The sequence below is a fragment of the Litorihabitans aurantiacus genome, assembly GCF_030161595.1.
GTDB lineage: Bacteria > Actinomycetota > Actinomycetes > Actinomycetales > Beutenbergiaceae > Litorihabitans > Litorihabitans aurantiacus.
The window spans coordinates 3608836-3663188 of sequence record NZ_BSUM01000001.1 but is presented as its reverse complement, the minus strand read 5'-3'; the positions used below and the strand labels follow the sequence as shown (position 1 = coordinate 3663188).

Below are 54353 nucleotides of genomic sequence, written 5' to 3'. Positions count from 1 at the left end.
GGGCCTCGCGACCCTTGTGCTCGTGGGCGTGCGAGCGGTGCGCGCGCGAGCGCGGGGCCGCGCGTGGCGGGCGGGCTCCGAACGTGCCGTCGCGATCGCGGTGGGCCTGTGGGCGATCACGACGGCGTGGTTCCTGCTCGGGCGTGCGTCGTTCCTCGCGTACGCGCACTACGCGAGCGCGATCACGTTCTTCGCGCTGCTCGTGGCGGTCGTGTGGATCAACGCGCGGCGGGCGTCGCCACCGCCGCGGCCCCGGCGGATGGGCGAGCGCGGTTACCGCCGCTCGTACCTCGCGATAGGGGTCGCGATGGGTGCGTCTGTGGTGGCGGGTCTCGTGGTGTGGCTCGCGGTGGGCGACGACGACGCGTTCCCGCTCGTGTTCTGGATCGAGGTCGTGCTGCTCCTGCTCTACACGGCGTTCTGGATCCTGCAGACGGTCGAGCACTGGCGGGACGGGGAGGTCGAGGAGGAGTGACGGTGGCGGCGGTCCGCCGGACGGAACGTCTGTCCACAGATTCTTCCGACCCCCTATATTTTTGCATGTGTAGCCGGTAAACTGGACGCATGTTCGATGGGGGCGTCGCAGCGTGGGATCTCGGCCGGAGGGCCGAGAGTCCCGCTGCCGTGCGCGAGCACCTCGGGCTCGGTGCTCCTGACGATGGTGGCGCGCCGCAGGAGCTCCTCGAACGTCTCGCCCAGCTCACCGAGTACGCGCGGCTGCGTTCGCTCGACTCCGCGGCGCTCGTCGAGACCATCGCCGCCCTCGCGGGCGTCGAGGCGTGGGCGGCCGCCGCCCAGCGCGACGCCGCGGCGGCCCTCGAGGCCCGGCAGCCGGTCGTGGAGCGGGAGCGCCGCCGGTCGGGTCGCGTCGAGATGAGGGGGAGCGCCGCGGACTCGATCGCGATGCGGCTCGGCATCTCCCGGCACCGGGCGGCGCGCCTGGTCGGCGAGGGGCGGTTGTACGAGGACGTCCTGCACCCCGTCGGCACCGCCCTGGCGCAGGGGCGGATCGACGCCGGGAAGGCGAGCGTCTTCGCCGAGGTGCTCGTGGACGCCGAGCCGGAGGTCTCGTTCGCGGTCTGCGAGCAGGTGCTGCCCGACGCGCCCGGGCTCGCGCACCAGGAGCTGCGCGCGCGGGTGCAGGCGGTGGTGGTGCAGGTCGATCCCGGTGCTGCACGTGAGCGCGCCGTGCGGGCGACCGCTCGTCGGCGTCTCGAGTCCGTGCGGCTGCTGCCCGACGGGCAGGCGTCCGTCCGCCTCGTGGCCCCGTTGATGGACGTGGCCTCTGTCCACGCGATGGCCGAGGCGGCCGCGCGAGCGGCACGTGCCGCTGGCGACGCCCGGACGCTGGACCAGCTCCGTGCCGACGCCGTCGTGGCGGTCGCGGCCGACGCGCTCGCGGCGGGGCGGATCGACGTGTGCGGGCGGGCGGGTGGCCAAGGTGACGACGGCGCTGCTCACGTTGGTCAGGCCCCCACGCTCGGGTCGCCGGCGCCCGGGGCACCGGCACTCGGGTCGCCGGCGCTCCGGGCACCGGCACTCGGGGTAACGGCGTCATCCCCCGGCGGCGCGACGGCCGGGGCCTCCGCTGAGCCGCCGCTCGTTCGACCCGCGACGCCGACCGTGCCTCCAACGCCCGACGAAGCCGACCCAGCCCCCGCGTCGTCGTCGCGGTCGGCGTTCGGGTCTGTGCCTGCGTCGGGATCGACCCTGGTGTCTGCACCAGACCCGGCATCGGCACCCGCGTGGGCGTCGACGCCGGAACCAGAACTCTTCACTGTTCCGTCGCAGGCGCTCCCCGCCGTGCGGCGCCTGGCGCGCGACGCCCGGAGGCGTTCGCGTCGACGATCGCGCGACGTGGCGTCGGAGCGCGGCGCTCCCCCGCCGGCGTCCGGGTCACCGACGGCGGCGCAACCACCACCACCTCCGCCGGCCCGCAGCCTCGCCGAGTCGATCCTCGACCCGCGACTCGAGGCACCACCGCCGTTCGTCCCGTTCGGCGGAACCACGTCCCGGCTGACCCTGCAGCTGAGCGACGCCCACCTCGCGACCCCGGACGCGCACCCGTGCGCCGCCGACGCCTACGCGTGGGAGTTCTCCCCGGCGGCGCTCGTCGACGACGCCGCCAACCCCTACGACACCTTCGAGGCACCGACCAGCTGCCGCCTCGGCGTCGACGTGCCGGCGGTCCTCGGACTGGGCCCCCTCGATCCGGTGACGGCGCGGGCGCTTGCCGTGGACCCGCCGTCGCACCTCACCGTGAGCGTCACGCCGGTCGCCGCCGGTCCCGATCACGACGACGGCCGCACCGTCGAGGTGACCGACGGCCGCACCGTCGAGGTGACCGACGGCGGCGGGTCAGCCGCAGGCCGGGCCGGGTACGTCCCCGGTGCGGCCCTCGCGCGGGAGGTGCGCGTGATGCACCCGACGTGCGTCGCGCCGTCGTGCACCGTGCTCGCCTCGGCGTGCGACCTGGACCACGTCACGCCCTGGCCCGCGGGGCACACGACCGCGGCGAACCTCCGGCCGCTGTGCCGCCACCACCACCTGGTGAAGACGCACCTCGGTCACGAGCTGACCCTCGACGCCACGGGTGCCGCGCTGTGGCGCACGCCCGAGGGGCACCGCTACCGGCGCGAGATCGGCGGAGTGAGCACGCTGGTCGAGACACCCGACACGACGCGGCCCGCCACCCGGCCGCGCGGCGCCGCCTGACGCCTGACGTCCACCAACCCCTCAGAACCCGGCGGCGAGCCCCCGCGCGAGGTCGTCGAGCAGGTCGTCCGGGTCCTCGAGCCCGACCGACAACCGGATCGTCGTCTCCGAGAGGCCGACGCGCTGGCGCCCGTCGTAGCCGGTCTTCATGTGCGTCGTCGTCGCGGGGTGCGTGACGAGCGACTTGGCGTCCCCGAGGTTGTTCGAGATGTCGATCATCCGCAGCGCGTCCAGGAACGCGAACGAGCGGTGCTTCCCGCCGTCGGGATCCTGCGGCCCGTCGAGCGTGAACGCGACGACCGTGCCGCCCGCGCTCTGCTGCGCCTTCGCGAGCTCGTGCTGGGGGTGCGAAGGCAGGTAGGGGTAGCGGACCTCGGTCACGGCCGACTGCGTCTCGAGCCACTGCGCGACCCGCAGCGCGCTCTCGCACTGCCGGGCGATGCGCAGGTCCATCGTCTCGAGGCCCTTGAGCAGCGTCCACGCGTTGAACGGGCTCATCGTGGGGCCGGTGTTGCGGATGAAGGTCTGCAGCGGCCCGGTGACGTAGTCGCGCGGACCGAGCACGGCCCCACCCATCACGCGCCCCTGGCCGTCGATGTGCTTCGTGGCGGAGTAGACGACGACGTCGGCGCCGAGCGCGAGCGGCCGCTGGAGCGCCGGCGTCGCGAAGACGTTGTCGACGATCACGACGGCGCCCGCCGCGTGGGCGAGGCGGCTCACCTCGGGCACGTCCACGATGTCCTGCATCGGGTTCGACGGCGTCTCGAAGAACACGACGTCGGTCGGCCTCGCCAGCGCCTCAGCCCACTGCGCGGTGTCGTGCGCGTCGACGTAGACGGTCTCGACGCCCCACCCGGTGAACAGCTCGTCCAGCACGAGGAGCGTGGATCCGAACATCGCGCGCCCGGCCACGATGCGCGAGCCCTGGCGCACGAGGCACGCCATCGATGCGAAGACCGCGGCCATCCCGGTCGCGGTCGCGAAGCACGCCTCCGCCCCCTCGATGAGCCGGAGCCGCTCCTCGAACGCCGAGGTGGTCGGGTTCGAGTAGCGCGTGTACGTGAAGCGGTCGAGCTCGCCGAGGAAGGCGGCCTCGGCGTCGGCCGCACGCGGGTAGGCGTAGCCCTGCGTGAGGAACAGCGGCTCCGAGATCTCCATGAAGCCGGTGCGCTCCTGGCCGCCGCGGACGGCGAGCGTCGCCGGACGGAGTCCCTCGGGCAGGTGCGAGCGCGGCTGCGGGTCGGTCATCGCTCGCCCTCCCACGCGCGCAGCGGCAGGCCCTGACCCGCCCAGCCGGGGCCGGCGTGACCCTCGACGCCCTCGAGCACGTTGTACGCCGGGCCGAACCCGGCCGACGTCGCGAGCTGGGCCGCGGCGATCGAACGACCGCCCGACTTGCACACGAACAGGACGGTCCGGTTGTCGCCGGGGGTGAGACCGGCGCGCGTCAGCGCCTCGAGGAAGTCCGGGTTCGGCCCCTGGAACGTCTGCAGCGGGTCGAGGACGGCGTCACGGTGGAGCGACGTCAGGTCCGGCACCCCGGTGTGCTGCCACTCCTGGGGGGTGCGGACGTCGACGAGGACGGCCTCGCCGTCCTGCTCCAGCGCCTCCCACGCCTCGGCGGGCGTGAGATCGCCCGCGTAGCCGTGGGTGCCGCCGTCGTGACGACAGTCGGACGATGCGGAATCGGTCATGCTCACTCCTCCATCGGGCCTGGCGGTAGCACCCGCACCCGTGACGGGGGTTGCTGCAGCGTCGTCGAGCCAGGTCTCTCAGCTGCTCTGGATGGTCCCGCCGATGGTAGCGAAGGTGTCACGAGGGTCCGACATCGGTCCGCATCCCGTCCCGCTCCGGCGCACGACGGCGCCTCCCGGGCGGGCGGCCCGCCCGGGAGACGTCGTGGCGTGCGTCAGCAGGTGCGACGCGTCGGTGGTCGACGCAGCCTCACACCGCCGAGGTCGACCGACGCGAGTACCGCAGCGCAGCCGCCCCCAGGAGGAGCAGGAGCCCTGCGATCCCGGCCGCGAACGGAGTGACGCCCGTGGTCGGGAGGGAGGACTGCTGGCTCGCGACCTGCATGGTCGTGCCGGCACCGGTGGTGCCGGTCGCGGTGATCACGCGGCCGTCGTCACTGATGAAGCCGCCGGGGGTGGTCCCCGGGGTCGTGACGTCGATCGGCGTCACCGGGGTCACCGGCGTCACCGGGGTGACGGGCGTGGTCGGGTCCGTCGGGTCCGTCGGGTCGGTCGGGTCGGTCGGGTCGACCGGGTCCGTCGAGTCGACCGGGTCCGTCGGGTCGACCGGGTCCGTCGGGTCAACCGGGTCCACCGGGTCCGTCGGGTCGACCGGGTCCGTCGGGTCGACCGGGTCCGTCGGATCCGTCGGGTCAACCGGGTCGACCGGGTCGGTCGGGTCCACCGGGTCGGTCGGGTCCACCGGGTCCACCGGGTCCACCGGGTCGACGGCGGCCGTCGTGCACTCGGCCGTGGCGTCACCCAGGAGACCGACCGCGATGCAGCCGACGTCGACAGGGACGGTCACCGGCAGCTCGATCCCGATGTCGCCGATGAGACCGCCACCGCCCGTACCGCCGCCGGGAGCCTCGGCGCCCGGGGTGGTGTCGACCGGCTGCGCGGGCGTCGTGGTGCAGTCAACCGCGGCGTCGCCGAGGACTCCGGCGGCGATGCAGCTCACGTCGACGGGCACCGTGACCGGTGCCAGCACCGAGATGTCACCGATGAGGCCGTCGTCCGAGCCCGAGCCCGACGACGACGGCGCAGCCGCCACCGGATCGGCCGGAGCAGCGGGCGACTCGTTGGACACCACCGCGGCGTCACCCAGGACACCTGCGGCGATGTCGGACACGTCCACGGGCGCCGTCACCGGCGCCACCACCGAGATGTCACCGACGAGGCCGTCGTCCGAGCCCGAGCCCGACGACGACGGCGCAGCCGCCACCGGAGCCGCGGGAGCAGCAGCCGAGGTCTCGTTCGAGACCACCGCAGCGTCACCCAGGACACCTGCGGCGATGTCGGACACGTCCACGGGCGCCGTCACCGGCGCCACCACCGAGATGTCACCGACGAGGCCGTCGTCCGAGCCCGAGCCCGACGACGACGGCGCAGCCGCCACCGGAGCGGCCGGAGCAGCGGGCGACTCGTTGGACACCACCGCGGCGTCACCCAGGACACCAGCAGCGACGTCGGACACCTCCACGGGCACCGTCACCGGCGCCACCACCGAGACATCACCGATCAGACCGTCGTCCGAGTCCGAGTCCGAGCCCGAGCCCGAGCCCAACGGCGCCACTGCCACCGGAGCGGCCGAGGCAGCCGCGGGCGTCTCGTTCGAGACCACCGCAGCGTCACCCAGGACACCTGCTGCGACGTCGGACACCTCCACCGGCACCGTCACCGGCGCCACCACCGAGACGTCACCGACCAGACCGTCGTCCGAGTGCGACGAGTCCTCCGCCACAGCGACAGGAGCCGCCTCGACCGGGGCAGCCGGAGCAGCAGCCGGAGTCTCGTGCGAGACCACCGCGGCATCACCCAGGACACCCGCGGCCACGTCGGACACCTCCACCGGCACCGTCACCGGCGCCACCACCGAGACGTCACCGACCAGACCGTCGTCCGAGTGCGACGACTCCTCCGCCACAGCGGCCGGAGCCGCCTCGGCGGGAGCTGCCGGCGCCGGAGCCGCGGGCTCCTCGTGCGAGACGACCGTCGCGTCCCCGACCGCGATCGACTCGACGTCGACGGGGACGGTCACGGGCGCCTCGACCGAGACGTCCCCGGCGAGCCCGTCGCCCTCGACCGCCGCCTGCGGCGCCTCCACCGGACGCTCGACCTCACCACCGCCGCCGACCGGCGCCTGGGGCGGGGCCTCGGCCGGGGCCGCCGGCGGCGACACCACGGCGGCGTCACCGAGGAGGCCGACGGCGACGTCGCTGACCTCCACCGGAACGGTCACCGGGACGTCGATCCCGACGTCTCCCAGCAACCCGTCGGAGGCGTGAGCCGCCCCCGCAGCTGCGGCCACCAGGCCGCCTGACACGAGCACCGTCTGCAGTGCTCGACGCATGACTACGTGCATCGATCCTTCTCCTTGACTGAGGGTGGGTGCGCCACGTGGCGCGATGTCGTCTGCCGGACGTGGTCCGGTCGCGACGACCCTCAGGCGGGAGAGACGGGGATGCGCAGGGCGGGGGCGGGCGGCAGCGCGTCCTGGTGACGCCGGGCCACGCCCACGAGAAGAAGGGCGGAGAGGGCGACGCCGCCGGCCGGGGCCGCCTCGCGCAGCAGGGTCGGTCCCGCGGAGCCGACGGCGGTGGCCGCACCACCGATCACGGCGACCGTGGCGGCACCACCCCAGGGGCTGCCTTCGCGCTCGTCGGCACCGCTTCCGCCGTCCTGCGTGGCGGTGGACGCCTGCGGAAGTGCTTCGACACCCCCGGGGCCCGACGGCGCGGCGACCGGCGTCGAGATCGCGGTACGCGGCGCGGTGGCGGAGTCGCGCGACGACGAGGCGTCGCCGGCCGTCGACGCGGCGCCGGCGTCCGCGAGCGCCACCTGGCCGGCGTCCGGCTGCGCCGGGATGGAGGGGAGCACAGGCGCGGGCAGCGGTGCGCCGGAGTCGGCGGGCGTCCCGGGCATCCCGGGGAGGCCGGGAGCGGGCACCGGCACGACGGGCGCGACCTCCTCCTCGAGCCCACCCGGCAGCGCGGGCACGAGCGGCTCGAGCACGGGGTCGACCACGCCACCGACACCCTCGACCACCGGGGTCAGGACCGGCTCGACCGCGTCGACCACGGGGGTGAGAACCGGCTCGATCGCAGCGACGACCGGTGTCACGACGCCGTCCGCGACCTGCTCGACGACGGGGGCGACCACGTCGTCGACCACGGGGGTCACGACCTCGTCCACCACCGGCGCGACCACGCCGTCGACCACCGGAGCCGCGACCTCCTCGACCACCGGCGCCACGACCCCGTCGACGACGGGAGCCACGACCTCCTCGATCGCGGGAGCTGCCACCTCGTCCAGCACGGGGGCGACGACGTCGTCGACCACCGGTGCTGCGACCTCCTCCACGAGGGGGCGACCACGTCGTCCACCACCGGAAGGGCAGCCGCCTCGACCACGGGTGCGGCGAGATCCTGCGCCACCGGCGCTGCGACGTCCTGCGCCACGGGCTCGACCACCGGCACCACCGCGGTCTCGACCGCCGGCGCAACCACCTCGTCCACGACGGGGGTCACGACACCGTCGACCACCCCGTCCACCACGGGAGCGACGACACGGTCGCCCACCTCGGACACGATCCCGCTCACGGCACCGTCGCCGCCCAGCAGGTCGAGCGCCGACGCACCCGCGGCACCGAGGCCGAGAGCCCCGCCGCGCCGGCGCCGGCGAGCAGACCGCGCAGGAGCCAGCGGCGCGCGGAGGATCCCCGCTGCACCCGCTGCTGCTCCGGCGTCGTCATCGTCTCGGCTCCTGGCCTCGTTGAACTGATCAGTCCGTCACGCACACGCAGCCCGAACGGTCCGGACCGCTCCTTCACGCTAAACGTGAGTAAGAACACATACAAGGGTGGAATGAACATTCCTAACTGCACGCTATGTGCAGGCGCATGTGAGTGCGGCCACCCGCCGACCCGCCCGACGGCCCCGCCGAACTAGGCTGGCGGCATGGCTTCCCACTTTGATGTCGTCGTCCTCGGTGCGGGCCCCGGTGGCTACGTCGCCGCCATCCGCGCCGCCCAGCTCGGCAAGTCCGTCGCCGTGGTCGAGAAGAAGTACTGGGGCGGTGTCTGCCTCAACGTCGGGTGCATCCCGTCCAAGGCGCTCCTGAAGAACGCGGAGCTCGCGCACACCCTCACGCACGACAAGAAGAAGTACGGCATCGAGGGCGACGCCACGATGTCCTACGGCCCGACGCACGCCCGCAGCCGCCAGGTCTCGGCCGGCATCGTCAAGGGCGTCCACTTCCTCATGAAGAAGAACAAGATCACCGAGATCGACGGCTGGGGCACCCTCACCGGCACGACCTCGATGGACGTCGCCCGCGAGGGCGGGGAGACCGAGAAGGTCACCTTCGACGACCTCATCATCGCCACCGGCTCCGTCACCCGGATGCTCCCGGGCGTCGAGGTGAGCAAGAACGTCGTCACCTACGAGGAGCAGATCCTCGACGCCGAGCTCCCCGGTTCGCTCATCATCGCCGGCTCCGGCGCGATCGGCGTCGAGTTCGCCTACGTCATGAAGAACTTCGGCGTCGACGTCACGATCGTGGAGTTCCTCGACCGCATGGTCCCCACGGAGGACGTCGACGTCTCCAAGGAGCTCCTCAAGCACTACAAGAAGCTCGGCGTGAACGTGCTCACCAGCACCAAGGTCGAGCGCGTCGAGGACACCGGCAGCGGCGTCAAGGTCACCGTCTCCAGCAACGGCGAGGAGCGCGTCCTGGAGGCCGACCGCCTGCTCTCGGCCATCGGCTTCGCCCCGCGCACGGAGGGCTTCGGTCTCGAGGCGGCGGGCGTGCAGCTCACCGACCGCGGCGCCATCGCGATCGACGACTACATGCGCACCAACGTCCCGAACATCTACGCGATCGGTGACGTGACGGCGAAGATGATGCTCGCGCACGTCGCCGAGGCCCAGGGCATCGTCGCGGCCGAGACCCTCGCGGGCGCCGAGACCATGTCCATCGACTACGCCTTCATCCCGCGCGCCACCTACTGCCACCCGCAGATCGGCTCGATGGGCCTGTCCGAGCAGCAGGCGAAGGACGCCGGCCACGACGTCAAGACCTCGACATTCCCGTTCAGCGCGAACGGCAAGGCGCAGGGTCTGGGCGACGCCGTCGGCTTCGTCAAGATCGTCGCCGACGCCGAGCGCAACGAGATCCTCGGCGCCCACATGATCGGCCCGGACGTCACCGAGCTCCTCCCGGCGCTCAACACCGCGCAGACCTGGGACCTCACCGCCGACGAGATGTCGCGCGTCATCTTCGCCCACCCGACGCTGGGCGAGGCTGTCAAGGAGGCCCTGCACGGCATCTCGGGCCACATGATCAACTTCTGACACACGCGCGTCCCGCGCAGCAGCACCACGACGGCGCCGCTCCCCTCCCGGGGTGCGGCGCCGTCGTCGTGCGGACCGGTCGCGGTGTGGACCGGTCGCGCCCCGGGCGCAGCGAGACGGCCGGGCCCCTGGAGGTGAGGGACCCGGCCGCCGGTTACCGCCCGACATCCGGACGGCCTCCCCCTGCGGGGCCGCCGAATATCATCACGAACTTAAGGAGCGCCTCTGACACCCACCAAACCGCCTCTTGATCCGGGTTCAGGCCACCCCGTACGAACTTGATCGCGGTTAAGAAGGTGGGGCGCGGTGCGATGCTGGAGCCCTCCACCCCGCCGTCGACCGGAGGTCACCGTGGTCCTGATAGCCGTCACCGGCGAGGCGTCGACCAGCCTCGCCGCCGAGCGCGCCACCGCGCACCTGAGGGTCGAGGCGACCGGGGCGGACCGTGCCGACGTCGTCGCCCGGGCCGCCCACCGCCACGCCGAGCTGCTCGACCAGGCCCGCACCCACGTCGCCTCGGGCGCCGCGACGGGCTGGGAGGCGCAGGACGTCACCACCGGCACCGTGCACGAGTGGGTGGAGGGCGACGGCGACCGCCACCGGCAGCGCCTCTTCCGAGCGACCGCGAACGTGCGCGTCCACGTCGTCGACGTCGCCGTCCTGGGATCCTGGCTGCTGGAGGTCGGCGCGCAGGAGGACGTCGCCGTCGACCACGTCTCCTGGGACCTGACCGAGGTCACGCGCACCGCCGCCGTCGAGAACCTGCGCGTGCGGGCGGTGCGCGACGCCGTCGCGCGCGCCGCGACCTACGCGGGTGCGCTCGGCCTCACGACGCCGCGTCTGACCGCCGTCTACGAGGACGGCCTGCGGCCGGGCGGACCCGGCGGCGGCCCGGTACCGATGATGGCGATGCGCGCCGTCGCTCACGACGGCGGGGGCGGGCTCGAGCTGCAGCCGCAGGACGTCGAGCTCACCGTGACGGTGTCGGCCGACCTCGAGGCGTAGGCACGGCGGGCACCGCCCCCGGTACCGGTCCGCTGCGATGTCGCACCGCCGCACTAGGGTGACGGCATGCCAGCCTCGGAGGCAGTCCAGCTCGATGTCCGCGGTCGTCAGGTGCGCCTGAGCTCGCCCGACAAGGTGCTCTTCGCCTCGGGCATCACGAAGCGGGACGTCGCCGAGTACGTGATCGCGGTGGGTGACGGGATCCTCGCCGCGCTCGCCGACCGGCCCACCGCGCTGGAGCGCTGGCCGAGCGGCTACCGCGAGGGCATGGTGCTGACGCAGCGCACCGGCGCGCAGGGCGACGGCTTCTACTCCAAGCGGGTGCCGAAGGGTGCGCCCGACTGGGTCGAGAGCGTGCGCATCGGGTTCCCGAGCGGGCGGTACGCGGACGAGGTGTGCCCGACCGAGCTCGCCGTCGTGGTCTGGGCGGTGCAGCAGAACACCCTGACGTTCCACCCGTGGCCGGTGCGGCGCGACGACGTCGACCGCCCCGACCAGCTGCGGATCGACCTCGACCCCCAGCCCGGGACGGACTACCACGACGCCGCGGCGATCGCCCCGCTCGTGCGCGAGGTCGCCGCCGAGGCCGGCCTGACGCTGTACCCCAAGACCTCCGGCGGCCGCGGCCTGCACCTGTTCGCGCCCATCCGGCCCGAGTGGGAGTTCAGCCCCGCGCGCCGCGCCACCATCGCACTCGCCCGCGAGATCGAGCGGCGCGCGCCCGGCGCCGTCACCACGAAGTGGTGGAAGGAGGAGCGCGGCAGACGAGTGTTCATCGACTACAACCAGATGGCGCGGGACCGCACGATCGCCTCGGCCTACTCGGTGCGCGCCAACGTCCGGGCCACCGTGTCGGCGCCGCTGCGGTGGGAGGAGATCCCCGACGTGACGCCGGACGACTTCACCGTGCGCACCATGCCGGCGCGGTTCACCGAGGTGGGCGACCTGTTCGCGGGCGCCAACACCTCGCCGCAGGGGCTGGCCGACGGCAGCGTCGGCGGACTGGAGACGCTGCTGGAGTGGGCCGCGCGCGACGAGCGCGACCACGGCCTCGGTGAGGCGCCCTACCCGCCGGAGTACCCCAAGATGCCGGGCGAGCCCAAGCGGGTGCAGCCGAGCCGGGCGCGTCACGACGACGAGGGCTGAGTCGACCCGGGGAGGCGCACCCGGCGCACCCGGCTCGGCCGGCTCGGCCGGCTCGGCCCGGCGCACCCGGCTCGGCCGTGCGGGTGAGGAGCGGGCGTCGTGCGGGCATCGCGCGGACGTCGTGCGGCGGGCCCAAGATCAGGGTCGTCTCGGGGGAGATCCGGATACCCACGCCGCGGTACGGGAGCGCAGGATGGAACCCAGATCGGCGCGGGGGTCGTGCCGAGGAGAGGGAGAGACGACATGACGAACGAGTACGGAACCAGCGAGCCCACCTCCGAGCAGCCCGCCGGCACCGAGACCGGCAGCACGGCCGGCAGCGAGAAGACCAAGGCCGACGGCCGCACCTGGACCGAGGAGTTCAAGGTCTCGGGCGAGAACCTGCTGGCGAAGGTCAAGCAGCTCATCGGCGAGGGCAACGTCCGCCGCATCATCATCAAGAACGAGAACCGCACGCTGCTCGAGGTCCCGCTGAACGCGGGCCTGGCCGTGACGGCCGCGGCCGCGGTGTTCGCCCCGGTCCTCGTGGCCGTCGGCGCGATCGCGGCGCTCGTGACGTCGGTGACCGTCGCCGTCGAGCGCGGCGAGACCAGGGGCGAGGGCAAGCACGCCGCCGAGCCCGAAGTCCCCGTGACCCCGGTGGACCCCGTGAACCCGGAGGCCAGCGACAGCAACCACGGCACCAGCACCATCGGCTACAGCATCTGAGCCGACCCGCACCACCGCCACGGCGCCCGACCGGGAGACTGGTCGGGCGTCGTCGTGCGTCCCGGGCGCGCCCGCACCGCGCACCGCCCCCAGCAGCCGCCGAGATGCGACATTCGCGTCGAGATGCGAACCGTGACGGGATGTCTCGGCGCAGATGTCGCATCTCGACGGCGGGGCGGGGAACGTGCGGGGCGGAGCAAAGCGGTGCGGCGGGTCAGCCGCGCTCGATGAGGCGCGAGAGGACGATCGTGGACTCGGTCCGCTCGATGTCGGCCGACTCCCGGATCCGCTCGAGCGTCTCCTCGAGGTGCGCGACGTCGCGCGCCCGCACGCGCAGCACCGCGTCCGCCCCGCCCGCGACCGTGCTCGCCTGCACCACCTCGCTGATCGGCTCCCACGCGGCGCGCAGCTCCCCGGGGAGATGCGCCCGGCGCACCAGACGTCGATCATCGCCTCGATCCCCCACCCGAGCGCGGCGGGGTCGACGACGGCGGTGAAATGCCCGATAACGCCGTCGTCGAGCATCCGGTCCACCCGCCGCTTCACGGCCGGCGCGGAGAGCCCGACGACGTCGCCCACCGCCGCGTACGTGGCGCGGCCGTCGGCCGTGAGCTCGGTGAGGATCTGCGCGTCGAGTGCGTCCATCCGTCGAGACTAGCGGCGGTCGCACAACGAATCGCCGTACGGACGCCCCTTATCGTCGAATCGTTGCGCCGACACGCAACCCCCGGCCGTTGCCGCACCCGCCCCCGAGGTGCCACCGTAGAGAGACATCCGGCGTTCGCCCCGAGGGAGCCCCCACCGCATGACCACCGACGTCGCAGCGACCACCGCCGCACCCGCACCCGCCACCGGCACCGTCCCCGCCGCCCCGGCCGACGGCCGCACGGCCACGACCCGCCGCTACCTGATGTGCCGCCCGACCCACTTCGACGTCGTCTACACGATCAACCCGTGGATGCACCCCGAGGTGCCGGTCGACCACGAGCTCGTCATGAGCCAGTGGGAGACGCTGCGCCGCACCTACCTCGAGCTCGGCCACGAGGTCGAGGTCATCGAGGGCGCCCCGGCCTGCCGGACATGGTGTTCGCGGCCAACGGCGCCACGGTCGTGGACGGGAAGGCGCTCGCGGTCAGCTTCCACTACCCGCAGCGCCGCGGCGAGGCTCAGCTGTACGCCGACTGGCTGCGCGCCGACGGCTTCGAGGTGACCGACGCCGTCGCCATCAACGAGGGTGAGGGCGACTTCCTCACGGTCGGCCGCCGGATGATCGCGGCGACCGGCTTCCGCTCGGACCCCGCCTCGCACGCCGAGCTCGCCGCCGTCACGGGCCTCGAGGTCGTCTCGCTCGAGCTCGTGGACCCGCGGTTCTACCACGTCGACACGGCGCTGACCGTGCTCGACGAGCGCACGGTCGCCTACCTGCCCGAGGCCTTCTCCCCCGCGAGCCGCGAGCGCCTGCAGGAGCTGTTCCCGGACGCGATCCACGTCAGCCTCGCCGACGCGCAGGTCTTCGGGCTGAACGCCGTCTCGGACGGCCGCAACGTCGTCGTCGCCGCCCAGGCCACCGGCTTCATCGCCGCGCTCGAGGCCGCCGGCTACCAGCCCGTCCCGGTCGACCTGTCCGAGCTGCTCAAGGGCGGCGGCGGCATCAAGTGCTGCACGCTCGAGCTGCGCCCCGCGCCCGACGCCGGCTGAGGCACCCGTGAGCACCGTGACCGCTCCCACCACGGGCACCGCGAGCGCCGCCGAGCAGATCGCCGCGATCGAGGCCCACGCCGCGCACAACTACCACCCGCTCGAGGTGGTGATCGCGCGTGGCGAGGGCGCGTGGGTGACGGACGTCGACGGGCGCCGGTACCTCGACTGCCTCGCCGCCTACTCGGCGGTGAACTTCGGCCACGGCCACCCGGCGCTCCTCGCCGCGGCGCACGAGCAGCTCGACCGGCTCACGCTCACCTCGCGCGCGTTCCACCACGACCGGATGGCGGAGTTCGTGACCGAGCTCGCCGCGCTCGCGGGCAAGGACGTCGTGGTACCGATGAACACCGGGGCGGAGGCTGTCGAGACCGCGATCAAGGTCGCGCGCAAGCACGCGTCGCAGGTCCGGGGCATCGCGGTGCCGGAGATCGTCGTCGCGAGCGGCAACTTCCACGGGCGCACGACGACGATCGTCAGCTTCTCCGACGACGCCCTGGCGCGCGAGGGGTACGGCCCCTTCACCCCCGGGTTCGTGACCGTGCCCTACGGCGACGCCGATGCGCTGGCAGCCGCACTGACCGAGAACACCGCCGCGGTGCTGCTGGAGTCGATCCAGGGCGAGGCGGGCGTCGTCGTGCCGCCCCCGGACTACTTCGCGCGCGTGCGCGCGGTGACCGCCGAGCGCGGCGTGCTGCTGATCGCGGACGAGATCCAGTCGGGCCTCGCGCGCACGGGCGAGACGTTCGCGATCTCTCACGACGGCGTCGAACCGGACATGTACCTCCTCGGCAAGGCGCTGGGTGGGGGCATCGTGCCGGTCTCCGCCGTCGTGGGCGACGCCGACGTGCTGGGCGTCCTCACACCCGGGACCCACGGGTCCACCTTCGGTGGCAACCCGCTGGCCGCGGCCGTGGCGACCGCCGTCGTGCGCCTCCTGCGCACCGGTGAGTACCAGGAGCGCTCGCGCGTGCTCGGCGAGCAGCTGCACACGGGGCTGCACGCGCTGGTCGGGCACGGCGTGAGCGCGGTGCGCGGCCGCGGGCTGTGGGCCGGCGTCGACATCGACCCGGCGGTGGGCACGGCGCGCGACGTCGCGCTGCGGCTCATGGCTCGAGGCGTGCTCGCGAAGGACACCCACACCCGCACGCTGCGGCTCGCGCCGCCGCTCGTGGTCTCGGCCGACGAGGTCAAGTGGCTGCTGGAGCAGCTGCGCGAGGCGCTCGAGGGCTGATCGCGGAAGATCGGCGGCGCCACACGCCGCCGATCTTCCGCAGAGCGGCCGGACCTCAGACCGACGGCGGCTCGCCGTCGAGCCGGTGCTGCTCGCGCGCGTTGTTCGTGACGAGGTTGTCGAAGAAGCGCAGCCCGCGCGGCGTCAGGACCGGCACGAGCGATCGAACCTCGGGCGGCACGGTCACCGCGGCGATGCGCAGGTCGCCGGGGTAGGCGTTGTCACCGGTCAGCCCGTAGGTCGCGTTCATCAGCGCACCCGGCACGATCAGCACCTCGGCCTCGCGCAGGGCCGGCACGTCGAGCATGACGGCGAGCCCCTCGAGGAACGCGCTCTCCTCACCCTCGGGCAGTCCCTCCCAGCAGAGCGCGAGACCGGACTCGTCGATCTCCGCGAGCTCGGCGGCGGTCGTCGCGACCCGCCTCACTGCGCCACCGACCCGGTGAACGACTCCGGCGCGGCGGGCGCGCCCGGCAGCAGCTGCGCCAGGTCGTAGCCGACCGGCTCCTCGAGCTGGTCGTACGTGCACGAGCGCGGCTCGCGGTCGGGCCGCCAGCGCTTCAGCTGCGTGGTGTGCCGGAACCGGGTGCCCTCCATGTGGTCGTAGCCGACCTCGAGCACGCGCTCGGGGCGCAGCGGCGTGAAGCTCAGGTCCTTGCCCGCCGACCAGCGCGACTGCGCCCCCGGCTGCCGCTTCGCGTCGTCACCGGCGGCGGGGTCGGACCAGGTCGCCCACGGGTGCGCCTCGGCGGCGGCCTCGTCGGAGACGTCGACGACGAGCGGCGCCAGCTCGCCCACGAGCTCCGCGCGCCGCGCCATCGGGAACGAGGCGGAGACGCCGACGAACTGCAGGGCCGCACTCTCGCCGTCGCCGTCGTAGAGGCCGAGCAGGAGCGAACCGACCAGCGGCTGCTCCGGCGTCGACGCCTTGTGCTCGCGGTACCCGGCGAGCACGACGTCGGCCGTGCGCGCGTGCTTGATCTTCAGCATCGTGCGCCTCCCCGGCGCGTAGGGGTCCGCGAGCGGTTTGGCCATCACGCCGTCGAGCCCGGCGCCCTCGAAGATCCCGAGCCACTCCTGAGCGAGCGCGGCGTCGCGCGTGCGAGGCGTCGGGTGGACGCGCGGGCCGGACAGGCCCAGTCCGTCGAGCACCTCGATCCGCTCGGCGAGCGGCCGGTCCATCACGACGTCGTCGCCCAGGGCCAGCACGTCGAAGACGACGAGGTTCGCGGGCGCGTGCTCGGCGAGCATCGCCACGCGCGAGGCGGCCGGGTGGATCCGCTGACCGAGCAGCTCGAAGTCGAGGCGCGACCCGCGCGCGAGCACGATCTCGCCGTCGACCACGACGCGGTCCGGCAGCTCCGCACGCGCCGCCTCGACGACGTCGGGGAAGTATCGCGTCATCGACTTGCCGCTGCGGGAGAGGATCTCGACGTCGCCGTCGTCGACCAGCACGATCGCGCGGAACCCGTCCCACTTGGGCTCGTAGGCGAACGGGCCGCCCGCGGCGTCGGGGCCGGGGATTGCCGCGACGCTCTTCGCGAGCATCGGCGCGATCGGGGGTGTGAGCGGGAGGGTCATCGCGTCTCCTGGGCGTCGGCGGGATGGTCGGGGGCGGAGGCGACGCCGTCGTCGTCCTCGTCGCGGAGGACCAGACCGATCTGGTCGGCGACGTCCTGCAGGACACCCTGCACGGCGAGGGTGTCGGCGAGCGGCATCACGCTCGACTCGGTGCGACCGGCGCGCACGCACGCGGCGACCTCCTCGAGCTCGTGGGCGTACCCGCGCCCGCGTGCGGGGTGGTGCTCGCGGACCGGGTCTGCGCCGTCGCGGTGCAGCACGAAACCGTCGGTGCCGTGGAAGGGCGCGTCGAGGTCGATCCAGCCGCGGCTGCCGTAGACCCTCGCCACCCCGGGCATCGGTGTCGTGCGCGAGGCGAGCACGGACGCCGTCGACCCGCCCGCGAATCCGACGACCGCACCCACGTGGGAGTCCGTGCCACCCGCGGTCAGCGTCCCCGTCGCACGCACCTGCGTGGGCGCACCGAGCAGCATCTGCGCGAGGGAGATGCCGTAGACCGCGAGGTCGAGGAGCGCGCCTCGGCCGGCGGCCGGCTCGTCGTCGACGCTCGAGCCCGGCAGCGGCCAGCCCATCTCGCTCGTGACGGCGCGGACCTCGCCGATCGCGCCGTCCGCCACGAGGTCGCGCAGGCGCACGACGGCGGGGAGGAACCTCGTCCACATCGCCTCCATCGCGAAGGTCCCGGCCGCGCGCGCCTCGTCCGCCACGCGGTGCGCGCCGGCGGCGGTCGCGGCGAAGGCCTTCTCGACGAGGACGCCGCGGCCCGCCGCGATCGCCGCGCAGGCGTGGCGGGCGTGCTGGGCGTGCGGGGTGGCGATGTGGACGACGTCGACCTCGTCGTCGGCGAGCAGCGCGGCGTAGGAGCCGTGGGCGCGGGCGCGCGGGGCGTGCTCGGCGGCGAACGCGCGGGCGCGGCCCTCGTCCCGCGATCCGACGGCGACGATCTCGGCGTGCGCGACGTGGTCGAGGTCCCGGGCGATCTCCGCGGCGATGCGTCCGGGGCCCAGGACTCCCCAGCGGAGGCTGCGCTGCTCGCTCATGCCCCCATGATGCCGCGCGGCCCGCCGATCGGCCGGGCCCGGGTGACGATCCCTCGGGGCCGAGAATGCGCAGGACTGCTGAATCGCGGCGACAGAGCAGTTACCTGCATGCTCACGCAGGCACGCGTGCGTTCGAGCGACACCCGGGGCCGCCACCATGCGTACGACTGCTCTGTCCCACCGATTCAGCAGTCATCCGCCTGCTCGCGCGGCCCCTCGCGATCGAACCGACCGCGACCATGTGCACGCGAGCTGTATCGCGCCGGTAGAGCAGCCAGACGCATTCTCGAGCTGGTGAGCGAGGATCCTCGTGCCTGGTCGATCTCCAGCCGGGTCAGGCTGCGGGGCGGGCGGGAGCGCCCGCCGCAGCAGCCGACGCCGCCGGCACCGCTACCGGCGCGTCCGCCAGCACCAGGCCGTCCGCGTGCGGCCAGGCGGCCGGACGCTGACCCGCGGGCACCGCGACGTGGACGGCGACGTCGGGCCACCCCTCCCCGCGGCGCGCGCGCGGCGCACCAGCACGTGAGCGTCGACCCCGGACGGCGCGGTCACGACCACCGTGCTCGCGACCGGGAACGCCGCGACCAGGTCGCCCTGGTGCGTCACGACGGCGGTCACCTGCACCTCCTGGTGACCCGCCGGCGGCAGCGTGGCGGTGAACGCGTCGCCGCCGAACCGCGTGGCACGGGCCCGGGGACGCAGCCCCAGCTCACGCGCGAGGGCGCCCAGCAGCCTGGCGTCGGCGACCCGCACGTGCGCCCGCGCGCCACCGATCTGGGTGAGGGCGACGGCGTCGAGCGCCGCACCGCGGGCGCCCTGGCCGAGGTCGAGCTCTGCCCCGACGGCGAGGACCCGCGTCAGGCGCAGCAGCCGTGACGCGACGGCCGCAGCGCCGGCACCCGTGAGCCACAGCAGCGGGGTGCCGTCGCGCTCGGCCTGCTGCGCGCGGGCCACGAGAACCGGGAACGGGAGGTCGGCGCGGACCTCGACCGCGGGCGACGAGGAGGGGACTCCCCGGGCGCCGCCGACGGCGACCGAGGGACTCCGCACGGGGCGCGCCCCCGCCGGCAGGGTCAGGCGGACCGTGCCGAGCGGACGGGCGGGACGAGCGAGAAGGGTGGTGGTCACGGGGAGCTCCGGGTCGAGTCGTGTGTGGGCGGGAAGGCCCGACTCGTCCGGCGTCAGATGGCGACGGCGGAGTCGGGCCCGTGCATACACAGGGACCGACACCCGCGGGCGGGGACCAGGAGCGGCGGGACGGTCGTCGTCATGGCCTGCTCCTCTCCTCGCGGTGAGCACCGGAGCTCCGGTGCGGATGGCGCCACTCTAGGAACCCGCGGCGCTCCTCGTCGTCGCGCCACGATCCTTCTCACATGTCGAGACCGGGCACAGCAGCGCCCGCCGGCTCGGGCCGACGGGCGGTACTGGGTTCGTGGGGCCGGGCGGCCGCGGGGCTCAGGCCTCGGCGTACGTCAGGCAGTTGGCCGTGCCACCGCCGCCCGGGCCGATGCGCACGGCCGTCGCCGTGCACTCGAGGTTGCTGTTGAAGCGGCAGGCGCTGCGTTGGCACGCGCCGACCTGGGCGACCACGCGGTCGAGACCGCCGCGCGTGCCGACGTCGATGAACGTCGCGCAGTCCGCGTCGTCGTCGACCGTGACGGCGAAGGCGTGGCAGCCGTCGTGGTTGTAGGAGCAGCCGGCGACGGCACACTCGACGACCTGGGGCATCTCGGCGAGAGACGACATGAGTTCCTCCTCGGGGGCGACCTGATGCTAGAACGATAAACCCGAAATAGCGTTCTCGCCACTTTCGAGAAGAATTCAGGGTGCACTTATTGAGGGTCGCCTCACCTGAATTCAGGAATGCCTCACCGAGCCCGATTTACGGGAAGTCGGTGTGATGAAAAGCGGCTCACCGGTCCGGCGGCGACCGCGAGCCGCTCCCCCACAAGTACCTCGCGGGCTCCCACAAACCCCTCGCGGGAGGGGACGCACTAGGCTCCGGGTCATGCATGAGGTGACGACGGCGTGGGCGCCGGACGTGCTGGGCGGCGACTTCGTGGCGCGCACCATCGAGCTGGGCGACGACGGCGACGGCGCCGTCGCGACCCTCGTCCGGCTCGGCGAGCCGACGCACGAGCGCGCGATCCTCTACGTCCACGGCTTCTCCGACTACTTCTTCCAGGCCGAGCACGCGCGCACGCTGGCCGCGGGCGGCCAGGACGTCTACGCGCTCGACCTGCGTCGCTACGGGCGCTCGCTGCGCGAGGGTCAGGTCCCCGGCCTCGTGCGCGACCTCGCGGAGTACGACGAGGAGATCCTCGCGGCGCTCGCCGTCGTCCGCGCCGAGGGCCACCGCCAGGTCGTGCTGCTCGGCCACTCGACGGGCGGCCTGATCGCCACGCTGTTCGCGCACCACCACCCGCGCGCGCTGCAGGCCGTGGTGCTCAACAGCCCCTGGTACGACATCAACGACACCCCGCTGCGCCGCAGCCTCAGCGGCACGGTCGCCGCCGTCGCCGCCTGGCGCGATCCCGACGCCGTCATCTCCCGCCTCTCGGGGACCTACGGCTCGTCCATCCACGCCAGCACCGGCGGCGAGTGGGACTTCGACCTCGCGTGGAAGCCGATCGAGGGCTTCCCCGTGCGCGCCTCCTGGCTCAGCGCGATCCGCCGCGCGCAGCGTCGCGTGGCCGAGGGTCTCGACATCCGCGTCCCCGTCCTCATGTGCACCTCGAGCCGCTCGGGCGGCGCCGGCGGGACCGCCGTCACCCCGGCCCAGGTGCGCTCCAGCGACGTCCTGCTCGACGTGAAGCACATGTGGGACGCCGTCGCGCGCCTGGGTGACGACGTCACGCTGCGCACCGTGCCCGGCGGTCTGCACGACCTCGCCCTGTCGGCCCCGGCCGCGCGCACCGACTACGAGCGCGCGGTGACCTCCTGGATCAGCGACCGGCTGTGACGACGCCGCCCGCCCGGCCGGTGCCGACCAGCACGACGGCGCGCACGACGGAGCCCACCACGTCGCCGTCCTCGTCCCCCGGCCCGCGCATCACGGCGTCGGTCGCCTGGCGCGCCGTCGGGCAGGAGGCCCTCAGCCTCCTGACGATCACGGGGCGGCTCCTGCGCCGGTACTCGCTCGTGCTCACCGGGATCGCGGCGCTCGGCATCATCGCCGCGCACTGGATCTCGGTGCTCGCGGTCATCGCCTCCCGCGGCAGCGCGACGGCGGGCATCCTCGTGTTCGCGCTCGTGCCGGGCGCCGCGTTCGTCACCGCCGTCGGGATGCTCGTGCTCATGGGCCGCCTCACCGACGCCACGCAGCGCAGCGCCGCGAGCGCGCTGGCGACGTTCGCGAGCGCCCTGCTGCTCTACCTCGTGCTGTACGAGCAGAACGGGCAGCTGACCGAGGACCGCCGGGTCTACCTCTACGAGACGACGATGGAGGCGGTCTACGAGTCGGCGTTCAACGACGACGCCCCTTCCGCCCTCGACCGCATCCCCGAGGTGCTGTCGGTTTCTGTGCTCGGCATCCTCGTCGTGGCGCTCGTGCTGCGCAGCCTCGGCGCCGCCTTCCTCGACCGCCAGGAGCGCCGCGACGAGATCGCGCGCGAGCAGCACCGCACGCGCGGCCGCGGCGCCACGATCGGCACCGGGGCGCTGCGCGTCGTCGTGACCTACTCCGAGCTCGTGTGGCTCGTGCTGTCGGTGCTCGCCGCCGTCGCCGTCGGCAACGCGCTGCGGAACTGGTGGAGCAGCCGCAGCGCGGTGCACGCCGTCAGCGACGCCTGGGCCAGGCTCGACTGGCCGCAGGTCGCGCCGGCGATCGGCGCCGTCGGCGGCGTCGTCGGAACCCTGGTGGAGTTCGCCGTCGCCGGTGTGCTCGTGCCGGCCGGGTGGCTCGCGTTCGGCACGGTCCTCTACGGCACGCGCCGCGGGGCGACGGCGGCGCTCGCCTCCCGCGCGGCGGAGGTCACGGCGAGCCTGGGCAGCCGGGTGGCGGTACCCCGCGCCGCCGACGCCCTCACCGACGTCGCGCGCCTGCAGCGCTCCTGGTCATCGCTCGTGCGGCCCACGAGCCGGTGGGGTCCGCTCGGCGGCGCCGCCGGTCTCGTGCTCGCCCGCGGGTGGCTCCCGATCGGCGTGTTCTGCATCCTGTTCACGATCCTCGCGCAGGCGGACTACCTCGTGTGGTGGCTGGCCGACCTGCTCCTGCCGACCGTCGCCGCCAACGACTGGCGGGCGATCTACCCGCTCGTCGCCGCCGTCGGGACGGTGCTCGTCCAGGTGCTGACGCTCGCGCTGGTGGCCGCCGGCACCGAGCTGACGATGCGGCGGCTCGGCCTGCCGAGCATCCTGCGGCTACCTCACAAGTCGAAGGACCAGTAGCGGCGAGGGGTGTCGGTCGGCACCACGCGCACCGACCGCGGCTCGACACCGTCGGGCAGCAGCACGACGTCCGAGCGCGAACCGTCCACGAGGAAGATGGACCCGAGCCACCCGCCCTCGGGCTCGACGCTCGTGCTGATCAGCCGCGACCGGGTGTAGGTCGCGCCGTCGTCGGCGAGCACCACGAGGTCGACGCCGAAGCCGCCGTCGTCCGACGGCGGAGCACCGTCCACGGTGAAGTCCGCCTCCCAGAGCTGCCAGCCGTCCGGCGGCAGGAACGGGTCGCCGTAGCTGCCGTTCAGACGATCGACCTCCTCGATGCCGCGGAACCCGATCGTCACACCGCGCGTCCTCGCCTCACCGCCGACCTCGGCGGAGGCCGGCGCGACCGGGTGCGACCCGCTCCAGCGCGAGGCCTCGCGGTAGCCGACGCTCGCGAGCATGCCGGCCACCGCCAGCACGGACACCGCTCCGGCGATCGCGCCGCGCACCGAGAGGGTCATCCCCGCCCCGCCGTCAGCAGCACGGCGGCGATCTCCTCGACCTGCTCGACCTCGTCCACCCGCACCTCGCCGATCTCCATGGGCAGCGCCCAGTCGGAACCCTCGGGGAGCACGCGCAGCGTGCCGCTCTCGGCCGCGTCCGCCGGCATCTCGAAGATGACGTCGAGGTGCCACCACTCGCCCGGCTGCGCCTCGGTGTAGCCCGCGTCGAAGACGTCGCTCGGGGCGTACTCCGCGCCGTTGGCACCGCGCCAGGCGAGGGTTCGGACGAGGTCGGGCTCGCGCTTGCCCGAGTAGGCGACGCGCACCACGAGGAAGCGCCCCGCGCTCTCGTACTCGAGCACCTCGTCGCCGTAGGACTCGGGCACCTCGATGAGCGGCGCGGACCGCGCCCGCCCCACCTCGACCACGGTGCCCCCGACGGCGACCTCCTCGCCGACGTCGCCGCGCACCGTCGTCGCGACCGTGGGGACGACCGGGCGGTTCGCCTCGTGCACCCCGAGGCCGAGCGCGGCGACCAGGAGGACCCCGCCGGTCGCCGTCGCACCGAGGCTGTAGCGGCTCACCGGTCGTCCTCGGGCTCGACCTCGGGGACGATCGAGTCGACGCGCGGGACCTGCGCGGTGGCGCGGGGCTGCGGCCGCAACCAGGTCTCCTCGCCCGACAGGACGTGCTGCGTGTAGGTGTAGGACGTCAGGAGCACGGGCAGGGTGCTGAGGCTCTCCAGCGTGCGCGCGTCCTCCTCCGTGACCGGGATGAGGATGAGCGCCGGCGTCGTCACACCGGGGTGGATGTAGGAGACGTAGCTCCCGTCCACGGGAGAGACCGCACGGGGGTAGGCGGTCGGCTCGAGGCTGCTCACCTCGATCGAGTCCGACTTGTAGGTGGTCGATCGCGGCGGGGCCCCGGTGAGGTCCGCACCGATGACGAGCCAGGCGTCGCCGTCGACGATCTCGAGCAGACTCGGGTCGTACTCGCGCGAGATCGACCAGCCCTCGATGGCGACGTCGTAGGGGCCGAGCGCGACGCGGGCGTCGGCCGGGACGCGGGGCAGACCCTCCTCGGGCACCTGGGCGAACCCTCCGGCGGCCCAGGCCCCGGACGTCACGGCCACGAGACCCGCCACCGCGGCCCACGTCCACACCGAGCGCAGCCCGCGCCGCACGAGGTGCGACGGACCGCCCGCGGGCGGCGGTGCGGGCGGAGGGGTCGTCATGGGGCCGATCGTAGCGACCGGGGACCCGGGTGCGCGGGCCCGCGGCGGTCCATGCATGTGAACGTTCATCACGATTCGATCAAGAAAGCGGTCCCGAGGGCCGAAACCACCCCGATCGGTCTACCACCCCGGCTCCGGGGCGCTACAGTTGTGCACAGCTGGCCCGTCGACCGCCCCCTGCCGACGGGCCAGCCTCCATCTCATCTCCGGTCACGCGGGTCGACGACGATCCGGTGCGGAAGAACCCCTCGCGCACTACCGTGACCCCGTGACCCTCCGACGCCGCCCCGCACGAGTCGGCCGCCCCCTCGCCGCCGGCACCGCTGCGGCCCTCCTCGCCCTCGTCGCCGGCTGCGGCGGTGAGGCCCCCGCGCCGGGTCCGTCGACGCCCGGGACCGCCACCCCGGAGACCTCACCGACCTCACCGACCTCGAGCGACCCGACGACCACCGGCGGCGCGGCGGAGCCCGGTGGACCTGCGACCGCCGCGACCGCCACGGGCGAACCGCTCGTCCACCTCGCCGTCGGTGACAGCCTGACCACCGGCTTCGCCTCCTGCGCCGCGGTGTTCGTGTGCCAGGGTGCCTCGTGGGCGATCGGGACCGACCCCGCGATCGACTCGCTCGACACCCGGCTGGGCGAGGCGGGCTGGGCCGTCACGGCCGTCCCCGCCGCGCGCGAGGGTGCACGCATGGCCGACGCGCGGCCGCTCGTCGACGCCGCGTTCGAGGCACCGGGTGCCCCCGGAGCCGCCGACGTCGACCTCGTCACCGTGCTGCTCGGCGCCAACGATGTGTGTGCTCCCGACGTCGCGGCCATGACGAGCACGGCGGACTACACCGCCCAGCTCGACGCCCTGCTGAGCGACCTCGCCACCCGCGCGCCGGACGCCGCCGTCGTGCTCGCGAGCATCCCGGCCGTCACGTCGGTGTGGGACGCCGCGAACGACGACCCCGAGGCGCGCGCGGTCTGGGACAACGGGCTGTGCGCGACCGTCCTGGGCGGTGACGACACCGCCCGCGCCGCTGCCGCCCAGCGCCTGGTCGAGCTCGACGAGGCCGCCACCGCCACGTGCCAGCAGCACCCCGCGTGCCGCACCGACGACGGCGCGGTGGCCGCCGTCGCCCTGACGCCGGCGTGGCTCTCCGACGTCGACCACTTCCACCCCTCGCCCCTGGGGCAGGCGGCGCTCGCGGAGGCCGTGTGGCCCGCCGTCGACGAGGCGCTCGCGCAGCGGGGCGAGTGACGTGGTCCGGTGGCGGCGCAGCCCCGTCCTCGCCGACGTCGGCGAGGGCTTCCTCGCGATCGAGACGACGGCGCACCAGCCCGCCCTGGAGACGAGCGCCGGGTCGGGGCGGGCCCGCGGCGCCGCGCAGGAGCTGCCCGCCCGGTTCACGCTGCACGCCGAGACGGGCGGCGCCGTCGTGATCGCCTGGCACAACCGCAACGTCGGATTCGTGCCCGCCTCGCACCACACCTCGATCAGCGAGCAGATCGTCGCGGCGCGCGGGGCGCGGGTCGAGGCCGACGGCGAGGTGTTCCGCCTCGAGGGCAGCTGGCGGGTCTGGGTCGGCCCGCGGCCGCGCCCGCGCGACGCCGGCCCGCCCGACGACGCCATCGCCCCGAAGCCGTTCACGATCCTCGGCATCCCCGTGACGCGCAACGACCCCTGAGCCGGCCGTCGACAAGATCCTGGTCAGGGTGGCGGTGACGTGCCTACCGTAGTCCTACCCGACCGAAGGAGAGACCCATGGGACTCGACGACAAGCTGGACGCGAAGGCCACCGAGACCGGCGGCGCGCTGAAGAAGACCGCAGGTCAGGCCACCGGCAACGAGCAGCTCGAGGCCGAGGGTCGCGCCGACCAGGCCAAGGGCGGCGCGCAGGGCGCGGCCGAGAAGGCCAAGGACGCCCTCGGCAAGGCCGCGGACAGCGTCAAGGACGCCTTCAAGTAGATCCACCCGAGCGCACGGCGCCGGCCGCGACACCCGTCGCGACCGGCGCCGTCGCCGTTCCGGCCCCGTTCCGCCGCCGAACCACTGCCGAACCACTGCCGAACCACCGGGAGCACACGTGACCACGACCCCCGACCGCCCCACCCACCTGCCCGGCCAGACCCAGGAGTGGCCCGGCACCGTCGCCGACATGACGCCGGCGCCCGACCACGGTGAGACCGGCTGGAAGGGTCGCGACCGCCTGACCGGCAAGCGTGTCCTCGTGACCGGGGGCGACTCCGGCATCGGCCGCGCCGTCGCGATCACCTTCGCCCACGAGGGGGCCGCCGTCGCCATCGCCTACCTGCCGCAGGAGTCCGACGACGCCGAGGCCACCCGCGCCGCGGTCGAGGCCGCCGGCGGCACCTGCGTGCTCGTGCCCACCGATCAGCGCACCGAGCAGGCCAACATCGACCTCGTCGCCACGACCGTCGAGGCGCTCGGCGGGCTCGACGTCGTGATCTCCAACGCCGCCTACCAGATGGCGCGGCCCGGCGGGATCGAGGACTTCCCCGACGACCAGCTGCGTCAGGTCTACGAGACCAACGTGTTCGCGACGTTCTGGCTGGTCAAGGCCGCCTCGCCGCACCTCGGCGCCGGCTCGTCGATCATCGTCACGACGTCGATCCAGGCCTACCAGCCCTCGGGCCCGCTGCTCGACTACGCCTCCACCAAGGCCGCGCTGAACAACCTCGTGGTGAACCTGGCCGAGGAGCTGGGGCCGCGGGGCATCCGCGTCAACGCCGTCGCCCCCGGTCCGATCTGGACCCCGCTCATCCCCGCGACGTTCGACGCCGAGAAGGTCGACGGCTTCGGCGCCGACACCCCGCTCGGCCGCCCCGGGCAGCCCGTCGAGGTCGCCTCCGCGTTCGTGTACCTCGCGAGCGACGAGGCGTCCTACGTGAGCGGGACGGTGCTCGGCGTGACCGGCGGCCGACCGGTCTTCTGAGCGCACCGACACACGCACGCACACACGAGAAGGAGAAGAACATGACTGATCTCACCGGCAAGCGCGTGGCGTTCGTCGCCACGAACGGCTTCGAGGACTCCGAGCTCTTCGACCCCTGGACCGCCGTCACCTCCAGCGGCGCGACGGCGGTGCTCGTCTCGACCGAGGCGGGCACGATCACCGGCAAGAACGGCGGCGAGGCCGAGGTGGGGGTCACGACGGCGGAGGCCGACGCCGGCGACTACGACGCCCTGGTGCTGCCGGGCGGCGTGGTGAACAGCGACGACATCCGGCTCGACGCCGACGCCGTCGCGCTCGTGAAGGCGCTCGTGACCGCCGCGAAGCCGGTCGGGGTCATCTGCCACGGCGCGTGGATCCTGGCCGACGCCGACGTCCTGCGCGGCCGCACGATCACCTCCTTCCCGACCCTGCGCACTGATCTGACGAACGCCGGTGCGACCTGGGTCGACGAGGAGGTGGTCTGCGACCAGGGGCTCGTCTCCAGCCGGACGCCGAAGGACCTGCCCGCGTTCAACGACAAGCTGGTGGAGGAGATCGCCGAGGGCGTGCACCCGCAGCGCGAGGCCTGACGGGTCTCGAGACCCGCCCTGAGGCCCGGGACCCAGCCGATTTCCCACGCGCGCCGTCGCGGGGTATGCTCTTTTCCGGCCTCAGGGCCACGCGCCCGTAGCTCAATGGATAGAGCATCTGACTACGGATCAGAAGGTTGGGGGTTCGAGTCCCTCCGGGCGCGCTCGTTGAGACAGCGAGTAGATCGGCCCCAGTGCTAGGGAAACCAGGCACTGGGGCCGATCTGCATCTCAGGTCTGACAGGCGTTGGTGCACACGGTGGTGCACACATCGCGCCCGGAGCGTCGTCGACACCCGCGGGGCGCAAGATCGGTACGATTGAGGCAAGAACGACACGTGGCCGGAGGTGAGCAAGATGCTGGTGAAGGACAAGGCGCGACAGGACGCCCGCGAGGTTCTCGATGAGACCTGGAGCGCGGGGTACCCGGTCGACCCTGAGCGCATCGCTACCCACCTCGGCATCATCGTGCGTCGGACCTACCTCGAAGACGGAGTCTCCGGCCTCCTCCGGGTCGAGCCTGGGCGAGACGCCGAGATCTTCGTCAGCGCAACCGACACCGAGCAGCGCCAGCGGTTCACGATCGCCCACGAGCTTGGTCACTACTGGGAGCGAACCAGCCGTGGCGACACCGACTTCAACATCGTCGAGCGTCGCGGCGGGAAGTACGACCTGCACGAGTTCTACGCTGACGAGTTCGCGGGCGCACTCCTGATGCCCGAGCACCAGGTCCGAGACCTCGTGAACGGAGGTGCGGGTCTAGCGAGGCTTGTCAGGGAGTTCGACCTCTCTGTCCCGGCCGTACGCAAGCGGCTCGACAACCTCGCCATCAAGCTGTGAGCGCAGGCGAACCGTCCGCCAAGGAACTCGCTGCGGCGCAAGGCGCGACCGTCGATCAGCTCGACAAGCCTTCTGCCGCCGAGGTCAACGACAAGACCGCGAACCGCATCCTCAACGCTGAGGCGGATCGTCAAGATCAAGCCAACAAGTTGCGGGAGCGCTTCTTCTGGTCCGTGACCGGTGCCATGTCCTTCGCGTTGGTGTCGTCAGTCCTGGTCATGGGTGCCTACATCTGGTCCGAGTTCGGCGACGTGCAGATACAGGTGATGATCGCCTGGCTCTCTGCCACGGTGGTCGAGACGATCGGGCTTGCCTACATCATCGCGAACTACCTGTTCCCGAAGGACAGTCAGAAGGGCGACTCGGCACCGAGCGCGACGATCGCGCCCGAGTAGTCATGCCACCTCCGGGGGGCGCGGAGTGCTCGCATCACGTGCGGCACGAAGCACGTCGATCAGGTTGTCGTCGTACTCGTGCGCCGCGGCCGAGTCGAGCAAGACCATGAGGCGTCGTCCACTCGCGTCCTCGCTCATCCCGAGGTGCTCGGCCGAGAAGGGCACGCCCGACTGCATGATGTCGCGGGCGTGGTCGAGGATCTCGTAGTCGATCCGCGCGAGACGATCGGGGACGCACCGCCAGCACTTCCCGGTCTCCATCTTGATCTCGGTGATCCGTCGTCCGTCGTCCGGCGTGAGGCCGACCTTGGCGAGCACCGCGGCCTCGAGCTCGTCGTAGGCGGCCTGCTCGTCGTCGTTGGTCGGCAGCGGCGCGGCGAGGTAGCGGCGCTGCGCCTCGCTCTCGTGTGTCGTGGTCATGGCGGGCACGCTACGACCACCCACTGACACGGTCCCCAGTGGTGGGCTTGGCGGGGCGATCGGATGTTCGGATCTCCTCAGCATGTCCCCCACCATCCCCAGTTGTGCGGTAGAGTTGACGCACTAGACACCAGCCCCCTCTGATGACTTCGCGTCGTCAAGGGGCTGGTTTTCTTTGTAGCCTCTACGTCGTGAAGAACTTCCGTACCTATGCCGAGTTGATCGACATCATGAAGGATCGCGGACTGGCTATCTACGATGACGAAGCAGCCGACGCAGCCCTTCGTAGGTACGGGTATCACCGTCTCGGCGGGTACCGGTACCCATTCCGCCAGTTGCTTCCGCCTCACCTCGTAGATCGAGACGCCAGATCGTTCCGCCTGGATGACTACATGCCTGGTGCGTCTCTCGATCACGTTATGGAGCTCTATTCCTTCGATGACAAGCTGCGACTCGTGTGCCTTGGCGGAGTGCTCGATTTCGAGGTTCGCTTACGCGCAACGATGGCTCATGTCCTGGCAGAGCGATCCCCAGTGGCGCACCTACGCCGAGACCACCTCGACCCGACCGCATGTGACCGGCCGGCTCACGGAGGCAGCTCGACCAAGCTCCGCGCGTGGCAGGACAAGGCGCGCAAGGCCGTCGAGGACGCGCGACCTGCCGACGACTACCTCATCCATCTACAGAAGGTCGAACCCCTCGCCGATACCCCGATCTGGTCGTTCGTCGAGGTTGTCAACTGCGGCTCCCTCCCGTTCCTCCTCGACCTGATGCTCATCGAGGACAAGCGCGCGGTCGCCAGTGCCTTCGGGGTCAACAAGCCAGCTCAGTTCATCACCTTTGCGCGGAGCATCAGCGATCTGCGGAACGTGTGCGCACACGGCTCGCGCCTCTTCAACCGGTCGATGAAGCGCGACATCAAGATCCGGCGGCAGAGTGGAGTTGGGCCGCTGATGACCCACCTCCTTGACCGCGAGGATGGCTCCAGGAGGGTCTACCCGGTGATGGCGTCCTTGGCCTACATGCTACGGAGCCACCGAGACGGAACGAATTGGCACATGACGGCGAAGACTCAGGTCCGGAAGCTGCCCACGGTAGAGCTGTCCAAGGGGGCGTCGCCACTGTTCACGCCTGAGTCGTCCATGGGCTTCCCGGACAACTGGGAGGACCTCGACCTATGGAACATGTGAACGAGTCGACTCGCTTGCTCACAGCAGACGAGGTCGTCGCCCTGTTGGGCGGCGACCTCAAGCCCGAGACGATCGTCGGGTGGGCTCGCGCAGGGAAAATCGGGTCGGTGAAGATCGGCCGCCAACGCCGATTCACGCAGCAGGACGTGGACCGCTTCATTGAGGTAAACCACCAGGATCAGTCCGACTTCGGACGATCTCGTGGGCCGCTGCAGCAGACGCCTCGTTCGCGCGCGTCGAACCGTAAGCCGTACCGCGCCCCCTAACTTGCCGGTCGCACGACGCGAAGGAAGGTGCCGCGGCGCTGGTGGTGCTGCTGCCAGTAGACGACGAGGCCCGCCGTCACGCCCAGCTCCTTCGCGAGCGCCCCCGGGTGTGACCCGACGATCTCCTCGGCCATGCGGTAGTCGTCGGGCTTGATGAGGACGCCGGCCGCCCAGATATCGGCGGCGCGCTCGTCCGCCGCGGCGTCGTGGCGGGTGCCCCAGTCGTGACCAAGGGCAACGTGGCCGAGCTCGTGCGCGAGCGTCATGCGCTGCGTCAGGTAGCCCTTCCTCGGGTTGATCACGATCACGCCGCCGGAGCGGACCTCGCCTGATCGGCGACCGAGGTCGCGGTAGACGACGTGCCAGCCCATCTCCTCGGCCAGGGCTACGAGCTCGGGGTCCAAGGTGCCTCCTGTCAGGGGTCGACCTGCTGCGCTTCGGCCTCCGCGTCGTCGTCGACATCCCGCGCAGCCATCACGTAACCATCCGGCTCCGACATCGGCACGGGTGCTGGGCCTGCCGCCAAGATGGGGTCCTCCTCCGTCGGCTGCCGGTAGACGCTGGTGACGCGGATCGCAGAACGATGCGCCTCGCCGACCACCCCGTTGAAGTCGAAGGCGTCAACATCTCGATCGGGCCCGGGCCAGTACCGCACTTCGACGCGCGTCTCGACGCCCTCGACGTCCGTGTCGACACTCACGCCCACGACGAGCGAGCGCCCCTTCGCGTCTACCTCGCGCCGCAAGGTCGTCCAGGTTCCGCCGGACGGTTCGGGTCGCGCCGCAACGTGCGGGCGCTTCCCATCCCTGTTGGTCGCCGGCCGGCGCACCGCCACCGGCTCAACGTCGTCATCTGTGGCCTCGAGCAGCGCCTCGGTACTCCCAACCTTCCACCCGAGCGACCGGTCGATGTCCTCCATCGTTCGGCGCTGTATCCGTCGGGTTAGACCGTGCTCGATCTTCGACTGCGTCGTGGTGGACGGCCCACCGAGAGCGGCCACCTCGTCCTGCGAGAAACCCAGCTCGGCGCGGCGGCTACGGAGGTAGCGACCCAGCCTGGCGATGTTCTGTTCCATGGCCGCCAGCCTGCCAGATTTGCTCGGCAAACATTGGTGAGGCTCGGCGAACATCGCCGTTATGCCGTCCCGCTCTGGCCCCCGCCTTTGGCCAACTACCAACGTTTGCCCGTTCGGATCGTTGCATCACGCGATGTTTGCTGTACGGTGAAGCCATGCCAGCAATGCTTGCTCAGTCGAGCACCTTCACCCCGGCGAGGTCCGCCCGGCAGGACCGAACGCCACCCCACCTCTCCCTCCGCGCACTGCGGTCTGCTCTCGACCTGACGCTCGAGCAGGTCAGCCTCCGGATCACCGAGCACTTCCCGGAGATGGTCGTCAGCCGCGGCTCGCTCTCGGCGATCGAGTCAGGAGCGCGCGGCGCATCTGACCTGATGCTGCGAGCGCTTGAGCGTGCATACGGGCTCCCGGAGGACTCCCTCACCACGGACTACTCCCCCAGGGTCAGAGGGGACGGCGAGCCGCAGTGACAGCCGCCCCTACGCCCATCCCCCAGCAGGACCGGTTCTGGAAGTCTCAGCCGGACGACGTCGCACACGTCTGCGTGGCCGCGGTCATGCAAGCCGACAGCGTCAACGAGGTCATCACGATCCTCGCCAACGCGCTGCCGGACTGGACCCCTCGCGCTGCGCCCGCTACGGGCGTTCGATCTGGAACCGCCGCGGCGATGACGCCGTCCGGGCTGACCTGTACAAGCTCCTGCCGGCCGCGATCAGCGACACCCCCTTCCGTGGGCGCGAACCATCCGGGCACGCCGACGCAGTCGCCCGCCGAGCCGTCCACAACGCCGACCACCGCTAGACCCCGTCTTCCTGAGCCCCGACGCCACCTGGCGGTCGGGGCTTTCGCGTCCCAGAAAGGAACCACCGATGTCCCGTGAGTACGGACACACCCTTCTCGCCGAGAAGGCCTACACGGTCGCGATGACCGAGCTGCCGCCGTCGTCCCTGATCTGGCGCACCCGCGACTCCCTGCAGGACTGGGAGATCTGGACGGCCGAGGCCGTGATCGACGCGGTCGACCAGCCCGACGGCCTCGACCTTCTCGCGCACTACGACCACACCTGGAAGCCCGAGGGCTGGCTCGCCGACCCGGAGGAGCGAGCGGCGTGGATCGAGCGCTTCGGCGACGACAAGTTCTTCTGGCCCAAGACCGGCCACCTGTTCAAGTCGCGCTCCTCAGCGGTTCGTCTGGCACGGCTGCTCGAGTCCTACGGCGCGGTCGCCGAGGTCCTGACGACCGAGGTCGTGTGGGAGACGGACGAGACCCGCCGCGAGCGCCGCGACAAGGCGAAGCGCGACGCCCGCGCCGCCAAGCTCCGCGACGAGCTCGCCGCTCTCGAGGCCGAGAAGTGAGCGCCCCCGCGATCCGGTGGACGCCCCGAGCGCACCGCCTCGCCAACGCCGCTGGCTGGGCCGCCCTCGCCGCCCTCGGTGCGCTCCTCGGCTTCGTCGTCGCGGTGTGGCTCGCATGAGCGTCACGCGCATCGACGGCTGGCCCGGAGCGATGACCGTGCAGACCGCCGCGCTTTACCTCGACTGCTCCTCGCGCACCGTCGAGGGCCTGCAGGAGAAGGGCGACCTCATCCCCATCGACACCGGGTTCGGGAAGCGGTTCACCAAGGCCGAGCTCGACCGGTTCCTCGACGCCCGCCCCGAGTGGTCCCGATGACCCCGGGCAAGACGAACGCCCCCAGCTTGACCGATCGCGCCAACGACCGGGCTGGGGGCGTCATCACGAGTCGCGCCAACGACTCGACGAACAACAGCAGTGCCGACCTGAGAGAAGGAACCGCAATGGCCATAGTGCCAGCAAACCCCGCCGACGTCATCCCGACGCCTACCTCGTTCTACTCGGACGGCGAGTGGAAGCAGCAGGGCCTACGCGTCGTCGGGCCCATGTTCTTCGTGGACCTCGAGAAGGACGGACTGCCGTCGTCGATCCGGACCAAGGACGCGCACGTCGATCGGCTCGCTATCGAGACCTCGCCTGACCACCTCACGCTCCTGACTTTCAGCGAGCAGGAGGATGACGACGCTCCCCTCACCTTGACCGAGGCGGAGAGTTTCGCTCGCGCGATCCTGGCCGCCGTAGCCGCGGTCCGCGCTCACGCGGCGGAGGTGTCGCGATGAGCAAGATCGCCCCCGTCGCCTGCCAGCCCTGGTGCCGTGATGGCCAGGGGCACACGGGCGAGGCCCACGTTGACGACCAGTGGTGCATGTCCCCTGACGTCTGGATCAACCTCGCGCCCGCGAACACCTTCGAGGGCTACCCGAGCGAGCTGCTCTCCGGGCGCGAGCGCCTCGCGGTCACGGCCACCCGTCGCACTCACGTCTACCGTGGCCGGCCGGTCGTCCAGATCTGGGCCGAGGATCGTGACATCGAACTGTGGCTCTCCGCGGAGGACGCACGCGCCTTGGCTGACGAGCTCGTCGCCGCCGCCCGCCTCATCGAGGAGGCGCGTCGATGACCGCCCCCGACGTCTCGGAGGAGCAGTTCAACAGGTTCCTCGACAGCCTCCGCCCCCACAAGCCGTGGTGCGACACGACCCTCTGCTACGACGACGGTGACTCCATCGGGCACTACGGGGTGGCGACGCCTATCGAGTTCGGCTCGGACGAGGACCCGGTGGGCGACCGCTGGCGGATGCCTGCCGACGGCCCGACTCTCGCCTTCCCGCTGAACATCGGGGTCCCGGCAGTCTCCGTCGTCGTGGGCGGGAACGCCGGCTTCGAGGGCAACGACTACATGACTCCGTCCGAGGCGCGAGCCTTCGCCGCTCAGATCGTCGCTGCCGCCGACGCCGTAGAGGGTGTCGGCGCTGGACGGGGGACGTTCAGTGACTGCCGTCGCGACCGGAACCGTGCACTACGACTGGTGCTCGGACTCGTGCCACCGCGTAGTGCTGTCCGACGGGAGCGAGGGATGGGTGCACGTCTCCAAGGCCCGGGTGTGGGCGGACGACGACGGCAACGCGGGCAGCGCGTGGGCTGTCCGCTTCCGGGAGGACTGGACTGAGGCCGAGGGGCCGACCGAGGTCCGGATCGAAGCTCCCGAATCGATGGCCGTCAACGTCGCCGCGCAGTTCGGACACTGGCTCTACCTGACCTGCATGGACCTCACGGAGGAGACGTTCCCCGCCCCGCCGGAGACGGCCTGCCCGGACTTCTGCACCACCCAGGACGACCCCGACCACCAGTGGGACTACACCGGGTTCGTCCAGAAGCGTGTGCGCCTCCATCGGGGCGTCATCGGCAAGACCTGGCGGAAGCAGTACGAGTGGCTCTCCGCCGACGGCCGCGCCTCCCTCGGTCACCGCAGCGTCGGGGGGCGGGTCCGATGAGCGCCACGATCCCCGACCTCACCTTCCCCTCGGCGTGCGTCGACGACTACACGACCCCCTTCTCCACCTACTCCGACACCTACGTCGTCAGCACCACCCTCCTCGACGAGGACTGCGACGGCATGACCGACCGGAGCCGCCTCGCGGACGTGCTGAGCGCCCTCACCGGGATCAACGTCCTCCTCGCCTCGACCCTGGTCGACCACGCGATGACGGTCCTGCGGGACAGGGGCGTCGCCGTGCGAACCGGCACCTACTCGCGGTGGCGAACCGGCGCACAAGGCAGGCGGGAAGGCATCGGTCCCGTCCTCCTCATCGACACGGCATCCGCCGAATCCATCATCCGCATGACCTACGCCGGGATCACGGCGCTCGAGCAGGAGGCACCGCAGTGAACACCGCACTCGCACGCAACTCCGACCCGACCACCTCGCACCTCGCGGGCGACAAGGTCGACGTCACCACCCACCGCGGCCAGGTGCTCGCGATCCTGACCCAGGGCGGAGCCCTCACCCACGAGGAGCTCGTCGCCGCCCACCAGCGCCGCCAGCGCGAGCACGGGTGGAAGCCCGCCTCGCCGCAGTCCATCCGTTCCCGATGCTCCGAGCTCGAGCGCGCCGGCGAGGTCGAACGCGTCGCGGACCGTCTCGGTCGCTCCTCCATGGGGAACGCCGCTCACTACTGGAAGGCCGTGGCCCGATGAAGATCCACCCCAGTGACCGCAAGGTCGAGAAGTGCATGCGTTGCCGTCGTCGGTACCGGGGCCACGGCGAGTGGAACCTCCAGTACGACCTCGGCCGCGAAGTCGGCGTCCTGTGCCCTGACTGCCAGACGCCCGAGGAGAACGCCGAAGCCGTCATTAACGAGGCCACCATCGACTACGCCAAGACGGTCGAGATGACCGAGGGCGAGTTCGTCGTACGCGACCTGATCCGACGGTCCGAGGAGGCCGCCGGGAAGGTGGCTAGAGCCGCTGTCGCGGCCGGGGATCGCGACCTCCGCCACGACGACGTCATCCGCGAGGTGAAGGACGGCCTGCCCGCGCGCTACCCCGGCACCATCACGCAGCGAGACGACATGATCCGGCGGATCGTCACCGACGTGCTCTCGGGCGACCTCTACGAGGACGCCCCGTGAGTCGCGAGCGAGAGAACTACCGCCAGACCGCCAAGGCGTGGCTCGTCGAGCAGCGCCGACGCATCGACAACGGCGAGGACATCGACACCTCGACCATCCCGACGCCGACCAGCACCCAGGAAGGAACCGCCATGGCCTGCCCGATCACGGTCGACCTGAACACGCACATCATCGTGGCCCACGACAAGCTCCCCGAGGTCGCCGTCACGGGCTCCGTCGCGACCGCGACCTTCCCGGACGGGCACGAGTTGCCCTTCCGCGTGGGAGACGAGCAGTCGGCTTACGACCTCGCGCTAGCGGCCCTGGCCGTGATGATGCACCGGCACGCCGAGGAGACCCGCATCGGCGGGAACGAGTTCATCCTCGCCGCCTTGTTCGAGAAGCTCGGCCGCGACGTCGACAGAGACCTCATCCGTGGACTCGCCGAGGCCGGCGTCACCGCGCCCCGCAGCATCCTCGAGGAGGCGTCCTAGGGATGCCCCGTGATTTCGCCCGCTGGAACGTGAGCGCCAGCACGGACGACGACTGGCGCGCGCTCCCCTACCCAGCCCAGTGGCTCTACAAGACGCTCTGGGACCACCCCCGCCTGTCCTACTGCGGGGTCGTGGACTGGCGGCCGGGACGCCTCGCGGCGGCGGCGGCGGGGCTGGACGCCGACTCCGTCCGGACCCTTGCCGCCTGCCTCGAGGCTCGACTGTTCATCGTCATCGACGAGGACACGGAGGAATGCCTCGTGCGGTCCTGGGCACGGTTCGACGGCCTCATGCGTCAGCCCAGAATGGCCGTCTCCTTCACGAAGGCATACGCCGCCGTCGATTCCGCCACGATCCGCGGCGTGCTCGTTCATGAGGCGAACAAGATCCGGACGCGAGAACCGCACCTCGCCGGGTGGAACAACCCGGCAGTGGCGGAGGTGCTCGAGCGACCCGTCATCGACCCTCGGTCGCGCACTCTCCCCGAGGACCCTTTCGGTACTGGCTTCGGTCCCGTTTCGGTCCCGTTTGGGCCTAGCGCAACTTCACCTTTGGGTCTCGTTTCGGTGGCACCTACTCCTACTCCCTCTCCTACTCCAACTCCGTCTCCGAGCGTTCGTCCCGATGGCATCCGGACCGAGTCGGACGGTGAGGAGCACGACGACGAGACGCCGTCGAGGAGGAAGCCGGAGAGGCCGCTGCCGAAGTCCTGGGCCCCGAACGCGGCGCACTACAAGCTCGCGCTCGAAAAGCGCACCGATATCGACGAGCAGGTCGTCGCATTCCGTAACCACGCGGAAGCCAACGACCGGCGGATGCGCGATTGGGACGCCACATTCCGCACCTGGCTCAACAAGTCCAAGCCCACCGCCACCCAGAAGGCGACCAGCTCCGTCTGGGACGCCGCACCAACGAGAGGACAGCCGTGACCGACCTGCTCGACCCGAGCGCCCTCGACCGGGCCGTGATCCACGACCCGCACGCGGAGAAGGTGCTGCTGGGGCTGTGCATGACCCGTGGGCGTCGCGTCGCCCACGACCTCACGCTAAACCCCGCCGACTTCTACACCCCGGCACACGAGCAGCTCTACGGGCTCATCCAGCGCCTCGCCGGAGAGGGCAAGCCGACCGACCTCGCGACGATCAACGCCAACCTGGCGAGCGTCGACCAGATCCACCGCGGACTAATCACCGCACCGCTGCTCATCGAGTGCGAGGAGGTAGCCCTCGGTGCCGACGGGTCTGTGGCCTACTACTCCCGCCTCGTGGCGGACTACGCCACACGCCGGCACCTCTCCACCGCGGCCGTCAAGATCTCCCAGCTCGCTCGCGGCGAAGGCGAGGTCGGTGAACTGGTCGAGATGGCGCGGGGCCTCATCGACGGGACGCGCAGCAGCATCGTCTCCGACATCGTGCTCCTCGGCGACGACTACGACGAGTTCGTCGCAGGGCTCGATCGCGAGACCCGCACAGTCCCGACGCCATGGCCGGGCCTCACGAAGATCATTAGCGGATGGGCACCCGGTGGCCTGTACGTCATCGCGGCCCGACCCTCGATCGGCAAGACGATCGTCGGGCTGCAGGTCGCCCTCTGGCTGACCCGTCACGGGTACGTCTCGTTCACCTCGCTCGAGATGACCAGGAGGGAGTTGCAGCAGCGAGCGACGGCCTACATCGCGCAGGTGCAGCTCGGCGCGCTCAAGGGACGCTCGCCCTGGAACCCCGAACTCACGGTGGTCGATCGCGAACGGATCGCCGAGAACACCGACACCATGAAAGCCCTCCGGCTCGCCGTGAACGACTCCCCCGGCGCGACGGTCAACTCGATCCGCTCGCACGCCCGAAGCGTCTCCCGCCTGGGCAAGCTCTCGGCCGTCGTCGTCGACTACCTCGGCCTACTGTCGGCGACCCCGGGCGATCGCCGCTCCCGGTACGAGATGGTCACGGAGTGGTCGCGCCACCTCAAGACGCTCGCCATGGAGATGCAGGTCCCCGTGATCGTCCTCGCGCAGCTCAACCGAGGCTCCACCCAGCGCGCCGACGGCCGCCCCCAACTCTCCGACCTGCGCGACTCGGGATCTGTGGAGCAGGACGCTGACGTCGTCATGCTCCTTCACGCCGAGGACCCCGCGGACCGTAACGTCGACATGGGGATCGCGAAGAACCGGCAGGGCGTCCTCGGACGAGTCGAGTTCACCAAGCGCGGCGAGACAGCCGAGTTCGCCGAACGCCACGCCATGCCGAACGACGGGTGGGGATGACCCACCAGCACCACCAGGCGACCCGGGACTCCGGGCGTCAACCACCGAGAAGGGAAGCGCAGTGACCGAGCAGACCAGCCCCGAGCCCGTCCAGCAGATCAACGCCCTCGTCGTCCACATCAGCGGCCGGCCCGACGTCGAGACCACCCGCACGGCCGCGGCCATCGGCCGTGACGAGACCGTCGGCGACGTCGTCGACCGTCTCCTGCAGGCCCACGGCACCACCTTCCGAGGGAGCCACCTCGAGATCCGCCTCACCGAGGGCAAGAAGCTCGACTGGGCCACGCACGCCCAGGACTGACCCCGTTCCCCGCACGCCCCCGTCGACCACCCCGGTCGGCGGGGGCTTCGTCATCCCCGGAGACACACATGACCACGACCACGTGCGACTACGGCTGCACCATCTACGGCCAGCACTACTCCGACTGCGACGGCAGAGACGAGATCCGCGAGTGCCGCGGATGCCTCCCGCGCCCCGCCGAGCGCGACCTGCGGCTCTGCTTCGCCTGCGTCAACAAGACGCGCAACGCGCTCGCGGCTGTCCCCGGCGTCGTGTCCTGGCTGCGCCACGTCGCCGACCTAGCAAAGCCGCCCTCCTCTGCCCGCCTCAGCGACGACATCGTCGCCACCACCGACCCCTCGCACTCCACCGTGCTGCACCCCGCCTGGCTCGACGCCGACGAGCTCGAGTCCGTCATCGACTCCTGGATCAGCGTCATCCGAGCCGAGCACCCCAACCGGCGCAACATGGCCGGCCCCAACACCGACACCTTCCCCGGCAGCGCCAACCTGTGGATCGACACCCACTGGATCTACCTCGCCATGACCGACCACGCCGCTGACTTCCGAGGGCAGATCGTCGGTCACGTCGCCACCCTGCGACACCGCTACCCCGAGCCCGACAGCGCGGCACCCGCACGTCCCGTCAACAAGCCGTGCCCCCGGTGCGAGCACCTCACCCTCGTCCACCAGCCCATCCGCTACCAGGGCGACGAGACACGCATCGAGTGCACCAACGACGACTGCGCCGCCGTCCTCAACGACGACGAGGTCACCCTCATCCACTACAACGCCCCCACGGAGGCAGCATGAGCAAGCGCGCAACGGTTCGCGCCTCGTCCTGGTCCACGTTCTGCCTCGCCTGCGGCACGAAGTACGGAGACGACTGCTCCAGCGAGGTTGAGGCGAACGCCATCGCGGCCGAGTACCCCTACTGCTCCGGTTGCGAGGAGGCGTGGCTCCAGCAGCAACGCGAGCAGCGCGAGGCTTTTCGGTGACCGACGACCGCGACAAGTGGCTCCCGATAGCTGACGCCGCCCGCCAGTTCCGCATCCTCCCCGACACCATCCGCACCTGGGCCCGACGAGGCGTCGTCCGCTCCCACCGACACCGTGGACGCGTCGCCGTCCACACCGACGACGTCGCCGCAGCCGAACACGAATGGCGCACCCGAGGCAAGATCACAGGCCGGCGAGGACGCCTCGGCAGCAACTCTGGCCGCGAGTCGTAGCAACAACTGCCAGAAACTGTCGTATGCTCATCCCCGGGAGTCCTATGCCCTCAACTGGCAGCAGGGCTCCCATCGTCGTCTCCGGACGACACTCGCCGAACGGCGAACCTGTCCCGCTGGCGAAACTGGCAGACGCGCTGGTCTCAGGAACCAGTGCCCACGGGCGTCCGGGTTCGACTCCCGGGCGGGACACCCGAGCGCGACGTCGGGCGGCTTGCCGGAGCCCAGCGCACACGACGACGTCGCCGGAGCCGGCACCCCTCCGCAGCGCGCGCCCCCGGGCGAGCGCAGGGTGCCACCTACTTCGGTGGGGCGCGTCAACACGGTCCCGGCACACCACGCATCGGCGAACGCCGTGAAGGCCGCTTGGGGAGTTTCACGCCGGGTCCTTTCGCTCCCTGCAGCAGCGCGTCCTGCGCGCCCCACCGTCGACCCACCCGAGGACCCGATGCCGAGCAACGTGCGCTACGCCAACGGTCACCGACGCCGCGAACTCCGAGCCCGCAAACTCGCGGCCGGCGGCTACTGCCCCTGGCCCGACTGCCCCTGGCCACACGAATACCTAGGGGCCGGTCTCGTCGAAGACATCCGGCAACGCGTTCCAGTCAAACCACAACACGACCCGCACTACCCCGAAGTCGACGAGATCATCCCCGTCAGCCGAGGCGGTGATCCGGTCGCAGCAGACAACACCCGTCTGCTGCACCGAAGACGATGGTGCAACCAGCAGCGCGGGGCCGGGCGGACCCCAACTCGCAACGCACCTCGACCAACCATCATTGCGTCCCCAGGGTGGGGGCCATCCGCCACCACGGACACACCCCCACCCCCACCCCCTCCCCCAAGGGGACGGCGACCCCGGGGGATAGCGCCTTTCACACACAGAGCTCGGAGGTCCTGCCGATGGACCGCAAGGCCGTGCTCGAGGAGACGCTGGACCTGCTCATGAGCGGGCTGCGAGACGAGGCGAAGGGGCCTGCACGGGCTCCTCTCGCTGCTCAAATCCGCGCTGTGTCCGCTGACCTTGCCGCCTTGTCGGCCGATGAGGGCAAGGCGGGTGATCCGGTTGACGAGCTCGCAGCCCGTCGCGCTGCTCGGGGAGGCGCGACCGCGCGTCTTGGTCGAGCCACAGGGGGCCAGGGCTAACTCGTGGGAGGACGTTGCTGACCTGTCGGCTACGGCGGGCATCGTCCTGGACGGCTGGCAGGAGACCATCCTGCGGGCCTCGATGGGTGAGCGTCGGGACGCGACATGGGCGGCCAAGCGCGTCGGTGTGACGGTCCCTCGCCAGAACGGCAAGTCGCAGCTGCTCGTCTCGAGGGCGCTCGCAGGCGCTCTGCTGTTCGGTGAGAAGAAAATCGTCATCTCTGCGCACCAGCAGGACACGGCGCGTGAGGCGTTCTCGAAGCTCATGGAGATCGTCGAGGCCGACGCGAACGGGTGGCTGCGCGAGCGCGTGAAGTCGGTCATGAACGCGCTAAACCGCGAGTCGATCAAGTTCACGAACGGCGCGACGATCCAGTTCAAGGCTCGCTCAGGCGCTGGGGGCAAGGGCTTCTCGTCCGACTGCCTCATGCTCGACGAGGCGCAGATCCTCGGGTCGCGCGCCTGGACGTCAATCAACTCGACGATGTCGGCGATGCCAAACCCGCAGGTGTGGCTCCTTGGGACGGCTCCACAGGACGAGGACGACTCGACGGTGTTCGAGTCGGTCCGTGCGGCGGCGATCGAGGGGAAGTCGTCGTCTGCCGCCTGGTGCGAGTGGGGCGCGGACGTCACGTCGCCCGAGTACGCGGCTGCGCGGGCGGATCTCGCGGCACGGCGCTGGTCGTCGGCGGTGGAGTACCTGTGCTGGTCGGCGAACCCGGCGTGGAACGCGCGCATGAACGTCGATGTCGTGACCGGTGAGTGCGAGACCTACGCCCCAGAGCGCTTCGCTCAGGACCGCCTGGGGATCTGGTCCGCCACCGGTGGCGGGACGCGTGCCATCAGCGCTGACCTGTGGCGAGACCGTGAGGTCGGGGCCGCGCCGGTCGGGACGATCTCGTACGGCGTGGCGTTCAGCATGGACGGCACCCGGGTCTCACTCGCTGGCGCTCGGAAGCACGACGGCGGTGTGCACGGCGAGCTCATCGACGCGATGACCGGCCCGCTCGAGGCGGGAATCGCGGCGCTGGCTGACTGGCTGGCCGGCTGCTGGCGGGACACGGCGCAGATCGTGATCTCGGGCGCTGCTGGTGCGGCGACGCTGAAGCAGGCGCTGCGGGAGCGGGGCGTGCCGGAGAAGGTGCTGCGCATCGCGTCGACGGGCGACTACACGGCCTCCTGCGCGATGCTGCACGACGCCATCAGGGACGAGACGTTCACGCACCTGGCGCACGAGGGCCAGGCCGTGCTCGATGACTCGGTCGCGGTGAGTGACATGAAGCGGCGGGGGACGTCGGGGGCGTGGGGCTGGGAGGCCACCATTCCTGACGGTGACGAGACCCCGCTCGAGGCAGTCAGCCTCGCGGTGTGGGGTGCGAAGACGACGAGGCGGAAGCCCGGACAGAAGCAGAGGGCGGTGATTCGCAGATGAGGCTGCCCATTGAGGGACTCTCGGACGAGGCGCAGGAGGCGGTCTCGCTGCTGCTTGGGCAGCTCGCGGAGAAGCGTTCGATCAACAAGACGCGGCAGAACTATTTCGAGGCTGCGCAGAAGACGAAGCACTTCGGGATCGCGGTTCCGCCGCACATGGTGGAGTTCGAGACGACGCTGTCGTGGGGCGAGGGCGCGTGTACTCACCTGAACGACCGGATCAACCTCGAGGGCTTCGAGATCCCGGACTCGGACGTCCTGCCGCTGAACCTGTCGCGGATCATCCGGCAGAACAAGCTGCTGGCCGAGTCCACGATGGCGCACCTCGAGGCGCAGAAGTACGGGCCGGCGTTCACAATGGCGCTGGCGGGGTATGCGGGTGAGCCTGACGTGGTCGTGCGGTCGCTGTCGGCTCGCGTGACGACGGGCGAGTGGAACCCGAACTCGCGGCGGCTGACGAAGATCCTGACCGTGACCGGTGCCAAGTGGGGTCGCGTGACGGAGATGATCTACGCCGACGACGAGATGGTCTACACGATCGCAGAGGGCGACCGCGGCGGACTCACGGTGGTCCACTCGGCCGGCGTTCCGATGTGCCCTGGCACGCTGCTCCCGTTTCGGCCCGATCTGGACAACCCGTTCGGTCGCTCACGGCTCTCGCACCCGGTGATGCGTGCGATCGACCGGGCACAGCGGACGCTGCTCCGGTCGGAGATCACGGCCGAGTTCTTCTCGGCCCCGCAGCGGTACCTGCTGGGCGCTGACGAGGACATCTTCACGGACGAGGACGGCAAGCCGATCCCGACGTGGGACGCGCTGATCGGGCGCATCAGTGCGATCGGTCGCGACGAGGAGGGCCAGGTCCCGTCGGTCTACACGGCCCCTCAGGTGTCGATGCAGCCGCACACGGACATGAGCCGGCACGACGCGGCGATCTTCTCGTCGCTGGTGAACGTGCCGGTGAGCGTGCTCGGCGTGGTCCAGGACAACCCGGACTCGGCCGAGGCGATGGAGGTCCGCTGGGACGCGCTGAACAAGGTCGCGGAGCGGGCGCACGTGTCGTTCGGAGCGGGATGGGTAGAGACGCTGCAGAAGGCCGTGATGATCCGCGACGGTCTTGACGATCCGCCGGAGGAACTCGACGAGCTGGAGTCGAAGTGGCGTCCGGCGTCCATGCCGACTCGTGCCGCGATGGCGGACGCGGCGACGAAGGAGATCGGGGCAATCCCGTGGGTGGCTGAGACGGAGGAGGCGCTTCGGATGTTCGGTCACGACCGGGCTACGCGGAAGCGGATGCTCGCCGACCGGCGTCGCGCTCAGGGTGGTGCCCGTATCGGAGCGCTCGCGGCGGCGGGACGAGGTTTGCTCCCCGTCGCCGCGGGCTCGCCAGGCGCGGCGGAGTAGCCCGTGGTTCCCGCTCCTCTGGTTGCGGAGCTGCGGGCCGCTCAGCAGGGCCTGGTTCGGCTGACGGACGCGGACATCACCGAGTTCTTTCGGTCAATGGACCTGCGCCGACCGGAGCAGACCCGCGATCTGCTGATCGAGTTCGTCGCGCTGCTCGTCGCGCAGAACGGTCTGGCGGGTGCTGCTGCAGCGGCGGACTGGTTCGAGGAGGCGCGGGAGGCGGAGCGGGTGCCGGGCACGTACCGTGCCGGGCCTGCCGACCTCGCGCTTGAGGACGACGTCGAGTCGGCCGTGCGCTACTCGGCTGGCCACCTGTGGTCGCCGACGCCTGAGCTCATGCTGCCGTCGATGCTCAAGGAGGTCTCGAAGCTGGTGCTTGCGCCGGCTCGGGAGACGGTCGTGCGGTCGTCCGAGGACGACCGCCGAGCAGTTGGCTGGCAGCGCGTGACGCGTGCTGGGTCGTGCAAGTTCTGCCGGATGCTCGCCTCGCGGGGCGCGGTGTACCGGGAGCGCACGGTCGACTTCGCGGCGCACGGCTTCTGCGGCTGCGCCGCGATCCCGTCGTGGGACCAGGACGCCCCCGAGGTCGACGTCCGCGCCTACTCAGCGTCGGCGCGCACCGCGGGCATGACGCCTACCCAGAGGGCCGCGCACGACGCGCGCGTGCGCCGCTACGTCGCCCAGATGGACGACCCCGCCGACCGTACGTAGGTCGAACCACACGCTTCCTGCCGCACGGCAGGGGACCACTGATCCGCCTACCGCGTCGGCCCGCATGGGCCGCCGTGGCGATCCCGCACGGGAGGAACCACCAGATGAGCCGCACCACGATCACCCAGACGCGCACCGACCGCGACGGCCTGGCCGTCATCGGTCGCACGCTGCACGACCTGCGCGGCATCCGCTTCGCCGAGGGCGAGGGCGGCGCTGCGCCGGCCGACCCCGCGGCCCCAGCGGACCCTGCCGCCCCCGGTGACCCCGCAGCTCCCGCCGAGCCCGCCGCCCCCGCAGAGACGGACTGGAAGGCGGAGGCGCGCAAGTGGGAGGCGCGGGCCAAGGAGAACTCCACGGCAGCTGCACGGCTGGCTGAGTTCGAGGAGGCCGGCAAGACCGAGGCGCAGAAGGTCGCTGACCGTCTCGCCGCGGCGGAGAAGGAGCGCGACGACCTCAAGGCCGAGCGCGATTCCCTCGCCAGCGAGAGGCAGATCGCGACGTGGAAGGCCGCCGTGTCGAAGGACACCGGCGTCCCCGTCGAGGTGCTGTCGGGCACCACCGAGGAGACGATCAAGGCGCACGCCGAGCTCGTCAAGCCGCTCATCAAGACGAAGCCCGAGCCGCCCCGCTCCCCCGCACTCTCGCGGGCGAACGGAGGCGAGGGCATCACCCCCACCACTTCCCCCGGCCTCGGCACCCTGCGGGCTGCCTACGCCGACACCTCCCGTTAGGAGCCATCATGGCTGTCACTCTCGCTCAGGCAGCGCTGCTGTCGGAGACCCAGCTCCAGCGCGGCGTCGTCGAGACGTTCGTCCAGGAGTCGTCCATCCTCGACCGGCTGCCCCTCATGAACATCGAGGGCAACGCCTACGCCTACAACCGTGAGGCGACGCTTCCCGGCGTCGCGTTCCGGTCGGTCAACGAGGCGTACACCGAGTCGACCGGCACCGTCGTGCAGGCGACCGAGTCGCTCGTCATCCTCGGTGGCGACGCCGACGTGGACCGCTTCATCGTCCAGACCCGTGGCGACCTCAACGACCAGCGGGCGATCCAGACCCGTCTCAAGGTCAAGGCCGCGTCCTACAAGTTCCAGGACGCGTTCTTCAACGGCGACGTCGCGGTCGACCCGAAGGGCTTCGACGGACTCAAGAAGCGCCTCACCGGTGCCCAGGTCATCGACGCCGCCACCAACGGCCTCGGTCCGGTCGCCGGCGGCCACGACTTCTTCGACGCGCTCGACGCGCTCATCGGAGCGGTCCCCGGCCTCGAGGGCAGCAACGGCGCGATCTACGCCAACCGCGCCGTCCAGGCCCGCATCATCTCGAGCCTGCGCCGTCTCGGCGGTGCCGACTTCGTGAACGAGTCGCTCACGAACAAGCGCGTCCTCACCTACAACGGCATCCCCGTCCTCGACCCCGGCCTCACCGCCGCGGGTGCGGCTGTCCTGCCGCTGACCGAGACGCAGGGCACCTCGACCGCCTCGTCCTCGATCTACGCCGTCCGCTTCGGCGAGGACGAGACCGACCAGGGCGTCACTGGCCTCACCAACGGCGGCGTCCAGGTCGACGACCTGGGCCAGCTGCAGGAGAAGCCGGCCTACCGCACCCGCATCGAGTTCTACTGCGGGCTCGCGACGTTCGGGGGCCGAGCCGCCGCTCGCCTCCGTGGCATCACCGCCTCCTGATCGAAGGGAACCCTCATGGCTACCACCACGAGCAAGACCACGCTGGACGCGGACGTCACCAAGCCGTCGAACACGGCCCCCGGTGACGGCCCGGCCGACACGACCGACCCGACCGAGACGGCCGTGTCTGTCACTCCGCAGCCGAACGACGAGGCGATGAAGGTCGGGACCGTCAACGCGGTCAAGCCCGGCCCGAAGGTCACGCGACCGCGTGTCGACAAGTCGAAGAGTCGCGTCGAGACCTACGACGCGGTCCGCCCCGACGGGACGGTCGTGACCGTCACGCACGACATCGACACGGGCGAGACGTCGACTGCCGAGAAGTGACCTCTCGAGGCCCGACTCGCCACCCCGCGAGTCGGGTCTCGCAGGCCCGCAGCACACTCATGAGCGGAACCGGAGGCCACTGATGACGACTCCCTACGCGACCGTCGAAGACCTTCGCGACGTTTGGCCGGCGCTCTCGTCAGACGCTGCACAGGTGACTCGGGCGCAGGCGCTCCTCCGGGACGCAACCGCGAGGATCGACGCCTACGGCCCCGCTGAGCGACTCGTTCCAACAGGTCCCGGCGTTGCTACCTCGACCCGGAGCGAGGCCGATCTCGCGATCCGGCGGATGATCTGTCGCGAGATGGTCTTGAACGTCCTGGCGAACGACGGCACCCCCGGCGTCACGAACGAGACCTCAAGTCGGTCTCTTGGGCCGTTCAGCGAGTCGCGGACGTTCACGTTCGACGCCCCTGGGCGGACGCTCACTCTGACGAGGGAGCACAAACGACTCCTCCGCCCCCGACGTCAGCGCGCGTACTCCGTCAGTCTCTACCCCCGACCGGTGAACAGGCGGGGAGACCCTGATGCTCGACGTCATCGTCGCCTCTGGACAGCCGCTCTACCCCGAGCTCAACGTCCAACGCCTCGAATCGTGGATGACGCCCCACGTCGTCTGGGTTCGAGACCTCCTCTCTCGAGGCGGGATGGGATCGCAGTACCTCGCAAGGCGGGACGTTCGAGGCTTTGCCAGCGACGAGCAGAAGGTGGTCAAGACGGCGACGGGCGTCGAGGTCATCTCCTCCGGCGCGGTGACGGTCGACTTCGACGAGCAGATCCCGATTGGGTCGCTCGTGACGGTCTGGCCCGGCACCCCCGGTCAGCGTGACGCCCAAGTGGTCGCGGTCAGCCGCCACCATGCGCCCGGGTGGCCCGCTTTCCAGACCATTTCGCTGTCCTAGCCGAAAGGCGGCCCGCCCTGAAGTTCCTGATCCCGATCCTCTCCGTCGTCGAGAAGGCGGCGCAGGAGGGCATGACGGAAGCGGGCGAGACCATCCTGGCCCGGTCCAACGACCGGGCACCGGTGGACTCCGGAGACCTGCGCGCCGCGGGGTTCGTCGACACGGCGGACCTCGCGGTCAAGGTCGGCTACGAGCCGACGGGCGGCTATCCCTACTTCCGCCGCCAGCACGAGGACCTCGACTACCAGCACGACACCGGTGAGGCGAAGTTCCTCGAGAAGGCCGAAGCCGAGACTCGCGACGAGGTGCCGGCGATCATCGCGAGGCATATCAAGGGGGCGCTCGGTGGATGACTCGCAGCTCACCCAGGCTATTTGTCGTCTGCTGGCAGAGATCCCGGGCTGGGAGTGGCGGCCTGCCGGCCCGGCCTACACGACGGTCGAAGTCGGAGTGCAGTACGGATCGCTGCAAGCCAGCCCCGACCGCGGTGTTGCCGTGCGCGTCTATTCATCCGTCGACGAGTTGCAGACCGGGCTGGCTACACGATCCGCGCAACTGCGGTTCCGGGGCGCTAGAAACGCCGTCGACAGCGCAGACAAGTTGGCCTCGGTCGCGTTTCGGCACCTGCAGGGCCTCTCCCGCCGGGAGGGGATCAGCGGCATCCGCCGCCTCTCGATGGCACCGATCGGTGCCGACGCCAACGGCCGCGAGGAGCGGACCGACAACTACGAGCTGCTGCTCGAACTCACCCCGGAGGTATCACCATGACCCGCGCACAGGACAACGCCCTGCCCGAGGGCTTCCTGCTTGGCAAGTCCTACGAGTACGGCGTCGACGTCAACACCGGCACGGCGCTCGCACCGGTGTGGGAGACGGTGTCGCTCATGAGCGACTTCCAGCTCACCCCGACGCCGCAGACGACCGACGCGCAGACCTATGACGACGAGGGCGCGCCCAACAGCGCCACGACCGGGTGGGGCTGGGCGCTCGCGTTCGCGACGATCATCGCCCGCTCGGGCACGACCGGCGAGTACGCCCCGGAGATCGAGGCCCTCATCCGGCGCACGAAGCCGTCGGCGAAGGGCTCGCAGGCTCAGATCGGGGTGCGCTGGTACCACCAGCCCGACTCCGCCAGCGGCGCGGTCCCCAACCCGGAAGACGCCGGCCAGGGCATCGCGACCGTGTCCTACTCGCGCGCGAACACCGGCTCCGACGGTGCGCCCGAGCGTCTGTCGTGGACGCTCACGGGCGTCGGTGCCTACACCGAGATCGTCAACCCGCTCACGACCGAGGGTTCGTGAGCGCGGTCGACTTCGCCGCGTGGGCCAGGCCGAACCTCGAGCTGCTGCTGGGCGGACGCACCTTCGTGGTGCGTCCGCCCTCGGTGGCCCAGGCCCGCCTGGTCCTGGCGCTGGCGGTTCGCTTCGAGGTCGGCGAGGAGCGCACGCCGCCCGAGGTCATGGAGATCCTCGACGGCCTCCCCGACGACGGCCACCCTGCGCTCGGCGAGACCTACACCGAGATCGTCGAGGCCGGGATTGACCCCGTCACCCTGTCCCGGGTCGGCGTGTACGCGACGCTCGTGTGGGCGCGCGGCCGGGAGTACGCCGATGCCGCCGCCGAGATCATCTGGGGTCCCGAGCGCGACGCCGCGGCGGCCGATGCTCCGGGAAAAGCGTCAAGCCGATCGCGGAGTGGACGGCGCAGGACTTCGCCGACCTCGGGATCGGCGACCCCTACGACCACGACGTCAACGGCGTCCCGCTCTACCGCAAGTACCGGCCGATCCCGCGCGAAGCCCAAGGGGAAGCCCAGCCGGTAGGTCAGCCGCCGGCGGTCGACGACTCACTCGTCGCGATCGTCACCCACTGGCGGCTCGTCGTGGCTGACCTCCTGGCGATCTACCACCTGGACCTGTACGACCCCGCCGTGCTCACGCGGCCGTGGCTCGGGGTCCGCACCGCGATCTTCGCGCTGTTCACCCACCCCGACTCGCTCCTGCGGCGAGCCCTGACGCGGAGGTAGACGATGCGCGCAGCCGAGCTGGAAGTCCTCCTCACGGCCAACACCCAGCAGGTGGCGAAGGCCGAGCGGGAGATCAAGGCCACCGGTCAGCGCATCGAGGGCAAGCCCATCGAGGCGAAGGTCAACGCGAACGCGAAGCCCGCGCTCGAGGGGATGGAGGAGGTCGAGGAGGCCGCGAAGCGGATCGTCTCGGCCAAGACCGTCGCGCGCATCGAGTCCGACATCGAGGACGCCGAGGCCGGAGCCGAGAAGATCCGCGAGGAGCTCGACTACCTCCGCGCGCTCTCCACGGACGTACAGGTCGACGCCGACATCGCCAAGGCCGAGGACAAGCTGCAGCGCACCGAGCGCACGCTCGACGGCCTGCGCAGCGCCCGGGCCACGATGACGGTCGACGCCGACACCTCCGACGCCGAGTCGGAGGTCGAGAACCTCGCCGACGACGCCGAGGACACCCTCGACGAGGGCGGCTCCTCCGGCGGTGCCGCCTTCGGCAAGGGGATCATCGCGGGCCTCGCGACGATCCCGATCGTGGGCGCGGTCGCCAAGATCGGTGAGGCCGCCGTCGAGGGCCTGATCGGGGCGTTCCAGGACGGGCTGCAGGTCGAGGTGCGCCAGGACCGCCTGCAGGCGCTGACCGGGATCAGCGAGGAGGACGCCGCCCGCTTCGGCCGGATCGCGTCCGAGGCCTACACCCAGGGGTACGGCGAGTCGGCAGCCGAGAACATGGACACCGCTCGCGTCGCCCTGCAGGGCGGGCTACTCGACGTCGACGGCACGCGCCGCGACTCGCAGCGCGTCATCGAGTCGCTCGCGGGCATCGCCGACGTCCTCGGCGAAGACGTCGCCCCGGTCTCGACGGCCGTCACGACGATGCTTCGGGCCGGCCTGATCAAGTCGTCCCAGGAGGGCTTCGACATCCTCGCCGCTGGCGCACGCGAGGGCGTGAACGCCCAGGAGGACCTGCTCGACACCTTCATCGAGTACCCCGCGCTGTTCTCTCGCCTCGGCCTATCGGGTGATCAGGCACTCGGACTCGTGAACCAGGGCCTGAGGGCGGGTGCGCGCAACAGTGACCTGGCCGCGGACGCCCTCAAGGAGTTCCAGATCCGGGCGACCGACGGGTCGGAGGCCAGCGCGGAGGGGTTCAAGACCCTCGGCCTGAACGCCGAGAAGATGACGAAGCAGATCGCCGAGGGCGGTGACGGCGCACGCGAGGGACTCGACACCGTCCTGGACAAGCTGCGCGAGATCGAGGACCCGGTCAAGCGCAACGCCGCCGCCGTGGCCCTGTTCGGAACCCAGGCGGAGGACCTCGGCGACGCCCTGTTCGCCATGGACGTCTCCACCGCGGTCGAGGGCCTGAACGGCGTCCAGGGTGCCGCGCAGAAGATGTTCGACACCATCGCGTCCAACGACGCCTCCCAGATCGAGACCGCGAAGCGGAACATCGAGGTCGCCGCGGAGGGCATCAAGGGCGCTCTCGCGGGAGCGTTCGCTGACCCTCTTGCCGAGGGCGCGGAGTGGATCTCGCAGAACCGGGGCCCGCTGCTGGAGTTCTTCAAGGGTCTCGCCAACGGCGCGTTCGACTTCGGTGACGCCGTCATCGAGGGCATGGCCGCCGGCACCGAGTCGATCGGCGTCTTCGTCTCCGGCCCGCTGGCGGACCTAGTGGAGGGGTTCGCCGACACCCTTGAGTCCGCGTCGCTGCTCGGCCCGCTCCTGGGCGTCCTGGGACCGGACCTACCCGACCCGCAGGTCTTCCGCGACATGGCCGACGGGATGCGCGGCTTCGAGACCAGCACCGAGCAGGCCGCCGACGAGATGCGCACCAACCTCGGGGGCGCGCTCGACTCCGCCCGGGAGCGGTTCAACGGCTTCATCGACCCCGAGATCACCTCGGGCTACCTGCACGATGCGACGCTCCGACTCGCGACGGCGGTCGACGAGGTGGGGTACTCGGCCGACGGCGCGAAGCTCTCGCTCGAGGGGTATGACGGGGCGAACCTGTCGACGGCCGCCTCGGGTGCGGAGCTCGAGTCGCAGATTCGCAGCGCGATCTCGGCGATGGGTGACGAGGTCGCCGCGGCGGCTGCGGCGGGCGAGGGGCAGGACGCCCTCACGCAGCGCTACCAGTCGAGTCGTCAGGCGCTGCAGGAGCAGCTCACCGCGATGGGCCTCACTGAGGACCAGGCGCGAGCGCTGATCGACACGTACTCGGCGATCCCGGAGACGGAGTCGACGGACATCTCGTCGAACGCGAACGAGCGTTCAGTGGAGGTGGACGGTCTCGCGACCAAGGTGCGGCTGCTGCCGGACGGGACGGTCGAGATCGACGCGAACACCGCGGACGCGAAGGAGGTCATCGATCGGTTCGTGAGCGAGCAGTCGCGGCGAACGATCCGGATGAACCTCGCCGTGAACGCGGGCGGTGGCGGCGCAGGGTACGCGTCGATGCAGCACGACGGCTCGGTCCTGATGCCGATGGCCGGCGGCGGCACCCTGACGCCGATGGCTCCCATCGCGCAGACGGTCGACCCGAACACCTGGCGGATCGTGGGCGACCGGATGACGCACCGGGAGTTCTACATCCCCGACGACGGCTCGCCTCGCTCGCGCGCGATCCTCGCTGAGGCCATGCGGTCCTTCGGGATGCAGGCGATGGCAGCCGGCGGCGCGCTCTCGCCCGGCGGCGGCGCGCGCGGCTTCGGCGGCGTTGTGGTCCACATGACGGTGTCCGACTCCAAGCACGCCCTTTCGACGGCATACGCCGTGAAGGGCCTGCTCGAGCAGGCGACCGACGCCGACCCGGGAGGTGTGACGCTGTGACGGCTCAGCTAGTACGCCTGGACGGCGTCGACATCGCCGCCCCCGGCCCGGGCGCGGCTCTCCGGGTCCGCCCGAACATCGAGGGCTGGTGGGGGTCCCCTACCGCTGAGGATGACGCTGAGCGGCGTCCGGGAGCGCACGGGTCGTGGCCGGGGGTGACGAGCCTGTCGCCCCGCGTGGTCGTCGTGGCCGGCCTCCTGACCGGGACGTCGCACGCCGCAGCGGTCGCGGGCCTGGACGCCCTCAAGGGGATGGTCCGGACGGTCGACACGGTCCTCGAGGTCGAGACCCCGGCCGGTGCGAAGCGCGCCGTCGTGCGTCGCGACGGGCAGGTCCTGACGACTTGGCACTCCGAGCGGCAGGTCACGGTGTCGCTGCAGATGATCGCGCACGACCCCCGGATCTTCGGGCAGGAGCGTCGTCACTTCCTGCAGACGGGCGGCGCGGCGGGCGCGTTCGAGTACCCGGTGATGTACCCGATCACCTACGGGACGGCCGAGATCGCACAGAACACCGCAGTGCTGGTCAACGACGGGAACGAGGCGGCCCACCCGGTCGTGTCGGTCCGTGGCGACTTTCCCTCGGGGTTCCGGCTCACGAGCGGGGACTCGGAGCTCACCTACTCCGCGCCGGTGTTCGCCGGCACCCCGGTCGTCGTGGACTTCCTGTCCCGGACGGTGACGCAGTCGGGCGGGCTGCGCACGGTGCACCTGACCCGCCGGGACTTCTGGGAGGTCCCGGCGGGCGGGTCTGCCTCGATCACCCTCATCCCCATCTCTGCGGGTTACGGCTGGGCTGAGGCCGTCGTGACCGACACCTACCTCTGAGGAGACGCGCGTGCCTACTGGAATCGGAATCGCAGGCGTCCTCGACGAGGACGGCCAGCCGGTCGGTCGGACCCCGCAGGACGACCGCCACATCAACAACGCCCTGCGCACGCCCGGCATCCTGCAGGGCGCGGTCGTGGAGACGAGCACGACGGCGATGACCTACCGGGTCTACCTCGGCGTGATCCAGATGACCCGTGGCGGTGACGACGGCGCGGTCCTGGCGCCCGTGCCGACGACCACGCTCACGGTCGCAGCGACCACGGGCCTGCCTCGGCGGGACCTGATCTACGCGAAGCAGA

Annotated in this window: 68 protein-coding genes, 2 tRNA genes, 2 pseudogenes and 1 riboswitch (2 of these 73 only partly in view); of the genes and pseudogenes, 53 read left to right on the top strand and 19 right to left on the bottom strand. The window is 71.4% G+C overall.

Annotated elements, in window-relative coordinates:
* Both QQK22_RS17410 and QQK22_RS17405 read left to right on the top strand, forming a co-directional pair.
* On the top strand, positions 1 to 475 hold the end of the coding sequence (locus QQK22_RS17410; protein ID WP_284248510.1) for a hypothetical protein. Its footprint begins 491 nt before the window's first position; 475 of the gene's 966 nt are visible here — the last part of the coding sequence; the start codon falls outside the window, past its left edge; the stop codon is at positions 473 to 475.
* Between the two features lie 89 nt (positions 476 to 564).
* Positions 565 to 2715, top strand: coding sequence for an HNH endonuclease signature motif containing protein (locus QQK22_RS17405; RefSeq protein WP_284248508.1), 2151 nt, complete (start codon positions 565 to 567; stop codon positions 2713 to 2715).
* Positions 2716 to 2736: 21 nt separating this feature from the next.
* Here the strand turns inward: QQK22_RS17405 and QQK22_RS17400 are convergent, their stop codons facing one another.
* The 5 genes from QQK22_RS17400 to QQK22_RS17380 form a co-directional block, all read right to left on the bottom strand.
* Positions 2737 to 3963 carry an O-succinylhomoserine sulfhydrylase gene (locus QQK22_RS17400; RefSeq protein ID WP_284248506.1) on the bottom strand — a complete coding sequence of 409 codons (1227 nt, stop codon included), beginning with the start codon at positions 3961 to 3963 and terminating at the stop codon, positions 2737 to 2739.
* Positions 3960 to 4409 carry a rhodanese-like domain-containing protein gene (locus QQK22_RS17395; RefSeq protein ID WP_284252429.1) on the bottom strand — a complete coding sequence of 150 codons (450 nt, stop codon included), beginning with the start codon at positions 4407 to 4409 and terminating at the stop codon, positions 3960 to 3962. Before QQK22_RS17395 ends, QQK22_RS17400 begins: the two co-directional genes overlap by 4 nt.
* 7 nt (positions 4410 to 4416) lie before the next feature.
* Positions 4417 to 4507, bottom strand: a riboswitch (SAM riboswitch).
* 152 nt (positions 4508 to 4659) lie between these two features.
* On the bottom strand, positions 4660 to 6801 hold the full coding sequence (locus QQK22_RS17390) for a hypothetical protein (RefSeq protein ID WP_284248504.1): 2142 nt from the start codon (positions 6799 to 6801) through the stop codon (positions 4660 to 4662).
* Positions 6802 to 6893: 92 nt separating this feature from the next.
* The gene (locus tag QQK22_RS17385) at positions 6894 to 7790 is read right to left on the bottom strand and encodes a hypothetical protein (RefSeq protein ID WP_284248502.1); all 897 of its coding nucleotides are present in this window, start codon (positions 7788 to 7790) and stop codon (positions 6894 to 6896) included.
* 256 nt (positions 7791 to 8046) lie between these two features.
* The gene (locus QQK22_RS17380; RefSeq protein ID WP_284252427.1) at positions 8047 to 8202 is read right to left on the bottom strand and encodes a hypothetical protein; all 156 of its coding nucleotides are present in this window, start codon (positions 8200 to 8202) and stop codon (positions 8047 to 8049) included.
* Positions 8203 to 8407: 205 nt separating this feature from the next.
* On the opposite strand from QQK22_RS17380, the gene lpdA reads away from it, so the two are divergent.
* The 4 genes from lpdA to QQK22_RS17360 all read left to right on the top strand — a co-directional run bounded on the left by lpdA (position 8408) and on the right by QQK22_RS17360 (position 12661).
* The gene (gene lpdA / locus QQK22_RS17375) at positions 8408 to 9802 is read left to right on the top strand and encodes a dihydrolipoyl dehydrogenase (RefSeq protein WP_284248498.1); all 1395 of its coding nucleotides are present in this window, start codon (positions 8408 to 8410) and stop codon (positions 9800 to 9802) included.
* Positions 9803 to 10153: 351 nt separating this feature from the next.
* Positions 10154 to 10807 (top strand): SIMPL domain-containing protein, encoded by a 654-nt coding sequence (locus tag QQK22_RS17370; protein WP_284248496.1) that lies wholly within the window; start codon positions 10154 to 10156, stop codon positions 10805 to 10807.
* 66 nt (positions 10808 to 10873) lie between these two features.
* Positions 10874 to 11953: a DNA polymerase domain-containing protein gene (locus QQK22_RS17365; RefSeq protein ID WP_284248494.1), complete on the top strand. Its 1080-nt coding sequence runs from the start codon at positions 10874 to 10876 to the stop codon at positions 11951 to 11953.
* 243 nt (positions 11954 to 12196) lie between these two features.
* Positions 12197 to 12661, top strand: a complete 465-nt coding sequence (locus tag QQK22_RS17360; protein ID WP_284248492.1) for a DUF4342 domain-containing protein — start codon at positions 12197 to 12199, stop codon at positions 12659 to 12661.
* 214 nt (positions 12662 to 12875) lie between these two features.
* On the opposite strand, the gene QQK22_RS19030 is transcribed toward QQK22_RS17360, so the two are convergent.
* On the bottom strand, positions 12876 to 13097 hold the full coding sequence (locus QQK22_RS19030; protein ID WP_348525412.1) for an Lrp/AsnC ligand binding domain-containing protein: 222 nt from the start codon (positions 13095 to 13097) through the stop codon (positions 12876 to 12878).
* Positions 13098 to 13225: 128 nt separating this feature from the next.
* A pseudogene (locus QQK22_RS19025) lies at positions 13226 to 13306 on the bottom strand (AsnC family transcriptional regulator); the annotation flags it as partial.
* Between the two features lie 265 nt (positions 13307 to 13571).
* On the opposite strand from QQK22_RS19025, the pseudogene ddaH reads away from it, so the two are divergent.
* Positions 13572 to 14359: pseudogene (ddaH, locus tag QQK22_RS17350) on the top strand (dimethylargininase).
* Positions 14360 to 14366: 7 nt separating this feature from the next.
* The gene (gene rocD / locus QQK22_RS17345) at positions 14367 to 15593 is read left to right on the top strand and encodes an ornithine--oxo-acid transaminase (protein WP_431310113.1); all 1227 of its coding nucleotides are present in this window, start codon (positions 14367 to 14369) and stop codon (positions 15591 to 15593) included.
* 55 nt (positions 15594 to 15648) lie between these two features.
* Here rocD and QQK22_RS17340 read toward each other — a convergent pair whose 3' ends face one another.
* From QQK22_RS17340 to QQK22_RS17320, 5 genes are all read right to left on the bottom strand, one after another.
* Positions 15649 to 16020, bottom strand: a complete 372-nt coding sequence (locus QQK22_RS17340) for a hypothetical protein (RefSeq protein ID WP_284248490.1) — start codon at positions 16018 to 16020, stop codon at positions 15649 to 15651.
* Positions 16017 to 17174: an ATP-dependent DNA ligase gene (locus QQK22_RS17335; protein WP_284248488.1), complete on the bottom strand. Its 1158-nt coding sequence runs from the start codon at positions 17172 to 17174 to the stop codon at positions 16017 to 16019. Before QQK22_RS17335 ends, QQK22_RS17340 begins: the two co-directional genes overlap by 4 nt.
* Entirely contained in the window at positions 17171 to 18214 is a 1044-nt protein-coding gene (locus QQK22_RS17330) for a Gfo/Idh/MocA family protein (RefSeq protein WP_284248486.1), read from the bottom strand. Before QQK22_RS17330 ends, QQK22_RS17335 begins: the two co-directional genes overlap by 4 nt.
* A 390-nt stretch (positions 18215 to 18604) precedes the next feature.
* Positions 18605 to 19342, bottom strand: a complete 738-nt coding sequence (locus QQK22_RS17325) for a hypothetical protein (RefSeq protein WP_284248484.1) — start codon at positions 19340 to 19342, stop codon at positions 18605 to 18607.
* Between the two features lie 327 nt (positions 19343 to 19669).
* On the bottom strand, positions 19670 to 19960 hold the full coding sequence (locus tag QQK22_RS17320; protein ID WP_284248482.1) for a DUF1540 domain-containing protein: 291 nt from the start codon (positions 19958 to 19960) through the stop codon (positions 19670 to 19672).
* 262 nt (positions 19961 to 20222) lie between these two features.
* Between QQK22_RS17320 and QQK22_RS17315 the strand changes: the two genes are divergently transcribed.
* Together QQK22_RS17315 and QQK22_RS17310 are read left to right on the top strand one after the other, a co-directional pair.
* Complete coding sequence (locus QQK22_RS17315; protein ID WP_284248480.1) at positions 20223 to 21176, top strand: alpha/beta hydrolase; 954 nt, start codon at positions 20223 to 20225, stop codon at positions 21174 to 21176.
* On the top strand, positions 21173 to 22603 hold the full coding sequence (locus QQK22_RS17310; RefSeq protein ID WP_284248479.1) for a hypothetical protein: 1431 nt from the start codon (positions 21173 to 21175) through the stop codon (positions 22601 to 22603). The genes QQK22_RS17315 and QQK22_RS17310 overlap by 4 nt, the downstream gene beginning before the upstream one ends.
* Here the strand turns inward: QQK22_RS17310 and QQK22_RS17305 are convergent.
* The 3 genes from QQK22_RS17305 to QQK22_RS17295 are packed head-to-tail and all read right to left on the bottom strand — an operon-like array spanning position 22582 to position 24322.
* Positions 22582 to 23106: a hypothetical protein gene (locus tag QQK22_RS17305; RefSeq protein ID WP_284248477.1), complete on the bottom strand. Its 525-nt coding sequence runs from the start codon at positions 23104 to 23106 to the stop codon at positions 22582 to 22584. The two genes, QQK22_RS17310 and QQK22_RS17305, sit on opposite strands and share 22 nt — an antisense overlap.
* Positions 23103 to 23672 carry a hypothetical protein gene (locus QQK22_RS17300; protein WP_284248475.1) on the bottom strand — a complete coding sequence of 190 codons (570 nt, stop codon included), beginning with the start codon at positions 23670 to 23672 and terminating at the stop codon, positions 23103 to 23105. The genes QQK22_RS17305 and QQK22_RS17300 overlap by 4 nt, the downstream gene beginning before the upstream one ends.
* Positions 23669 to 24322, bottom strand: a complete 654-nt coding sequence (locus QQK22_RS17295) for a hypothetical protein (RefSeq protein WP_284248473.1) — start codon at positions 24320 to 24322, stop codon at positions 23669 to 23671. The genes QQK22_RS17300 and QQK22_RS17295 overlap by 4 nt, the downstream gene beginning before the upstream one ends.
* Before the next feature lie 268 nt (positions 24323 to 24590).
* Here QQK22_RS17295 and QQK22_RS17290 point away from each other — a divergent pair, with 268 nt between their 5' ends.
* The 8 genes from QQK22_RS17290 to QQK22_RS17255 all read left to right on the top strand — a co-directional run bounded on the left by QQK22_RS17290 (position 24591) and on the right by QQK22_RS17255 (position 29088).
* A complete protein-coding gene (locus QQK22_RS17290) occupies positions 24591 to 25568 on the top strand; it encodes an SGNH/GDSL hydrolase family protein (RefSeq protein WP_284252425.1) in 978 nt (325 codons plus the stop codon).
* Position 25569: 1 nt separating this feature from the next.
* Entirely contained in the window at positions 25570 to 25995 is a 426-nt protein-coding gene (locus QQK22_RS17285; RefSeq protein WP_284248471.1) for a hypothetical protein, read from the top strand.
* Between the two features lie 77 nt (positions 25996 to 26072).
* Entirely contained in the window at positions 26073 to 26276 is a 204-nt protein-coding gene (locus tag QQK22_RS17280; RefSeq protein WP_284248469.1) for a CsbD family protein, read from the top strand.
* Between the two features lie 190 nt (positions 26277 to 26466).
* Positions 26467 to 27264, top strand: coding sequence for an SDR family oxidoreductase (locus QQK22_RS17275; RefSeq protein WP_284252443.1), 798 nt, complete (start codon positions 26467 to 26469; stop codon positions 27262 to 27264).
* Positions 27265 to 27305: 41 nt separating this feature from the next.
* Complete coding sequence (locus QQK22_RS17270; protein ID WP_284248466.1) at positions 27306 to 27854, top strand: type 1 glutamine amidotransferase domain-containing protein; 549 nt, start codon at positions 27306 to 27308, stop codon at positions 27852 to 27854.
* A 91-nt stretch (positions 27855 to 27945) separates the two neighbouring features.
* Positions 27946 to 28018, top strand: a tRNA-Arg gene (locus QQK22_RS17265).
* Between the two features lie 192 nt (positions 28019 to 28210).
* Positions 28211 to 28693, top strand: a complete 483-nt coding sequence (locus QQK22_RS17260; RefSeq protein WP_284252822.1) for an ImmA/IrrE family metallo-endopeptidase — start codon at positions 28211 to 28213, stop codon at positions 28691 to 28693.
* Positions 28690 to 29088, top strand: coding sequence for a hypothetical protein (locus QQK22_RS17255; protein WP_284252423.1), 399 nt, complete (start codon positions 28690 to 28692; stop codon positions 29086 to 29088). Before QQK22_RS17260 ends, QQK22_RS17255 begins: the two co-directional genes overlap by 4 nt.
* Here the strand turns inward: QQK22_RS17255 and QQK22_RS17250 are convergent, their stop codons facing one another.
* Positions 29089 to 29508 carry a hypothetical protein gene (locus tag QQK22_RS17250; RefSeq protein ID WP_284252420.1) on the bottom strand — a complete coding sequence of 140 codons (420 nt, stop codon included), beginning with the start codon at positions 29506 to 29508 and terminating at the stop codon, positions 29089 to 29091.
* A gap of 191 nt (positions 29509 to 29699) precedes the next feature.
* Between QQK22_RS17250 and QQK22_RS17245 the strand changes: the two genes are divergently transcribed.
* Both QQK22_RS17245 and QQK22_RS19020 read left to right on the top strand, forming a co-directional pair.
* Positions 29700 to 30698, top strand: coding sequence for an Abi family protein (locus QQK22_RS17245; protein ID WP_284252419.1), 999 nt, complete (start codon positions 29700 to 29702; stop codon positions 30696 to 30698).
* Entirely contained in the window at positions 30686 to 30964 is a 279-nt protein-coding gene (locus QQK22_RS19020; RefSeq protein WP_348525622.1) for a helix-turn-helix domain-containing protein, read from the top strand. The genes QQK22_RS17245 and QQK22_RS19020 overlap by 13 nt, the downstream gene beginning before the upstream one ends.
* Here QQK22_RS19020 and QQK22_RS17240 read toward each other — a convergent pair.
* Both QQK22_RS17240 and QQK22_RS17235 read right to left on the bottom strand, forming a co-directional pair.
* Entirely contained in the window at positions 30961 to 31368 is a 408-nt protein-coding gene (locus QQK22_RS17240; RefSeq protein WP_284252416.1) for an ImmA/IrrE family metallo-endopeptidase, read from the bottom strand. The two genes, QQK22_RS19020 and QQK22_RS17240, sit on opposite strands and share 4 nt — an antisense overlap.
* 11 nt (positions 31369 to 31379) lie before the next feature.
* Positions 31380 to 32039 carry a helix-turn-helix domain-containing protein gene (locus QQK22_RS17235; RefSeq protein ID WP_284252414.1) on the bottom strand — a complete coding sequence of 220 codons (660 nt, stop codon included), beginning with the start codon at positions 32037 to 32039 and terminating at the stop codon, positions 31380 to 31382.
* A gap of 155 nt (positions 32040 to 32194) precedes the next feature.
* On the opposite strand from QQK22_RS17235, the gene QQK22_RS17230 reads away from it, so the two are divergent.
* The 18 genes from QQK22_RS17230 (at position 32195) to QQK22_RS17145 (ending at position 40954) form a co-directional block, all read left to right on the top strand.
* Positions 32195 to 32509, top strand: coding sequence for a helix-turn-helix domain-containing protein (locus QQK22_RS17230; protein WP_284252412.1), 315 nt, complete (start codon positions 32195 to 32197; stop codon positions 32507 to 32509).
* Positions 32510 to 32908: 399 nt separating this feature from the next.
* Complete coding sequence (locus QQK22_RS17225) at positions 32909 to 33394, top strand: hypothetical protein (RefSeq protein ID WP_284252409.1); 486 nt, start codon at positions 32909 to 32911, stop codon at positions 33392 to 33394.
* Complete coding sequence (locus QQK22_RS17220) at positions 33391 to 33513, top strand: hypothetical protein (protein WP_284252407.1); 123 nt, start codon at positions 33391 to 33393, stop codon at positions 33511 to 33513. Before QQK22_RS17225 ends, QQK22_RS17220 begins: the two co-directional genes overlap by 4 nt.
* Complete coding sequence (locus tag QQK22_RS17215; protein ID WP_284252405.1) at positions 33510 to 33710, top strand: helix-turn-helix domain-containing protein; 201 nt, start codon at positions 33510 to 33512, stop codon at positions 33708 to 33710. Before QQK22_RS17220 ends, QQK22_RS17215 begins: the two co-directional genes overlap by 4 nt.
* The gene (locus QQK22_RS17210; RefSeq protein ID WP_284252403.1) at positions 33707 to 34171 is read left to right on the top strand and encodes a hypothetical protein; all 465 of its coding nucleotides are present in this window, start codon (positions 33707 to 33709) and stop codon (positions 34169 to 34171) included. The genes QQK22_RS17215 and QQK22_RS17210 overlap by 4 nt, the downstream gene beginning before the upstream one ends.
* Positions 34168 to 34509 (top strand): DUF6907 domain-containing protein, encoded by a 342-nt coding sequence (locus QQK22_RS17205; RefSeq protein WP_284252401.1) that lies wholly within the window; start codon positions 34168 to 34170, stop codon positions 34507 to 34509. The genes QQK22_RS17210 and QQK22_RS17205 overlap by 4 nt, the downstream gene beginning before the upstream one ends.
* On the top strand, positions 34506 to 35057 hold the full coding sequence (locus QQK22_RS17200; RefSeq protein ID WP_284252399.1) for a hypothetical protein: 552 nt from the start codon (positions 34506 to 34508) through the stop codon (positions 35055 to 35057). Before QQK22_RS17205 ends, QQK22_RS17200 begins: the two co-directional genes overlap by 4 nt.
* A 43-nt stretch (positions 35058 to 35100) precedes the next feature.
* Entirely contained in the window at positions 35101 to 35382 is a 282-nt protein-coding gene (locus tag QQK22_RS17195; RefSeq protein ID WP_284252397.1) for a hypothetical protein, read from the top strand.
* Positions 35379 to 35777 (top strand): hypothetical protein, encoded by a 399-nt coding sequence (locus tag QQK22_RS17190; protein WP_284252395.1) that lies wholly within the window; start codon positions 35379 to 35381, stop codon positions 35775 to 35777. The genes QQK22_RS17195 and QQK22_RS17190 overlap by 4 nt, the downstream gene beginning before the upstream one ends.
* On the top strand, positions 35774 to 36085 hold the full coding sequence (locus QQK22_RS17185; protein ID WP_284252393.1) for a hypothetical protein: 312 nt from the start codon (positions 35774 to 35776) through the stop codon (positions 36083 to 36085). The genes QQK22_RS17190 and QQK22_RS17185 overlap by 4 nt, the downstream gene beginning before the upstream one ends.
* On the top strand, positions 36082 to 36519 hold the full coding sequence (locus QQK22_RS17180; RefSeq protein ID WP_284252391.1) for a hypothetical protein: 438 nt from the start codon (positions 36082 to 36084) through the stop codon (positions 36517 to 36519). Before QQK22_RS17185 ends, QQK22_RS17180 begins: the two co-directional genes overlap by 4 nt.
* Entirely contained in the window at positions 36516 to 36992 is a 477-nt protein-coding gene (locus tag QQK22_RS17175; protein ID WP_284252389.1) for a hypothetical protein, read from the top strand. Before QQK22_RS17180 ends, QQK22_RS17175 begins: the two co-directional genes overlap by 4 nt.
* Positions 36993 to 36994: 2 nt before the next feature.
* A complete protein-coding gene (locus QQK22_RS17170) occupies positions 36995 to 37921 on the top strand; it encodes a hypothetical protein (protein WP_284252387.1) in 927 nt (308 codons plus the stop codon).
* Positions 37918 to 39252, top strand: coding sequence for a replicative DNA helicase (locus tag QQK22_RS17165; RefSeq protein ID WP_284252386.1), 1335 nt, complete (start codon positions 37918 to 37920; stop codon positions 39250 to 39252). Before QQK22_RS17170 ends, QQK22_RS17165 begins: the two co-directional genes overlap by 4 nt.
* A gap of 61 nt (positions 39253 to 39313) precedes the next feature.
* A complete protein-coding gene (locus tag QQK22_RS17160) occupies positions 39314 to 39553 on the top strand; it encodes a hypothetical protein (protein ID WP_284252384.1) in 240 nt (79 codons plus the stop codon).
* 68 nt (positions 39554 to 39621) lie between these two features.
* Entirely contained in the window at positions 39622 to 40344 is a 723-nt protein-coding gene (locus QQK22_RS17155; RefSeq protein ID WP_284252382.1) for a hypothetical protein, read from the top strand.
* Positions 40341 to 40529, top strand: a complete 189-nt coding sequence (locus tag QQK22_RS17150) for a hypothetical protein (protein WP_284252380.1) — start codon at positions 40341 to 40343, stop codon at positions 40527 to 40529. Before QQK22_RS17155 ends, QQK22_RS17150 begins: the two co-directional genes overlap by 4 nt.
* Positions 40530 to 40872: 343 nt before the next feature.
* A tRNA-Leu gene (locus QQK22_RS17145) sits at positions 40873 to 40954 on the top strand.
* 370 nt (positions 40955 to 41324) lie between these two features.
* On the opposite strand, the gene QQK22_RS17140 is transcribed toward QQK22_RS17145, so the two are convergent.
* Positions 41325 to 41468, bottom strand: a complete 144-nt coding sequence (locus tag QQK22_RS17140; RefSeq protein ID WP_284252378.1) for a hypothetical protein — start codon at positions 41466 to 41468, stop codon at positions 41325 to 41327.
* A 411-nt stretch (positions 41469 to 41879) separates the two neighbouring features.
* Here QQK22_RS17140 and QQK22_RS17135 point away from each other — a divergent pair, with 411 nt between their 5' ends.
* The 15 genes from QQK22_RS17135 to QQK22_RS17065 form a co-directional block, all read left to right on the top strand.
* Entirely contained in the window at positions 41880 to 43340 is a 1461-nt protein-coding gene (locus tag QQK22_RS17135) for a terminase large subunit domain-containing protein (protein ID WP_284252376.1), read from the top strand.
* The gene (locus QQK22_RS17130; protein ID WP_284252374.1) at positions 43337 to 44743 is read left to right on the top strand and encodes a phage portal protein; all 1407 of its coding nucleotides are present in this window, start codon (positions 43337 to 43339) and stop codon (positions 44741 to 44743) included. The genes QQK22_RS17135 and QQK22_RS17130 overlap by 4 nt, the downstream gene beginning before the upstream one ends.
* Before the next feature lie 3 nt (positions 44744 to 44746).
* Positions 44747 to 45454, top strand: coding sequence for a VG15 protein (locus tag QQK22_RS17125; RefSeq protein WP_284252371.1), 708 nt, complete (start codon positions 44747 to 44749; stop codon positions 45452 to 45454).
* A 104-nt stretch (positions 45455 to 45558) separates the two neighbouring features.
* Positions 45559 to 46188 carry a hypothetical protein gene (locus QQK22_RS17120; protein WP_284252369.1) on the top strand — a complete coding sequence of 210 codons (630 nt, stop codon included), beginning with the start codon at positions 45559 to 45561 and terminating at the stop codon, positions 46186 to 46188.
* Positions 46189 to 46196: 8 nt separating this feature from the next.
* On the top strand, positions 46197 to 47141 hold the full coding sequence (locus QQK22_RS17115) for a major capsid protein (RefSeq protein ID WP_284252367.1): 945 nt from the start codon (positions 46197 to 46199) through the stop codon (positions 47139 to 47141).
* Positions 47142 to 47156: 15 nt separating this feature from the next.
* Positions 47157 to 47468, top strand: coding sequence for a hypothetical protein (locus QQK22_RS17110; protein WP_284252365.1), 312 nt, complete (start codon positions 47157 to 47159; stop codon positions 47466 to 47468).
* Between the two features lie 527 nt (positions 47469 to 47995).
* Positions 47996 to 48370, top strand: a complete 375-nt coding sequence (locus QQK22_RS17105; RefSeq protein ID WP_284252363.1) for a hypothetical protein — start codon at positions 47996 to 47998, stop codon at positions 48368 to 48370.
* Entirely contained in the window at positions 48337 to 48723 is a 387-nt protein-coding gene (locus QQK22_RS17100; RefSeq protein ID WP_284252361.1) for a hypothetical protein, read from the top strand. The genes QQK22_RS17105 and QQK22_RS17100 overlap by 34 nt, the downstream gene beginning before the upstream one ends.
* Positions 48716 to 49138 (top strand): minor capsid protein, encoded by a 423-nt coding sequence (locus tag QQK22_RS17095; RefSeq protein ID WP_284252359.1) that lies wholly within the window; start codon positions 48716 to 48718, stop codon positions 49136 to 49138. Before QQK22_RS17100 ends, QQK22_RS17095 begins: the two co-directional genes overlap by 8 nt.
* A complete protein-coding gene (locus QQK22_RS17090) occupies positions 49135 to 49671 on the top strand; it encodes a phage tail tube protein (RefSeq protein WP_284252358.1) in 537 nt (178 codons plus the stop codon). Before QQK22_RS17095 ends, QQK22_RS17090 begins: the two co-directional genes overlap by 4 nt.
* Entirely contained in the window at positions 49668 to 50192 is a 525-nt protein-coding gene (locus QQK22_RS17085; protein WP_284252356.1) for a DUF7426 family protein, read from the top strand. The genes QQK22_RS17090 and QQK22_RS17085 overlap by 4 nt, the downstream gene beginning before the upstream one ends.
* Positions 50193 to 50251: 59 nt before the next feature.
* The gene (locus QQK22_RS17080) at positions 50252 to 50395 is read left to right on the top strand and encodes a hypothetical protein (RefSeq protein WP_284252354.1); all 144 of its coding nucleotides are present in this window, start codon (positions 50252 to 50254) and stop codon (positions 50393 to 50395) included.
* Between the two features lie 3 nt (positions 50396 to 50398).
* A complete protein-coding gene (locus QQK22_RS17075) occupies positions 50399 to 53224 on the top strand; it encodes a phage tail tape measure protein (RefSeq protein WP_284252352.1) in 2826 nt (941 codons plus the stop codon).
* Positions 53225 to 53379: 155 nt separating this feature from the next.
* Complete coding sequence (locus QQK22_RS17070) at positions 53380 to 54051, top strand: hypothetical protein (protein ID WP_284252351.1); 672 nt, start codon at positions 53380 to 53382, stop codon at positions 54049 to 54051.
* A gap of 10 nt (positions 54052 to 54061) precedes the next feature.
* A protein-coding gene (locus QQK22_RS17065) for a hypothetical protein (RefSeq protein ID WP_284252349.1) crosses the window boundary here: on the top strand, positions 54062 to 54353 show its beginning. The gene runs 623 nt beyond the window's last position; only the first 292 of its 915 coding nucleotides appear in the window; its start codon is at positions 54062 to 54064; the stop codon falls past the right edge of the window.

Coding starts and splice junctions, on each gene's coding strand:
- QQK22_RS17405 (WP_284248508.1), top strand. CDS start 565: ATGTTCGATGGGGGCGTCGCAGCGTGGGATCTCGGCCGGAGGGCCGAG.
- QQK22_RS17400 (WP_284248506.1), bottom strand. CDS start 3,963: ATGACCGACCCGCAGCCGCGCTCGCACCTGCCCGAGGGACTCCGTCCG.
- QQK22_RS17395 (WP_284252429.1), bottom strand. CDS start 4,409: ATGACCGATTCCGCATCGTCCGACTGTCGTCACGACGGCGGCACCCAC.
- QQK22_RS17390 (WP_284248504.1), bottom strand. CDS start 6,801: ATGCGTCGAGCACTGCAGACGGTGCTCGTGTCAGGCGGCCTGGTGGCC.
- QQK22_RS17380 (WP_284252427.1), bottom strand. CDS start 8,202: ATGACGACGCCGGAGCAGCAGCGGGTGCAGCGGGGATCCTCCGCGCGC.
- lpdA (WP_284248498.1), top strand. CDS start 8,408: ATGGCTTCCCACTTTGATGTCGTCGTCCTCGGTGCGGGCCCCGGTGGC.
- QQK22_RS17365 (WP_284248494.1), top strand. CDS start 10,874: ATGCCAGCCTCGGAGGCAGTCCAGCTCGATGTCCGCGGTCGTCAGGTG.
- QQK22_RS17360 (WP_284248492.1), top strand. CDS start 12,197: ATGACGAACGAGTACGGAACCAGCGAGCCCACCTCCGAGCAGCCCGCC.
- QQK22_RS17335 (WP_284248488.1), bottom strand. CDS start 17,174: ATGACCCTCCCGCTCACACCCCCGATCGCGCCGATGCTCGCGAAGAGC.
- QQK22_RS17330 (WP_284248486.1), bottom strand. CDS start 18,214: ATGAGCGAGCAGCGCAGCCTCCGCTGGGGAGTCCTGGGCCCCGGACGC.
- QQK22_RS17320 (WP_284248482.1), bottom strand. CDS start 19,960: ATGTCGTCTCTCGCCGAGATGCCCCAGGTCGTCGAGTGTGCCGTCGCC.
- QQK22_RS17315 (WP_284248480.1), top strand. CDS start 20,223: ATGCATGAGGTGACGACGGCGTGGGCGCCGGACGTGCTGGGCGGCGAC.
- QQK22_RS17305 (WP_284248477.1), bottom strand. CDS start 23,106: ATGACCCTCTCGGTGCGCGGCGCGATCGCCGGAGCGGTGTCCGTGCTG.
- QQK22_RS17295 (WP_284248473.1), bottom strand. CDS start 24,322: ATGACGACCCCTCCGCCCGCACCGCCGCCCGCGGGCGGTCCGTCGCAC.
- QQK22_RS17280 (WP_284248469.1), top strand. CDS start 26,073: ATGGGACTCGACGACAAGCTGGACGCGAAGGCCACCGAGACCGGCGGC.
- QQK22_RS17275 (WP_284252443.1), top strand. CDS start 26,467: ATGACGCCGGCGCCCGACCACGGTGAGACCGGCTGGAAGGGTCGCGAC.
- QQK22_RS17270 (WP_284248466.1), top strand. CDS start 27,306: ATGACTGATCTCACCGGCAAGCGCGTGGCGTTCGTCGCCACGAACGGC.
- QQK22_RS17260 (WP_284252822.1), top strand. CDS start 28,211: ATGCTGGTGAAGGACAAGGCGCGACAGGACGCCCGCGAGGTTCTCGAT.
- QQK22_RS17250 (WP_284252420.1), bottom strand. CDS start 29,508: ATGACCACGACACACGAGAGCGAGGCGCAGCGCCGCTACCTCGCCGCG.
- QQK22_RS19020 (WP_348525622.1), top strand. CDS start 30,686: ATGGAACATGTGAACGAGTCGACTCGCTTGCTCACAGCAGACGAGGTC.
- QQK22_RS17235 (WP_284252414.1), bottom strand. CDS start 32,039: ATGGAACAGAACATCGCCAGGCTGGGTCGCTACCTCCGTAGCCGCCGC.
- QQK22_RS17230 (WP_284252412.1), top strand. CDS start 32,195: ATGCCAGCAATGCTTGCTCAGTCGAGCACCTTCACCCCGGCGAGGTCC.
- QQK22_RS17225 (WP_284252409.1), top strand. CDS start 32,909: ATGTCCCGTGAGTACGGACACACCCTTCTCGCCGAGAAGGCCTACACG.
- QQK22_RS17215 (WP_284252405.1), top strand. CDS start 33,510: ATGAGCGTCACGCGCATCGACGGCTGGCCCGGAGCGATGACCGTGCAG.
- QQK22_RS17210 (WP_284252403.1), top strand. CDS start 33,707: ATGACCCCGGGCAAGACGAACGCCCCCAGCTTGACCGATCGCGCCAAC.
- QQK22_RS17205 (WP_284252401.1), top strand. CDS start 34,168: ATGAGCAAGATCGCCCCCGTCGCCTGCCAGCCCTGGTGCCGTGATGGC.
- QQK22_RS17200 (WP_284252399.1), top strand. CDS start 34,506: ATGACCGCCCCCGACGTCTCGGAGGAGCAGTTCAACAGGTTCCTCGAC.
- QQK22_RS17195 (WP_284252397.1), top strand. CDS start 35,101: ATGGCCGTCAACGTCGCCGCGCAGTTCGGACACTGGCTCTACCTGACC.
- QQK22_RS17190 (WP_284252395.1), top strand. CDS start 35,379: ATGAGCGCCACGATCCCCGACCTCACCTTCCCCTCGGCGTGCGTCGAC.
- QQK22_RS17180 (WP_284252391.1), top strand. CDS start 36,082: ATGAAGATCCACCCCAGTGACCGCAAGGTCGAGAAGTGCATGCGTTGC.
- QQK22_RS17170 (WP_284252387.1), top strand. CDS start 36,995: ATGCCCCGTGATTTCGCCCGCTGGAACGTGAGCGCCAGCACGGACGAC.
- QQK22_RS17155 (WP_284252382.1), top strand. CDS start 39,622: ATGACCACGACCACGTGCGACTACGGCTGCACCATCTACGGCCAGCAC.
- QQK22_RS17150 (WP_284252380.1), top strand. CDS start 40,341: ATGAGCAAGCGCGCAACGGTTCGCGCCTCGTCCTGGTCCACGTTCTGC.
- QQK22_RS17130 (WP_284252374.1), top strand. CDS start 43,337: ATGAGGCTGCCCATTGAGGGACTCTCGGACGAGGCGCAGGAGGCGGTC.
- QQK22_RS17120 (WP_284252369.1), top strand. CDS start 45,559: ATGAGCCGCACCACGATCACCCAGACGCGCACCGACCGCGACGGCCTG.
- QQK22_RS17115 (WP_284252367.1), top strand. CDS start 46,197: ATGGCTGTCACTCTCGCTCAGGCAGCGCTGCTGTCGGAGACCCAGCTC.
- QQK22_RS17110 (WP_284252365.1), top strand. CDS start 47,157: ATGGCTACCACCACGAGCAAGACCACGCTGGACGCGGACGTCACCAAG.
- QQK22_RS17105 (WP_284252363.1), top strand. CDS start 47,996: ATGCTCGACGTCATCGTCGCCTCTGGACAGCCGCTCTACCCCGAGCTC.
- QQK22_RS17090 (WP_284252358.1), top strand. CDS start 49,135: ATGACCCGCGCACAGGACAACGCCCTGCCCGAGGGCTTCCTGCTTGGC.
- QQK22_RS17075 (WP_284252352.1), top strand. CDS start 50,399: ATGCGCGCAGCCGAGCTGGAAGTCCTCCTCACGGCCAACACCCAGCAG.